Annotated in this window: 38 protein-coding genes and 2 tRNA genes; 29 read left to right on the forward strand and 11 right to left on the reverse strand. The window is 69.6% G+C overall.

Annotation, left to right across the window (positions count from 1 at the left end; translation table 11 throughout):
* The first annotated feature begins 307 nt into the window (after window positions 1-307).
* The 9 genes from PSH25_RS08450 (at window position 308) to PSH25_RS08490 (ending at window position 12,730) form a co-directional block, all read left to right on the forward strand.
* Window positions 308-916 (forward strand): EboA domain-containing protein, encoded by a 609-nt coding sequence (locus PSH25_RS08450; RefSeq protein WP_238658463.1) that lies wholly within the window; start codon window positions 308-310, stop codon window positions 914-916.
* A complete protein-coding gene (locus PSH25_RS08455) occupies window positions 917-1,774 on the forward strand; it encodes a TatD family hydrolase (protein WP_238658464.1) in 858 nt (285 codons plus the stop codon).
* A complete protein-coding gene (gene eboE / locus PSH25_RS08460; RefSeq protein WP_238658465.1) occupies window positions 1,774-2,973 on the forward strand; it encodes a metabolite traffic protein EboE in 1,200 nt (399 codons plus the stop codon). The genes PSH25_RS08455 and eboE overlap by 1 nt, the downstream gene beginning before the upstream one ends.
* Complete coding sequence (locus PSH25_RS08465; protein WP_238658466.1) at window positions 2,970-4,385, forward strand: alkaline phosphatase family protein; 1,416 nt, start codon at window positions 2,970-2,972, stop codon at window positions 4,383-4,385. The genes eboE and PSH25_RS08465 overlap by 4 nt, the downstream gene beginning before the upstream one ends.
* Window positions 4,382-5,449, forward strand: a complete 1,068-nt coding sequence (locus PSH25_RS08470; RefSeq protein WP_238658467.1) for a polyprenyl synthetase family protein — start codon at window positions 4,382-4,384, stop codon at window positions 5,447-5,449. The genes PSH25_RS08465 and PSH25_RS08470 overlap by 4 nt, the downstream gene beginning before the upstream one ends.
* 218 nt (window positions 5,450-5,667) lie before the next feature.
* A complete protein-coding gene (locus PSH25_RS08475) occupies window positions 5,668-8,523 on the forward strand; it encodes a PQQ-dependent sugar dehydrogenase (RefSeq protein WP_238658468.1) in 2,856 nt (951 codons plus the stop codon).
* 75 nt (window positions 8,524-8,598) lie between these two features.
* The gene (locus tag PSH25_RS08480) at window positions 8,599-10,707 is read left to right on the forward strand and encodes a ThuA domain-containing protein (RefSeq protein WP_238658469.1); all 2,109 of its coding nucleotides are present in this window, start codon (window positions 8,599-8,601) and stop codon (window positions 10,705-10,707) included.
* A gap of 300 nt (window positions 10,708-11,007) precedes the next feature.
* Window positions 11,008-11,511: a sensor histidine kinase gene (locus PSH25_RS08485; RefSeq protein WP_238658470.1), complete on the forward strand. Its 504-nt coding sequence runs from the start codon at window positions 11,008-11,010 to the stop codon at window positions 11,509-11,511.
* A gap of 211 nt (window positions 11,512-11,722) precedes the next feature.
* Entirely contained in the window at window positions 11,723-12,730 is a 1,008-nt protein-coding gene (locus PSH25_RS08490) for a sugar phosphate isomerase/epimerase family protein (protein WP_030488695.1), read from the forward strand.
* Window positions 12,731-12,794: 64 nt separating this feature from the next.
* Here PSH25_RS08490 and PSH25_RS08495 read toward each other — a convergent pair whose 3' ends face one another.
* Window positions 12,795-13,199 carry a hypothetical protein gene (locus tag PSH25_RS08495; RefSeq protein WP_030330394.1) on the reverse strand — a complete coding sequence of 135 codons (405 nt, stop codon included), beginning with the start codon at window positions 13,197-13,199 and terminating at the stop codon, window positions 12,795-12,797.
* A 261-nt stretch (window positions 13,200-13,460) separates the two neighbouring features.
* On the opposite strand from PSH25_RS08495, the gene PSH25_RS08500 reads away from it, so the two are divergent.
* From PSH25_RS08500 to PSH25_RS08515, 4 genes are all read left to right on the forward strand, one after another.
* Window positions 13,461-13,533: transfer RNA gene (locus PSH25_RS08500), tRNA-Asn, on the forward strand.
* 156 nt (window positions 13,534-13,689) lie between these two features.
* The gene (locus tag PSH25_RS08505) at window positions 13,690-15,807 is read left to right on the forward strand and encodes an MMPL family transporter (protein WP_238658471.1); all 2,118 of its coding nucleotides are present in this window, start codon (window positions 13,690-13,692) and stop codon (window positions 15,805-15,807) included.
* Complete coding sequence (locus PSH25_RS08510; protein ID WP_238658472.1) at window positions 15,797-17,035, forward strand: NAD(P)/FAD-dependent oxidoreductase; 1,239 nt, start codon at window positions 15,797-15,799, stop codon at window positions 17,033-17,035. Before PSH25_RS08505 ends, PSH25_RS08510 begins: the two co-directional genes overlap by 11 nt.
* A gap of 121 nt (window positions 17,036-17,156) precedes the next feature.
* Window positions 17,157-17,233 (forward strand) — tRNA-Ile (locus tag PSH25_RS08515).
* Between the two features lie 71 nt (window positions 17,234-17,304).
* On the opposite strand, the gene PSH25_RS08520 is transcribed toward PSH25_RS08515, so the two are convergent.
* Window positions 17,305-17,661 (reverse strand): hypothetical protein, encoded by a 357-nt coding sequence (locus PSH25_RS08520; protein WP_372492744.1) that lies wholly within the window; start codon window positions 17,659-17,661, stop codon window positions 17,305-17,307.
* Window positions 17,662-17,862: 201 nt separating this feature from the next.
* On the opposite strand from PSH25_RS08520, the gene PSH25_RS08525 reads away from it, so the two are divergent.
* Window positions 17,863-18,411 carry a hypothetical protein gene (locus PSH25_RS08525; RefSeq protein WP_238658473.1) on the forward strand — a complete coding sequence of 183 codons (549 nt, stop codon included), beginning with the start codon at window positions 17,863-17,865 and terminating at the stop codon, window positions 18,409-18,411.
* Window positions 18,412-18,849: 438 nt separating this feature from the next.
* On the opposite strand, the gene PSH25_RS08530 is transcribed toward PSH25_RS08525, so the two are convergent.
* From PSH25_RS08530 to PSH25_RS08540, 3 genes are all read right to left on the reverse strand, one after another.
* Window positions 18,850-20,394, reverse strand: coding sequence for an ATP-dependent nuclease (locus PSH25_RS08530; RefSeq protein ID WP_238658474.1), 1,545 nt, complete (start codon window positions 20,392-20,394; stop codon window positions 18,850-18,852).
* A gap of 574 nt (window positions 20,395-20,968) precedes the next feature.
* Complete coding sequence (locus PSH25_RS08535) at window positions 20,969-22,156, reverse strand: helix-turn-helix domain-containing protein (protein WP_274527180.1); 1,188 nt, start codon at window positions 22,154-22,156, stop codon at window positions 20,969-20,971.
* A complete protein-coding gene (locus PSH25_RS08540) occupies window positions 22,156-22,302 on the reverse strand; it encodes a hypothetical protein (protein WP_238658476.1) in 147 nt (48 codons plus the stop codon). Before PSH25_RS08540 ends, PSH25_RS08535 begins: the two co-directional genes overlap by 1 nt.
* 198 nt (window positions 22,303-22,500) lie before the next feature.
* Between PSH25_RS08540 and PSH25_RS08545 the strand changes: the two genes are divergently transcribed.
* The 4 genes from PSH25_RS08545 (at window position 22,501) to PSH25_RS08560 (ending at window position 25,102) form a co-directional block, all read left to right on the forward strand.
* Entirely contained in the window at window positions 22,501-23,349 is an 849-nt protein-coding gene (locus PSH25_RS08545; RefSeq protein WP_238658477.1) for a helix-turn-helix domain-containing protein, read from the forward strand.
* Window positions 23,339-23,527: a DUF397 domain-containing protein gene (locus PSH25_RS08550; RefSeq protein WP_238658478.1), complete on the forward strand. Its 189-nt coding sequence runs from the start codon at window positions 23,339-23,341 to the stop codon at window positions 23,525-23,527. The genes PSH25_RS08545 and PSH25_RS08550 overlap by 11 nt, the downstream gene beginning before the upstream one ends.
* Window positions 23,528-23,544: 17 nt before the next feature.
* Entirely contained in the window at window positions 23,545-24,231 is a 687-nt protein-coding gene (locus PSH25_RS08555) for a cytidylate kinase family protein (RefSeq protein WP_238658479.1), read from the forward strand.
* A 514-nt stretch (window positions 24,232-24,745) separates the two neighbouring features.
* Complete coding sequence (locus PSH25_RS08560) at window positions 24,746-25,102, forward strand: hypothetical protein (RefSeq protein ID WP_238658480.1); 357 nt, start codon at window positions 24,746-24,748, stop codon at window positions 25,100-25,102.
* Window positions 25,103-25,280: 178 nt separating this feature from the next.
* On the opposite strand, the gene PSH25_RS08565 is transcribed toward PSH25_RS08560, so the two are convergent.
* The 4 genes from PSH25_RS08565 to PSH25_RS08580 all read right to left on the reverse strand — a co-directional run bounded on the left by PSH25_RS08565 (window position 25,281) and on the right by PSH25_RS08580 (window position 28,104).
* On the reverse strand, window positions 25,281-25,733 hold the full coding sequence (locus PSH25_RS08565) for a hypothetical protein (protein WP_238658481.1): 453 nt from the start codon (window positions 25,731-25,733) through the stop codon (window positions 25,281-25,283).
* Window positions 25,734-25,790: 57 nt separating this feature from the next.
* Window positions 25,791-26,423, reverse strand: a complete 633-nt coding sequence (locus PSH25_RS08570) for a dihydrofolate reductase family protein (RefSeq protein WP_238658482.1) — start codon at window positions 26,421-26,423, stop codon at window positions 25,791-25,793.
* A 34-nt stretch (window positions 26,424-26,457) separates the two neighbouring features.
* Entirely contained in the window at window positions 26,458-27,042 is a 585-nt protein-coding gene (locus tag PSH25_RS08575; protein ID WP_238658483.1) for a hypothetical protein, read from the reverse strand.
* A gap of 90 nt (window positions 27,043-27,132) precedes the next feature.
* Window positions 27,133-28,104: a GlxA family transcriptional regulator gene (locus PSH25_RS08580; RefSeq protein ID WP_238658484.1), complete on the reverse strand. Its 972-nt coding sequence runs from the start codon at window positions 28,102-28,104 to the stop codon at window positions 27,133-27,135.
* 125 nt (window positions 28,105-28,229) lie between these two features.
* On the opposite strand from PSH25_RS08580, the gene PSH25_RS08585 reads away from it, so the two are divergent.
* The 9 genes from PSH25_RS08585 (at window position 28,230) to PSH25_RS08625 (ending at window position 37,774) form a co-directional block, all read left to right on the forward strand.
* The gene (locus PSH25_RS08585) at window positions 28,230-31,001 is read left to right on the forward strand and encodes an AfsR/SARP family transcriptional regulator (RefSeq protein WP_238658495.1); all 2,772 of its coding nucleotides are present in this window, start codon (window positions 28,230-28,232) and stop codon (window positions 30,999-31,001) included.
* Between the two features lie 94 nt (window positions 31,002-31,095).
* Window positions 31,096-31,815 (forward strand): hypothetical protein, encoded by a 720-nt coding sequence (locus PSH25_RS08590; RefSeq protein WP_238658485.1) that lies wholly within the window; start codon window positions 31,096-31,098, stop codon window positions 31,813-31,815.
* 43 nt (window positions 31,816-31,858) lie between these two features.
* Window positions 31,859-32,743, forward strand: coding sequence for a hypothetical protein (locus tag PSH25_RS08595; RefSeq protein ID WP_238658486.1), 885 nt, complete (start codon window positions 31,859-31,861; stop codon window positions 32,741-32,743).
* Between the two features lie 93 nt (window positions 32,744-32,836).
* Complete coding sequence (locus tag PSH25_RS08600; RefSeq protein WP_238658487.1) at window positions 32,837-33,145, forward strand: hypothetical protein; 309 nt, start codon at window positions 32,837-32,839, stop codon at window positions 33,143-33,145.
* A gap of 358 nt (window positions 33,146-33,503) precedes the next feature.
* Window positions 33,504-34,037, forward strand: a complete 534-nt coding sequence (locus tag PSH25_RS08605) for a SigE family RNA polymerase sigma factor (RefSeq protein ID WP_238658488.1) — start codon at window positions 33,504-33,506, stop codon at window positions 34,035-34,037.
* Entirely contained in the window at window positions 34,034-35,464 is a 1,431-nt protein-coding gene (locus PSH25_RS08610; protein ID WP_238658489.1) for an SRPBCC family protein, read from the forward strand. Before PSH25_RS08605 ends, PSH25_RS08610 begins: the two co-directional genes overlap by 4 nt.
* 103 nt (window positions 35,465-35,567) lie before the next feature.
* Window positions 35,568-36,779, forward strand: coding sequence for an Imm21 family immunity protein (locus PSH25_RS08615; RefSeq protein ID WP_238658496.1), 1,212 nt, complete (start codon window positions 35,568-35,570; stop codon window positions 36,777-36,779).
* A gap of 465 nt (window positions 36,780-37,244) precedes the next feature.
* Complete coding sequence (locus tag PSH25_RS08620) at window positions 37,245-37,520, forward strand: type II toxin-antitoxin system Phd/YefM family antitoxin (protein WP_238658497.1); 276 nt, start codon at window positions 37,245-37,247, stop codon at window positions 37,518-37,520.
* Window positions 37,517-37,774 (forward strand): Txe/YoeB family addiction module toxin, encoded by a 258-nt coding sequence (locus tag PSH25_RS08625; RefSeq protein ID WP_238658490.1) that lies wholly within the window; start codon window positions 37,517-37,519, stop codon window positions 37,772-37,774. The genes PSH25_RS08620 and PSH25_RS08625 overlap by 4 nt, the downstream gene beginning before the upstream one ends.
* 40 nt (window positions 37,775-37,814) lie before the next feature.
* Here the strand turns inward: PSH25_RS08625 and PSH25_RS08630 are convergent, their stop codons facing one another.
* Window positions 37,815-38,399 (reverse strand): hypothetical protein, encoded by a 585-nt coding sequence (locus PSH25_RS08630; RefSeq protein WP_238658491.1) that lies wholly within the window; start codon window positions 38,397-38,399, stop codon window positions 37,815-37,817.
* A gap of 30 nt (window positions 38,400-38,429) precedes the next feature.
* Complete coding sequence (locus tag PSH25_RS08635; RefSeq protein ID WP_238658492.1) at window positions 38,430-39,617, reverse strand: NAD(P)/FAD-dependent oxidoreductase; 1,188 nt, start codon at window positions 39,615-39,617, stop codon at window positions 38,430-38,432.
* 252 nt (window positions 39,618-39,869) lie between these two features.
* Here PSH25_RS08635 and PSH25_RS08640 point away from each other — a divergent pair, with 252 nt between their 5' ends.
* Both PSH25_RS08640 and PSH25_RS08645 read left to right on the forward strand, forming a co-directional pair.
* Window positions 39,870-40,457 (forward strand): hypothetical protein, encoded by a 588-nt coding sequence (locus PSH25_RS08640; RefSeq protein ID WP_238658493.1) that lies wholly within the window; start codon window positions 39,870-39,872, stop codon window positions 40,455-40,457.
* A gap of 86 nt (window positions 40,458-40,543) precedes the next feature.
* Window positions 40,544-41,109: DUF7134 domain-containing protein (locus PSH25_RS08645; RefSeq protein ID WP_441005347.1), on the forward strand; the 566-nt coding region annotated here is incomplete at its 3' end.

Genomic DNA, 41,109 nt, shown 5'->3' on the forward strand with positions numbered 1-41,109 from the left:
GTACCCGTGCCTGTAGTTCATACGTGTACACTTCCACCCTACTGGCGCCCCGGTCGATCGAGTTCCTGCGCGCCGCCGCGGCCACCGATCACCACCCTGACCGCACCCTTTGCTCTGCACCCGCCGAGGCGACACCCGCCGAGGCGACACCCGCCGAGGCGACACCCGCCGAGGCGACACCCGCCAGGGCGACACCCGCCAGGGCGACACCCGCCAGGGCGACACCCGCCGAAGAGGCCCCGGTGCATATGTAGGTGCAGAGCAAAGGGTGGTGGGGTGCCTGGAGCAGCAAGAGGGAGGAGACGGCATGACACCGGATTCACTACGGGCCGCGCTGGGAGGCGTACCCGATCCCGATTGGCTGGACACGGCGCTGCGCCGCGTCACCAGCGAGCCCACCGCGATCACCCGGCTCTTCCCCGCCGTCGGCCGACGCTGCGGTCGGGCCGCGCTGCCCGACGCCCCCGGCTGGACCGCCGACGACGCGGCCCGGGTGCTGCTGCTCACCAGCCTGCCCGGTGATCACGCGGCGTACGCCGAGCGCCTCTACCAGCACGGTGACGCGGCCGAACGACGAGCCGTGCTGCGCGCCCTGCCGCTGCTGCCGATCGGCGCCGACGCGGTGGCGTTGCTGCACGACGCGATCCGGACCAACGACACCCGGCTGGTCGCCGCCGCGCTCGGCCCGTACGCCCGGCACCTCGACCCGGCCGCCTGGCGGCAGGCGGTGCTCAAGTGCGTGTTCAGCGGCGTCCCCCTGGCCGCCGTGGCCGACCTGGACACCCGGGCGGACGGCGAGCTGGCCGAGATGCTGGCCGCGCTGGCCGCCGAACGGCACGCCGCCGGCCGGGAGCTGCCCGCCGACGCCACCGACCTGCTCGACCGGCTCACCGCCGCACTGCCCCGGGAGGCGTGAATGCGCATCTTCGACCCCCACATCCACATGACCTCACGCACCACCGACGACTACGAACGGATGGCCGCCGCCGGCGTACGCGCGGTGGTGGAGCCGGCGTTCTGGCTGGGTCAGCCGCGCACCAGCGCCGCCTCGTTCACCGACTACTTCGACTCGTTGATCGGCTGGGAGCCGTTTCGGGCCGGGCAGTTCGGGGTGCGCCACTTCGCCACCATCGCGCTGAACCCCAAGGAGGCCAACGACCCGCGCTGCCGCCCGGTCCTCGACCTGCTGCCCCGCTACCTGGACAAGGACGCGGTGGTGGCGGTGGGCGAGATCGGGTACGACTCTATGACGCCCGAGGAGGACGAGGCGTTCGCGGCGCAGCTCGCCCTCGCGGTGGCGTACGACCTGCCGGCGCTGGTGCACACCCCGCACCGGGACAAGGCACGCGGCTGCGAACGGACCCTCGCCGTGGTCGCCGAGTCCGGCATCGACGCGGGTCGGGTGGTGGTCGACCACCTCAACGAGGTGACCGTCAAGCTGGTCCGCGACAGCGGCTGCTGGCTGGGTTTCTCCATCTACCCGGACACCAAGATGACGCCGCAGCGGATGGTCGAGCTGCTGCGCGAGTACGGCACGGAACGGATGCTTGTCAACTCGGCAGCCGACTGGGGGCGCTCCGACCCGTTGCTGACCCGGGCCACCGGTGAGGCGATGCTGTCGGCCGGCTTCAGCGACGACGACGTCGACACGGTGCTGTGGCGAAACCCGGTGGAGTTCTACGGGCAGTCGGGGCGGCTCGACCTCAGCGACCTGGACGTCGCCGCCGCCGTCGACCCGCAGACCGGCAACTCGATCCTGCGCGGCGGCAGCTGATGCGGCTGCGACATGCCGGCGGCGAGACCGTCCACCTGGGCTACTGCACCAACGTGCACCCCGCCGAGGACCTCGCCGGCATCCTCGGTCAACTGGACACCTACGCGGTGCCGGTCCGCGAGGCGCTCGGCAGCGACCTGCTCGGGCTCGGCCTGTGGCTGGCCGCCCCGGTCGCCGCCGAGCTGGCCGCCAACCCGACGCTACGCCGCCGGTTGCGCACCGAACTCGACGCGCGCGGGTTGGAGGTGGTCACCCTCAACGGCTTCCCGTACGCGGCCTTCCAGGCGCCGGTGGTCAAGCAGGACGTGTACCACCCGGACTGGACCACCGAGCAGCGCCTGACGTACACCCTGAACCTGGCCCGGGTGCTCGCCGACCTGCTGCCCGACGACGCCGCCCGGGGCTCGATCTCCACCCTGCCGCTGGCCTGGCGTCAACCGTGGGACACCGACCGGGCCGACGCGGCCCGACGCCGGCTGGACCAGCTCGCCGCCGGCCTGGCCACCGTGCAGCGGGACACCGGCCGCGAGGTGCGCATCGCCTTCGAGCCGGAGCCCGGCTGTGTGGTGGAGAGCACCGGTCAGGCGGCCACATTGCTGTCCGGGATGGACACCGAACGGCTGGGTGTCTGCCTCGACCTGGCCCACCTGGCCTGCGCCTGGGAGGAGCCGGCCGAGGCACTGCACCGACTGCGCACGGCCGGACTGCCGGTGGTGAAGGTGCAGGTCTCGGCCGCCGTCGAGGCCGCCGACCCGGAGGGCGGGGCCGAGGCGTTGCGCCGCTGGGTGGAACCACGCTTCCTGCACCAGACCCGGGGCGCCGGTTGCGCCGGCCTGGCCGACCCGGCCGACCCGGCGTACGCGGCCGACGACCTGGACGAGGCGCTGGACCGGGCGCTGCCCGGCCCGTGGCGGGTGCACTACCACGTGCCGCTGCACGCCCCACCCGAGGAACCGCTCGGCTCGACCCTGCCGGTGCTGCGCGCGGCCCTGAGAGCGCTCTTCGACGGCTCGACCGCCGGCTGTGACCACCTCGACGTCGAGACGTACACCTGGGGGGTGCTGCCGGCCGCACGACGGCCCGGCACCGACGCGGAGCTGGCCGCCGGCATCGCCGCTGAGCTGGCCTTCGCCCGGGACGAACTGGTCGGCCTCGGGCTGACCGCAGAGCGAACCGTGAGCATGGGGGTGACGCGATGAGCCGGCGACTGGTGGTCCTCGACGTGGTGGGGTTGACGCCCCGACTACTGGCGCACATGCCTCGACTGCGGGGGGTCGCCGACGGCGGCTTCCGGGCCGAACTGGGCACCGTGCTGCCCGCCGTGACCTGCTCGGTGCAGTCCACCTTCCTCACCGGCGAGCCGCCCAGCGGGCACGGGATCGTCGGCAACGGGTGGTATTTCCGCGAGTTGGGCGAGGTGCTGCTGTGGCGGCAGCACAACGCGCTGGTCGGCGGGGACAAGCTCTGGCAGGCCGCCCGTCGGGCCGAGCCCGGCTACACCGTGGCCAACGTCTGCTGGTGGTACGCCATGGGCGCGGACGTCAACTGGACGGTGACGCCCCGCCCGGTCTACTACGCCGACGGGCGCAAGGAGCCGGACTGCTACACCGACCCACCGGAGCTGCACGACGCGCTCACCGGGCGGCTGGGCACGTTCCCGCTCTTCACCTACTGGGGGCCGACGGCCGGGCTGCCGTCGTCGCGGTGGATCTGCCAGGCCGCCGAGCAGATCCTCGCCGACGTGTCACCCGATCTGACCCTGGTCTACGTCCCGCACCTGGACTACGACCTGCAACGCTTCGGTCCCTCGTCGGCGCAGGCCGCCGCGGCGGCAGCCGAGCTGGACGCGGTGCTCGGCCCGCTCCTGGACGCCGCCCGGGCGCGGGACGCCACAGTGGTGGTGCTGTCCGAGTACGGCATCACCGACGTGTCCCGGCCGGTGGACGTCAACCGGTTGCTGCGCGCCGAGGGGCTGTTGCACGTGCACACCCAGGCGGGCATGGAGTACCTCGACCCGTGGACGTCGAAGGCGTTCGCGGTCGCCGACCACCAGATCGCGCACGTCTACGTCAAGGATCCGGCCGACGTGGCGGCGGTGGCGAAGCTCTGCGCCGGCCTGCCCGGGGTGGCCGAGGTGCTCGACGCCGAGGGCAAGGCCGCGCACGGGCTGGACCATCCGCGCGCCGGTGAGCTGGTGCTGGTGGCCGAGCCGGACGCCTGGTTCACCTACTACTACTGGCTGGACGACGCCAACGCGCCGGACTTCGCCCGGCTCGTGGAGATTCACCGCAAGCCCGGTTACGACCCGGCGGAGCTGTTCTTCGACCCGGCCAACCCCGGTGCCGCGAAGGCCCGCGCCGGGGTGGCCCTGGCCCGCAAGAAGCTCGGCATGCGCTACCTGATGAGCGCTGTCGGCCTGGACGCCGGCGCGCGGGCGGTGCGGGGCTCGCACGGGCGGCTGCCGGACGACCCGGCGGACGGCCCGGTGCTGCTCTGCTCCGATCCGAGCGCGGCCCGGGACAAGATCGCGGCGACCGAGGTCAAGGCACTGCTGCTGGAGCTGGCCGGGCTGAGCCCCGGCGGTGCGGGCGGCTCGGGGGAGGGGGCATGACGGTCACCGTCGCGCCCACCGACGCCAGCGAGCTGCGGGCGCGCTTCGACGCGGAGCTGGCCGGGTTTCTCAGCCGGCAGGGCCCGGACTGGCCGGACGGAGCGCCGCGAGGCGTGTTCACCGCGCTGCAACGGTTCGTGCTGGCCGGTGGCAAGCGGTTGCGACCGCTCTTCTGCTACTGGGGCTGGCGCGGCGCGGGGGCGGCCGACGGCACCCCGATCGTGGTGGCCGCGGCGGCCCTGGAGCTGTTCCACGCGTTCGCACTGATCCACGACGACATCCTGGACGGCAGCGACCGCCGCCGGGGTGAGCCGTCGGTGCACCGGCTCTTCGCCGACCTGCACGCCCGCTCGTCGTGGCGTGGTGACCCCGAGGCGTACGGCCGCAACACCGCGCTGCTCTGCGGGGACCTCTGCGCGGCCTGGTCGGATCAGATGTTCCACGAGTGCGGGCTGAGCACCGAGCAGGTGCACCGGGGGTACGGCGTGTTCGCGCTGATGCGTACCGAGGTGATCGCGGGCGAGTACCTGGACCTGGTGTCGGGCGTGGGTGACGGCTCGGTGGCCAGCGCGCTCACCGTGATCCGGATGAAGGCTGCCCGCTACACGGTCACCCGGCCGTTGCAGATCGGCGCGGCCCTGGCCGGCGCGGGGCCGGAGCTGATCGCCGCGCTGGGCGAGTTCGGTGACCCGCTGGGTGACGCGTTCCAGCTCCGCGACGACGTCCTGGGCGTGTTCGGTGACCCGGCGGTCACCGGGAAGTCGGTCCTGGACGATCTGCGTGAGGGCAAGCCCACGGTGATGATGGCGCTGGCCCGCAGCGCCGCGGACCGGCCGCAGACCATCCGGCTGCGGGAGCTGTTCGGCAACCCGGCGTTGGACGCCGAGGGCGCGGCGGAGCTCCGCGACATCATCGAGGCGACCGGTGCGCGGGAGCGGATCGAGCAGATGATCCGGGTCCGCACCGAGGCCGCGCTCTCCGCCCTGCAGAGCGCCATGGTGGCCGACGAGGCCCGCGTGGCCCTCGTTGCGCTGGCCGGCCAGGCGATCGACCGACGCGCCTGACCGGCGACTTTCGATCAAATCGACAAAAGTTGATGCTGAACCGCCGGAAGGTATGGACACATCGACACGTGCGACTTAGTGTCGTGACCAACACGACAATGTTTCGTCGAGGTGAACCGGCGGCGCGGTAACCCATCGACCCCCCACCACCGCTACGGCATCCGGCGCGACGGCGCGCGCCCGGCCTGGCAGTCACTCGTCAGGAAGGGACAGCACAGATGTCCATGAAGGACGCTCCCAGACAACGGTCCCGACGATGGTTCTCCGCCGGATCAGCGCTGCTGCTGGCGGTCGCCGCCGGCACTGTCACATTCGCCGCCGGGTCCGCCCCCGCCCAGGCGCACACCATCGTCGCCAGCGACTTCCAGCAGGTCGAGCTGGCCCGCGGTGTGACCGACATGGGTGAGCCGATGTCGTTGGCGGTGCTGCCGGACCGCTCGGTCCTGCACACCGCCCGCAACGGCACCCTGCGCCGCACCGACGCCAACGGCACCACCTCCGTGGTCGGCACCCTGTCGGTCTACACGCACGACGAGGAGGGGTTGCAGGGCGTCGGGGTCGACCCGGGCTTCGCCAGCAACCGTTACATCTACCTCTACTACGCCCCGCCGCTCTCCACCCCCGGCGGTGACGCGCCGGCCACCGGCACCGACTTCTCGGCCTGGAACGGGGTCAACCGGCTCTCCCGGTTCACCCTCAACTCGGACTACACGCTCAACCAGTCCAGCAAGGTCGACGTGCTCGACGTCCCGGCCAACCGGGGTCTGTGCTGCCACGTCGGTGGGGACATCGACTTCGACGCCGCCGGCAACCTCTACCTCTCCACCGGCGACGACACCAACCCGTTCGAGTCGTCCGGCTACTCGCCACTGGACGAGCGGACCAACCGCAACCCCGCGTACGACGCGCAGCGCAGCGCCGGCAACACCAACGACCTGCGCGGCAAGATCCTGCGGATCAAGGTGAACGCCAACGGCACGTACTCCATCCCGTCGGGCAACCTGTTCGCCCCCGGCACGGCCAGGACCCGGCCGGAGATCTACGCGATGGGGTTCCGCAACCCGTTCCGGATCAGCGTGGACAAGGCCACCGGTGTGGTCTACGTCGGTGACTACGGGCCGGACGCCGGCTCCACCAGCTCCACCCGCGGGCCGTCCGGCCAGGTGGAGTTCAACCGCGTCGCCGCCCCGGGCAACTACGGCTGGCCGTACTGCACCGGCACCAACACCACCACCGAGACGTACAACGAGTTCGACTTCGGGACCAATGCCAGCGGCGCCAAGTACAACTGCACCGGCGGGCCGACCAACAACTCGTTCCGCAACACCGGCCTGACCACCCTGCCGCCGGCCCAGCCGGCCTGGATCCGGTACGCCGGCGACGCCGGCACCCCGGCCGAGTTCGGCGGTGGCTCCGAGTCGCCGATGGGTGGCCCGGTCTACCGGTACAACGCCTCGTCGACCTCCACCACCAAGTTCCCGCAGTCGTTCGACGGGCAGTTCTTCGCCACCGAGTTCGGCCGGGGCTGGATCAAGCCGATCCACGTCAACGCCGACGGCTCCCGGGGCACCATCGACACCTTCCCCTGGGTCGGCAAGCAGGTGATGGACTCGGCGTTCGGCCCGGACGGGGCGTACTACGTGCTCGACTACGGCACCGGTTACTTCAACGGTGACGCCAACTCGGCGCTCTACCGCTTCGACTACGTCGGCGGCGGCAACCGGGCGCCCACCGCGAAGGCCAGCGCCAACCGCACCTCTGGCGCTGCCCCGCTCGCGGTGACCTTCTCCTCGGCCGGCTCGTCCGACCCCGAGGGCGGCGCGTTGACCTACTCGTGGGCGTTCGGCGACGGGACCACCTCGACCGCTGCCAACCCGACGAAGACCTACAGCACCAACGGCACCTACACCGCCACGCTGACGGTGCGGGACCCGCAGGGCGCCACCGGCAGCAGCAGCGTGCAGATCAGCGTCGGCAACACCGCGCCCACGGTCACGATCAACAACCCGGGCAACGGTCAGCTGTTCAGCTTCGGGGACACGGTGCCCTACAGCATCACGGTGACCGACCCGGAGGACGGCGCCATCGACTGCACGAAGGTCAAGATGACCTACGTGCTCGGGCACGACCAGCACGGGCACCAGATCACCTCGAAGACCGGTTGCTCTGGCTCGATCACCATCCCGGTCGACGGTGAGCACGACGACGCGGCGAACATCTTCGCGATCTTCGACGCCGAGTACACCGACGCCGGTGGGCTGACCACGCACACCCAGCACACGCTGCCGCCGCGGCACCGCCAGGCCGAGTTCTTCAGCACCTCGTCCGGGGTCAACGTGTTCAGCAAGACCCCGGCCGAGGGTGGCAAGACCGTCGGTGACATCAACAACGGCGACTGGATCGCGTTCCAGCCGTACCGGCTGGGCAACGTGACCTCGTTCAACGCCCGGGTCTCCTCGGCCGGTGCCGGTGGCACCCTCCAGGTCCGGGCCGGCTCGGCCACCGGCACGGTGCTCGGCTCGGCCACGGTCCCGGTGACCGGCGGCTGGGAAACCTTCACCACGGTCACCGGGACGATCACCAGCCCGCCGACCGGCACCACCACGCTCTACCTGACCTTCGCCGGGTCGGGCACCGGGGCGCTCTACGACCTGGACGCCTTCACCTTCGTCACCGGGACGCCCCCGGCGGGTGGGGCCGGGCCGATCAAGGGCCTCGGTGGCAAGTGCCTGGACGTGCGCAACGCCGCCACGGCCGACGGCACGCAGATCCAGATCTACACCTGCAACGGCAGTGCCGCGCAGACCTGGGCGGTCACCCCCAACTCCACCATCAAGTCGTTGGGCAAGTGCCTGGACGTGTCGGGTGGTGCCACCGCCGACGGCACCAAGATCCAACTCTGGACCTGCAACGGGACCGCCGCCCAGAACTGGGCCGCCCAGGCCGACGGCACGCTCCGCAACACGGCCTCGGGCAAGTGCCTCGATGTCTCTGGCAACAGCTCCGCTGACAGCACGGTGGTCCACCTCTGGACCTGCACCGCCGCCGCCAACCAAAAGTGGATCCTGCCCTGAGCTGGCGGGAGGGGCCCTTCGACAACGCCTAGTGTGGTGCGAGGGGCCCCTCCTAACCGCAATTAGGAGAGCGATATGCGCAGACGCCTGCGACCCGTCCTCGGTGCGGCCATGGCCGCACTCGCCGTCATCGCCTGTACCACCCCGGCCACCCCGGCCAGCGCCGCCGACGCCCCGTACGACGTGCTGGTCTTCTCCAAGACCGCCGGTTTCCGGCACGACGCGATCCCGGTCGGCATCCAGACCATCCGCGACCTGGGCGCGGCGAACAACTTCACTGTCACCGCGACCGAGGACGCCGCCGCGTTCACCACGAGCAACCTCAACCAGTACGAGGCGGTCGTCTTCCTCAACACCACCGGCGACGTGCTCAACGCCACCCAGCAGACCGCCTTCGAGTCGTACATCGGCTCGGGCCGCGGGTACGTGGGTGTGCACGCCGCCGCCGACACCGAGTACGACTGGCCGTTCTACGGCAACCTCGTGGGGGCGTGGTTCGCCTCGCACCCCGCGATCCAGCAGGCCAACATGAAGGTGGAGGACCGGGGTCACGCGGCGACCGCGCACCTGCCGCAGACCTGGACCCGCACCGACGAGTGGTACAACTACCGCACCAACGCCCGGTCGAGCGCCCACGTGCTGGCCACCCTGGACGAGTCGTCGTACTCCGGCGGCGGCATGGGCGCCGACCACCCGCTGAGCTGGTGCAAGAGCTACAGCGGTGGGCGGTCCTTCTACACCGGCGCGGGGCACACCCAGGCGTCGTACGCGGAGTCCGGGTTCCGGAACCACCTGCTCGGCGGCATCCGGTACGCCTCCGGTCGGAGCAAGGCCGACTGCCGGCCCGAGACCGGCTACACCCCGCTGTTCAACGGCTCGACGGCCGGTTGGTCACAGGCCGGCCCGGGCAGCTTCACCAACTCCGACGCCACCCTGACCTCGGTCGGCGGCATGGGGCTGTACTGGTACAACGCCAAGCAGTTCACCAACTACTCGTTGAAGCTGGACTGGAAGCTGGCCGGTGACGACAACTCCGGCATCTTCATCGGGTTCCCGCCGTCGAGTGACCCGTGGTCGGCGGTGGACAACGGTTACGAGATCCAGATCGACGCCACCGACGCGACCGACCGCACCACCGGCGCGGTCTATACCTTCAAGTCCGCCGACATCGCGGCCCGTGACGCGGCCCTGAACGCGGCGGGGGAGTGGAACACGTACGAACTGCTGGTCGAGGGCGAGCGGCTGCAGATCTTCCTCAACGGGGTGAAGATCAACGACTTCACCAACACCAACCCGGTCCGCTCGCTGGCCGGCCACATCGGCATCCAGAACCACGGCACCGGTGACGACGCCTCCTTCCGCAACATCCGGATCAAGGAGCTGGGCACCACGCCGCCGCCCACTGGCACGATCCAGGCCGAGGCGTTCAGCTCGGCCAACGGGGTCTCCGCGTTCACCAAGGCGGGCGCCAACGGTGGGCAGACCATCGGCTACATCGACCCGGGCGACTGGGCCGCGTACAACGGGGTCAACCTGACCGGGGTCACCTCGTTCACGGCCCGGGTCGTCTCCGGCGGCGCGGGTGGCAACATCCAGGTGCGCACCGGCTCGGCCACCGGCCCGGTGCTCGGCACGGTCGCCGTGCCGAACACCGGCAGTTGGACGACCTTCGCCAACGTCTCCACGGCGCTGTCCAACGTCCCGTCCAGCACCCAGAACCTGTACCTCACCTTCACCGGTACCGGCACGGGGCTCTTCGATTTGGACGACTTCACCCTGGTCAAGGGCACTGGGGGCGGCACCGGGGTCGGCCCGATCAAGGGTCTCGCCGGCAAGTGCCTGGACGTGCGCAACGGCGCCACCGCCGACGGCACCCAGATCCAGATCTACACCTGCAACAGCAGCACGGCGCAGACCTGGACCGTGACGCCGAACTCGACGATCAAGGCGCTCGGCAAGTGCCTGGACGTCTCCGGCAGTGGCACCGCCGACGGCACCAAGATCCAGCTCTGGACCTGCAACGGCAGCGGCGCGCAGAACTGGGCGGCCCAGTCCGACGGCACCCTGCGCAACCCGTCGTCGGGCAAGTGCCTGGACGTCTCCGGCAACAACTCCGCCGACAGCACCATCGTGCACCTCTGGACCTGCCTCAACGCGGCCAACCAGAAGTGGACCCTGCCCTGACCAACTGACCCGGAGGGCCCGCGACGCACGTCGTCGGCCCCTCCGGCCCAGCCGGCCTGACCGCCGACGTGCCCGGCCGACGTGCCCGGTCGACGTCCCCCGCCGACCGGTCGCATCGTCAAAGCGCGACGAGCGGTGTCTCCAACGAGCGTGATGCCTCTGAGTCATTGTGATGACTCAGAGGCATCACGCTCGCACCGCTTCGTCCGCCGGGTCGCCATCCCGACGGGCACCGCATGCGGGGTTGTCGGCGTGGACGCCGCCGACCGGCTCACAGCGGGCTGCCGTACCTTGACCTGCATGGGGTTGTTCGCGCAGTGGCGTGGGACGGTGCTGGCGCGAGGCCATCAGCTGCTCGGTGCGCTGGGCCGGGCCGACGAGCCCGACGACCCGTCCGAGCCGGCGCCCAGCCTCAACCGTCTCGGCGCGTTGGTGGAGGGCTTCACCACCGGTCAACCGGTGCGGTGGTCCATGGCCGGGCAACCCCGGCCGCTGCCCGGCCCGGTCGACGTGGTGGCGTACCGGATCATCGAGGAAGCGCTCACCAACGCCTGCCGACACGCGCCGGGCGCCCCGGTCGGGGTCCGCCTGCGCTACGACGCCGCGGGCATCACCATCGAGGTCCGCGACGAGGGCGCCGGTCCCGCTCCGTCCGGCGGCGGCACCCCGGCGGCCGGTCGGGGTCTGCTCGGGGTACGCAGGCGCGCCGAGCGGCTCGGCGGCACGTTCTCGGCCGGCCCGCGCGCCGGTGGCGGCTTCACCGTACGGGCTGTCCTGCCCGCACCCGAGGAAATGATCGGATGATCGGCCGAGCGCAGGGCTTCCCCGATGGGGTAGTGCGGAAATAGGGTGGGGGCGGCTACCGTGCTGGTGGCCGGTGACCCGGTGGGAGGCGCAACCCGCCGGGCTCAGGTGTGTTCCGCACCCACCGGTGACCGCCCGCGTGCCGCGTACGTCCGGTCACCCTCGCCCCGGTCCGCACATGGAATCCCCATCACAACAGGGGAGAAGGACAATGGCGCGACCCATCACGCTCTTCACCGGCCAGTGGGCCGACCTTCCATTCGAAGAGGTCTGCCGGCTCGCCTCCGAGTGGGGCTACGACGGTCTGGAGATCGCCTGCTGGGGCGACCACTTCGAGGTCGACAAGGCGCTCGCCGACGACTCGTACGTCGAGCGCAAGCGGGAGACCCTCGCGAAGCACAACCTTGAGGTTTTCACGATCTCCAACCACCTCGTTGGTCAGGCGGTCTGCGACCACCCGATCGACGAGCGGCACCAGGACATCCTGCCCGGCCGCATCTGGGGCGACGGGGAGCCCGAGGGGGTTCGTCAGCGGGCCGCCGAGGAGATCAAGGACACCGCGCGGGCGGCGGCGAAGCTCGGGGTGAAGACGGTCGTCGGCTTCACCGGTTCGTCGATCTGGCACACCCTCGCGATGTTCCCGCCGGTGCCGCCGTCGATGATCGAGCGCGGCTACCAGGACTTCGCCGACCGGTGGAACCCCATCCTCGACGTGTTCGACGAGGTGGGGGTGCGGTTCGCGCACGAGGTGCACCCGAGCGAGATCGCGTACGACTACTGGACGACGAAGCGGACGCTGGAGGCGATCGGCAACCGGCCCGCGTTCGGGCTGAACTGGGACCCGTCGCACTTCGTCTGGCAGGAGCTGGACCCGGTGAACTTCATCTTCGACTTCGCCGACCGCATCTACCACGTGGACTGCAAGGACGCGAAGGTGCGTACCGGGGACGGCCGGCGTGGCCGGCTCGCCTCGCACCTGCCCTGGGCCGACCTGCGGCGCGGGTGGGACTTCGTCTCCACCGGCCACGGCGACGTGCCCTGGGAGGACTGCTTCCGCGCGTTGAACGCGATCGGCTACACCGGCCCGATCTCGGTCGAGTGGGAAGACGCCGGCATGGACCGGCTGGTCGGCGCCCCGGAGGCGTTGCAGTTCGTTCGCCGGCTCGCCTTCGACGCACCGAGCGCCGCCTTCGACGCGGCGTTCAGCAGCAAGGACTGACCGCACTCCGGACAGACCACGGGCCGGTCGCCCTGCGGCGACCGGCCCGTCGACGTGCGATGGGTCAGAGCGTGCTGGCGTTCGTGCCCGAGCCGGACGGCTTGGTGCGGGGGTTCGTGGACGACGGCGACCCGGAGGTCGTGCCGACCGTGCTGGTGCCCGCCTTGGCGCCCACGGTGGCGGGCGTGCCGGCGAACGCGTCGTCGGCGGCGGTCAGCTCCTGCTTGCCGGTGCTGCCGTTACCGGTGCCCAGCTTCTCGGCCAGTTTGGTCTGGCCGAGCTTGTCCTTGCCCTCGCTGTAGAGCTTGTTGGCCTGGGCCTGCGCGACCCCGGCCGCCTCCTGGACGGTCGGGTGGTCGAGCACCTTGCGGCCCCGGACCACGAGCTCTTCGTACTTTTCCCGGCCGGCACGGGCGCCCAGGACGAATCCCGCAGCCAGCCCGCCAAGAAACATGATCTTTCCGCGCATGGCGGCTCCTTCCGTACCTGACGCGCCGTCGCCCCGGCGAGTTGCCCCGTCGGAAGGCGACCTGTTCGCGCCTGCGTCCTCTGTCCGCAGCTAACTACCCATCCTGCTCCCCGCTCAAGCATGCTTGTGCCGGGATGGCGATTTACCCCTATTGTCAATGCGACGGCAGGGAGGGAACCCACTGGACCACCACCCGGGGAAGTCCTGTACTCTTGTCCCGTCGCACGGCGTCGGGGAGATCCGAAGTCGCGCGGAGCACGATCCCCTGTAGCTCAATTGGCAGAGCAGCCGGCTGTTAACCGGCAGGTTATTGGTTCGAGTCCAATCGGGGGAGCTTTTCCCACGTACGCCCGTCAGCCACCAGCCGACGGGCGTTTTCGTGTGTGTGACCTGGTTTCACCCACCTGCGACCTGCTTGCCCGGCAGGATGGTCGATGTCGACTGAGGCTCCCGCTGCGTCGATTGATGCGTCGATCCTTGGGGTGAGTGCATGTTCGGACGAGGCGGCAAGGCCACGCTGATCGCGGTGGCGGTCGTGCTGGCCTGGCTGGTGATCGGCGGTGTGGCCGGCCCGTACGCGGGGCGCCTCAGCGAGGTCGCCACCAACGACAACGCCGCCTTCCTGCCCACCGACGCCGAGGCGACCCGCGCCCAGGGCCTCGCCGGCGAGTTCGTCGACCGGCAGACCATCCCCGCGCTTGTCGTCTACGAGCGGCCCGCCGGGATCACCGACGCGGACCGGCAGCGGGTGAGCGCCGACGCCGCCCGGTTCGCCCAGATCCCCGGCGTGGTCACCCCACTGCCCCCACCCATACCGAGCGACGACGGCCAGGCCCTCCAGGTCGTCGTACCGGTGGACGACGCCGACGGCGAGGAGATCGGCGCGGTCGTCGAGCACCTGCGCGACATCACCGGCGGTGACCGGGACGGCCTCACCGTGGACGTCTCCGGCCCGGCCGGCCTGCTCGCCGACCTGATCGAGGTCTTCTCCGCCATCGACGGACCACTGCTGCTGGTCACCCTGGTCGTGGTGCTGGTCATCCTGCTGGTCGTCTACCGCAGCCCGGTCCTCTGGATCTTCCCGCTGCTCGCCGCCGGGATGTCGTACGCCCTCGCCTCGGTCTTCGTCTACCTGCTCGCCGACGCCGACGTGGTCAAGCTCAACGGGCAGGCCCAGGGCATCCTCACCGTGCTGGTCTTCGGCGCCGGCACCGACTACGCGCTGCTGCTGATCGCCCGCTACCGGGAGGAGTTGCACCGGCACGACCGCCCCCGGGACGCCATGAAGACCGCCTGGAAGGGCGCCGCGCCGGCCATCATCGCGTCCGGCGGCACCGTCATCGTCAGCCTGCTCTGCCTGCTGCTGTCCAGCCTCAACTCCAACCGGGCGCTCGGCCCGGTCGCCGCCATCGGCATCGCCGCCACCCTGCTGGTGATGCTCACCTTCCTACCCGCGCTGCTGGTGCTCGGCGGGCGGTGGGCGTTCTGGCCCCGACGGCCCCGAGCCGACCAGGCCGACCCGCGAGCCGAACACGGCATCTGGAGCCGCGTCGCCGGCTTCGTGGCCCGGCACGCCCGCCCGATCTGGCTGAGCACCGCCGTCGTGCTGGCCCTGCTGACGCTCGGCCTCACCCAGCTCGGCGCCACCACCCTGGGCCAGTCCGACCTGTTCACCCAACGCACCGACTCGGTCGACGGCCAGGAGGTGATCTCCCGGCACTACCCGGCCGGCACCGGCAGCCCGGCCACCATCTTCACCACCGAGCAGACCGCCCGGCAGGTCGCCCAGGTGGCGAAGGACGTGCCCGGCGTCGCCGACGTCCGCCCCCTCACTGCCGGCCCGCAGACCGGCCCACCCGATCCGAGTGCCGCCCCGAAGGTCGTCGACGGGCGGGTGCAGCTGGACGCGACCCTGACCGATCCACCCGACAGTGACGGCGCCGAGCGGACCATCCGCGAGCTGCGGGTGGCCGTCCACCAGGTGCCCGGCGCGGACGCGGTGGTCGGCGGCTTCACCGCGATCAACGTGGACACCTCGGACGCCGCGAAGCGCGACCAGAACGTCATCATCCCGGTGGTGCTGGTGGTCATCGCGGTCATCCTGGCCCTGCTGCTGCGTGCGCTGCTCGCCCCGCTGCTGCTGATCGCCACCGTGCTGCTCAGCTTCGCGGCGACCCTCGGCCTCTGCGCGCTGCTGTTCCGGCACGTCTTCGACTTTCCCGGCGTGGACTCGTCGTTCCCGCTGTTCGCGTTCGTCTTCCTGGTCGCGCTCGGCATCGACTACAACATCTTCCTGATGAGCCGCGTCCGCGAGGAGTCGGTCAAGCGCGGCACCCGCGCCGGGGTGCTCTCCGGCCTCGCCGTCACCGGCGGGGTGATCACCTCCGCCGGCATCGTGCTCGCCGCGACCTTCTCCGCCCTCGCCGTCCTGCCACTTGTGGTGCTCGTCGAGTTGGGTACGGCGGTCGCGATCGGGGTACTGATCGACACCATCATCGTCCGGTCGCTGCTGGTGCCCGCACTCGCGTACGACATCGGGCCGAAAATCTGGTGGCCGGGCCGGTTGTCCCGGGCGAACGGTGAGCGGGAGGCGCGCGGTGCTGGCTGAAACCGATGTGGTCATCGTCGGCGGCGGCCTGGCCGGCCTCGCCGCCGCCCGCCGGCTGCACCGCGCCGGCGTGCCCTGGCGGCTGGTGGAGGCCGAGGGTCGGCTCGGCGGCCGGGTCGCCACCGACGTGGTCGACGGTCACCTCGTCGACCGGGGCTTCCAGGTGCTCAACACCGCCTACCCCCGGCTCGGCACGCTGCTCGACACCGACCAGCTCAACCTCGGCTACTTCACCTCAGGTGTACTGGTCCGCAAGGGCGACAACCTGCTGCGGCTGGTCAACCCGCTGCGCGAGCCGACCGGCGGGCCCGGCACCGCGCTCGCCGGGGTCGGCTCCCTGCTCGACCGGCTGCGCTTCGCCGCGCTCGCCACCGGCTGCGCCACCCTGCCCGCGTCCCGGCTGCTCGCCGCCCCGGAGACCAGCACCGAGACGGCGCTGCGCCGCGCCGGCCTCTCCGACGCCATCATCGAGGAGCTGCTGCGACCGTTCCTGTCAGGCGTGCTCATCGAACGGGAACTCTCCACCTCCAGTCACGTGCTGGCGATGGTGCTGCGCTCCTTCGCCCGCGGCCGGATCGGCCTGCCCGACGAAGGCATGGCCGCGCTGCCCCGGGCCATCGCCGCACCGCTGTCCGCCGACCTGCTGGACCTGGACACCCCGGTCGCGGAGGTCACCCCGGGCCGGGTCCGCACCCAGGCCGGTGACATCCGCTGCCGGGCCGTCGTGGTCGCCGTCGACCCACCCGCCGCGTCCGCGCTGCTGCCGGCCCTGTCGACGGTACGCATGCACAGCTACACCACCTACTACCACAGCGCTCCCGAGCCGCCGCTCACCGAGCCGATCCTGCTCGTCGACGGCGACCGACGCGAACTCGTCGCCAACACGGTGGTGCTCAGCAACGCCGCCCCGACGTACGCGCCCACCGGACGGCACCTGATCGCCACCTCGGTGGTCGGCCCGACGGCCCCACCCGAGCCGACCATCCGGGCCGAGCTGACCCGGCTGTACGGCCGCTCCACGGCCGACTGGGCCCACCTCACCACCGTGGCCGTCCCCGAGGCGCTACCCGCCGCACCACCGCCGCAGGGGCGGCTGCGCAAGCCGGTGGCGCTGGGGGAGGGCCTGTTCGTGGCCGGTGACCACCGGGACAGCCCATCGATCCAGGGTGCCCTCACCAGCGGCTGGCGGGCTGCCGGCGCCGTGCTCGACGAGCTGCGCGCCGGCTGACAGGCGTACCCGAGCACGCTGTTATATTCCTGTTGCCCATCGTGCTGGTGCAGGCGTGGGCGCCGGCCGGCTCGGTGCTGGCTGCTGATCGCCGAGCGGGATAAGATCCGGCGCGGTGTTCGGGGCGGTAGCTCAGCCGGTTAGAGCAGTCGACTCATAATCGATCGGTCACGGGTTCGAGTCCCGTCCGCCCCACCAACCGTTTACAGGAGAAACAGCCCTCCGCGCCTTCGCAGAGATGATCTCTGTACAACCTGGGTACAACCGCGTCACCTGTGCTCAGACGTGCGTCGACCTGGTTCCGCGCGACGCTGCGGGCTGGCTGGCACCCTGCCGAGACGGCGATCTTGGCTTACGTGCGGGATGGCGGCCGACCGCGTCGGCTTGCTGCGGGGCGCAGCGGTGGGCGGAGGGCGCAACCCAGCCATCATGACGAAGATCGACCGTCGGGCCACTGCGTCACCCTGGCCGTCTAGCTCGTAGCCGTCGAGCCACACCCACCCGTCGTAGGTGATCCAGTCGAGCTGGCGGATGACTCGGAATCTGATTGGACGGCTGAACTGCACGCTGGCCGCACGCCCCACGATCAGCAGATCCCGGCCTTCACGGCTTGGGGCCAGAAACATTCCCGTGTCCATGTTCCACACGTCGGCGGCCATCCGGCCACCGACGGAACTAGACGACACGAACGTGCCCTCGGCCTTGGCGCCCTGGCCCTGGCCCGCTCCACGGTGTGTGGGTCGGCGGCAGACGGGATGGCAGCAAAGGATGGTTGGGTTCGGCGAGCTTCATTGCGGCCCACGGTGGTGGAGACTCGTCATGATGGGATGGTGACGAAAGCTGATCAGCTTCTACTTGCGGCTCTTGTCGCTGCGCTCACGTCCGCCGTGGTCACGCTTGCGGTGGAATGGTTGGCCAAGCCCACCTTGGAGGCGCGTAAGGAGCGGATCCTCGCCAAGCACCGGGCGAGAGCGAACGTCAAGCGTTGTCTGGGCAGGACAAGAGAGATGGTCTATATCCTGCTCGGACCGTGGCCGCACACGAAGGCGATGCAGGCTACGCCCCTCCACGTGAGGACGTTGTATCGCAAGCGAATCGCCGCCACGTTGGGCGAGATCAGCGTCTGTGCAGACGATCTGCTGGCGGCAGTAGTTGATGCCTTGCCGCACCTCAGTCTCAGGGAAAGAGAAATCCTTCTTCCCTTCGCGGGATATCTTCGTGCAGTTGCGGACACGGCAGAACCGGATGAGAATTTCTCGCTGCTGGCAGAGAAGATCGATTTGCTGACACAGTGGTATGAACGCCCTCGCTGGCAGCGCCGGAAATCCCTGACGATCAACCCACACCCAGCGTCTCGTACCCGTCCGGCTGACTAGCTCACGCCGTCGGCGAGTGAACCTGCCGGTACAGCCACACTTAGGCAAGGGTCGACGCCTGCCGCGAGCAGTCCGCATCTGGTCCGCAGGAGGCCGATTGGTGGTGGGGGAGTGGTGAGAGATGTCGAGAGGCGTTTCCGCTGTTAGCTGGCCACTCGGGCAGGTCGCCGGGTCGCCAATCTTGATCTCATAATCCCTCGGTCGCGGGTTCGAGTCCTGCCCGCCCCAGCAACCAAAGCTCCTGATCAGCTAGTCAGATCGGTCACGATGTCGACGGAGCGGGTATCAGCATCCGGGCCGCCCGCAAGCCCGGCCTCGGACCCTCCATCAGGGCGAGGCCGGGCAGCTCGGATGAGAGTATCGGCTGACCCGGTCGACGGCGCGAGTTTGCAGGCGTGGGACTGGGCGGGCTTGGTGGTGGTGAAAGACTTACGAGCCCTAGTCCTCCGTGCGGTCCACGACCTCCGAGCCTGGCAAGTCACCGGTCAATCCTTGAGCTGATCTGAGAATATCTGCTATGTGAGCTTGAGCGAGCGGTTGCCTGTGGATTCCTGCCTTTAAAGCGGCGGGCAGCCATTCCTTGCCCTTGGCGACGTCAAAGTCGTTACCTGCGAATCTTTCCAGTTCTCCGACGCTGACCGGCACTACGCCAACAGCCGACAATGCGGTTAGGAGACGTTGTGAGGCGGGGCCTGATTGCCCCTTATTGAAAGCTTGAACTCCGTACTCCTTCAGTTCGCTCCAGCGGCTCTCGCGGGCGCGGATTATTAGCGAAAGCTCCTTCTTGATATCTGAGTCGTGGAGTAGGTTCGGATCCTCCTCCAGCTTTTTATTGATGAGAAGCAGCAGCCCCTCCCGTATGTGCACCAGCGGAACACTCTCTGACGGCTGCCGGAAGGGTTGAGTCGCGATCCCGTAATCCTTGTCGAGCGGAGACCAATCTGCGCCAAGGCTGCTCAAGAGTCTCTGGATCTTACCTCTGTCGTTTAAAATATCGAGATCAGGCGTGGCAACTACCGGCACAGCTGCAGCTCTTAAGACCTCTGCCAGCCTAGGCATGCCGTCCTTGCCGTAAGAGGGAACGAATAGTACATCGCTGGGAGGTGGGATCGGGTAATCATTACTTCCAGCGCTTAACTCTGCGTGAGTGTCTAGGGCGGCCTGATAGAACCGGCAATCACGTTCCCCTTCGGCGAGGACGACGAGGCGATGGAATAGCCCATCCAGAACGTTGCTGTAATGTAGGACGGGATCAGACCACAATTCCCGTAGCTGCTCATGGGATAATTGCGAAGCACTTCCCGTATCATCTACACGATTCAACCGTATGACCGCTAGCGGTGCATCCGAGGCGACCAGCCCTCCGAGAAGGTTGCGATCATGGGTGGACAGGATGATCTGGGTCTTTGAATCTCTGGCGATCTCGCCAAGTGCCATTCCCAACGCAAAAGCCTGTGGAGGGTGAAGAAACGCCTCAGGTTCGTCAACTATTACGGTTGGATGGGAGGCGGCAATAATGGGAATTATCAGGCCTAAGAGGCTCTTCATTCCGTCGCCCTGCGCCTCAAGAAGGGGGAGCTTCGCCAGCGCTTCCCGATAAGATCGTTGACTCTGGTCTCGCGCAGGAGCAGGGATGCCAACCTTGCCGACCCTCAACTTTATTGTGGAGCTGAATTCGTCCAGAGTTAGAGTCTTTTGGAAGATTCGTTCGCATAGTCTGTTGAGCTTGCGGAGAAGTTCTACGTCGTCTTGGAAGCGATGATAGGGATGCGTTGGCGTGTCAGCTGGTTGGTCACGATGGCTGACCCCGCCTACGGCACCTAATCTGTTCTGCGCGTCCGCATAGAACACCATTGATTGTGCAACTGGGCCGAGGTTCGACGACAACGTAGCACCGGACTCCCAGGCTCGTGCGAGATTCCGAGTACTTGCTTGCCAACTGCCACCGGATACTCGGAAATAGGATTCCGATGTGCCGGTCATGGAGGGGGTGTAGGTAGCGTGCTGCATGAACCACGACAAGAAGTCATCCGCAGTGCCCTTCTGGACCGGTGTAACCCCCGAGACAACCTGAACCGGATCATGCACATTGGGACCCAAGCCCATGAGCTGATGTTGTAATTGTCGAAGGAGAGTTGATTTCCCGCTGTTGTTTCCACCGACGATGGCGGTAACCCCCGGCGTCGGGAGGTCGTATGAGAACCTCTCGTACAGCTCTACGGAGCGAACCCATACCTTTACGTTGCTTGCATTTCCCGACCCTAGCCAAGGGGGGGTGGCCGATGATTCACTGATCTGCACAACAAGCAACCTACCGTGGCGGCGAGAGGTTGTCATGCCTAGGGGGCGCCCTGCAACTGCGACAACATCGCGCATAACTGCGGAATTGTCTCTGGCAATCAAGATCGTCGGTCGCTGGCCGTTCCGGGCGCTCCGAGCGGTCGGCCGTCGCGACCGTGTACGGACCTGATCTTGGCGATCCAGGCCGGCCTTGCGCTTTGATAAGAACCAGCAATGGTCCGTCAACCACGGCGTGGATTATCGGCCTGAACAGCAGCTAGCGCCGAGTCAATCCGACGGTGGCGGCCAGGCGGGACACGTCGGCCGCACCGGGTCCGGCGCGGAACACAGCGGTCAGCGCTGCCCGGGCCATGGGGCGTATTCGTGTCTCCCAGGTGGCGATCCGGTCGGCGGCGACCAGTGCCCGGCCCGCGGCGCGCACGTCGCCGAGGTCCAGATAGGCATGAGTGATGTCGATCAGGTGGGCGGCCCGGTGTTCGGCGGGGAGCAGGTGCCAGGCGTTCCCGCTGGTGACACGTCGGTGGATGGTCACGGCCACCTGGGGGTCACCAGACCACATCGCGATCAGCACGCGGACCAACTCGACCGGTGTGGGACCGAACCCGATGCCGTCGCAGTCGTGCTGACGCTGGCCGTCGGCGAGGCGAGCCGCGCGCTCGGTGAGTTCGCCTGCCGCGCTGGCGTCGCCGCCGGCGGCGGCACCGAGCGCCGCTTCGATCAACAGGGTCCCCGTAACGCCCAACCGCCGGACCTGGGGCGGTGCCAGGTCCAGTTGGTGTACCGCGTTGACGGCGGCGGTCATCGCCAACCGGCCTCGCCCCAGGGCTCGCAGCGCCTGCGCGAGAGGGATCGCCGCAAGGCCGGCACGCCAGGGGTCACCGGAGGCGGCGGTCATGGCCCGGTCGGCGGCCAGCCAGGCGAGATTCGCCTCGCCGAGCTTGACCAGGACCTGGGCGGCGAGCCGGTACACCCGTACCAGCAAATCCGCGGTGTCTCCCGGCTGCTTGCGGCTATCGCAGAGCAGGTCGGGCAGTAGTCGCAGCACCTGGGGGTGATGACCGTTGCGGTACGCGGTCCACGCGTACCCCGCTTGGGCATCGAGCTGGGCCAACGACGGCGCTGGCTTGCCGCTGGCGGGTAGGTCGTAGCGGGCCAGCGCCGCGCGGAGCCGTTCCACGTCGCCGCCGGTGTCGGGGAGTTGCTGGCGCGGGGCCTTGCCCGCGAGCAGGACATCCGGGGCGACGCCGAGGGCTGCGGCGACCGTTTCGATCACCGAGAGCCGGTCGAGGGTACGCACCCCTCGCTCGACCTTGTCCACCCAGCTCTTCGACTTGCGGATCCGGTCGGCGAAGACTTGCTGGCTCATGCCCCGACGTGCGCGCAGCTCTGCCATCCGCCGCCCGATTGGCGGCTCGCTGCCGTTGCGACGGCCGGGCTCGGTCATCACTCCCGCTCCGGCGACGGTTGGATGGCATCGGTGGCCTCGCCGCAGCGCGGGCACCATCGCGACTTGACCCGGAAGGCGAGGAGTCCGAACAGGAACCCGGGCACCAGGCCGCCGAACACGATCGACACGACTTCGGAAACCATGCGCACGCTCGCTCTCTGACGACGCCGGGGGGTTGGGGAGGGTGCCACGCCTGTGACTCACGCTGCGGCAATCCTTCGTTGCCGACGGTCACCAGCGTTGCGCATCATGTGATGCAAGGCAAGAAGATGGCCATGATCGACACGCCGGGCACGTGAGCCAGGGCATGTAGGAATGCGAGCAGGGCGCAGAATCACGACATGCCTCGATTTACGCCCGCGACACCGCGCTCTCGGCGACTGGGCCGGGAGCTGCGCAAACTCCGCGAAGCCAAAGGTCTGACCGGCGAGGGAGTGGCGGAGAACCTCGCCTGCTCACCGTCTCGGATCAGTCGAATCGAGTCGGGCGAGATCAGACCTCGCGTCGGTGACGTCATGGAGTTGCTGGTCGCGTACGGCGTCAAGATTGACGAGGAGCCGGGAACGTCGCTGCTCGATCAGGCGCGCGGTCTGCGGGAGGACGGCTGGTGGCAGCGCCTCGGTGGCAAGTACGCCACGTACATCGCCTACGAGATCGAAGCCGTGGAACTGAAGAACTTCGAGCCGATGCTCGTGCCCGGTCTGCTCCAGACCGAGAGCTATGCCCGTGAGGTCAACGTCATCGGCCGGGAAACCGACCAGGAGACCATCGACCAGCGGGTCTCCGCCCGGATGACCCGGCAGGAGGTGCTGCGCCGGAAACCGACTCCGCTGCGGATGCACGCCATCCTCTCCGAGGCGTCCCTGCGCACCGAGGTGGGCGGCCCGGACGTGCTGCGTGAGCAACTAGATCACCTGGTCACCTTGAGTCGGCTGCCGAACGTGACGATCCAGGTGCTGCGCTTCGAGGCCGGCGCTCACCTGGCGATCAGTAGCGGATTCGCCCTGCTCAGCTTCGAGCGCGACGAGCCGCCACTGGGCTACATCGAGACCCTGGCCGGCGAGCTGTTCCTTGAGTCGAGCGGCGACCTGGCGCGGCTGTCGGCGGCGTACGACAATCTGAAGACGCTGGCGCGGTCACCTGCCGAGTCGATCACGTTCATCAAGGAGCTGAGCAAGCATGGATCGTAACGCCTGGCGCAAGTCGAGCCGTTCCGGCAACAACGGCCAGTGCGTGGAGGTGCGCGACCGGTACGTCCAGGTCGACGTCCGCGACTCCAAGGCGCCCGATGCCGGGATGTTGAGCTTCGCGCCCGCCGCCTGGGACGCGTTCGTCGACACGATCAAGACGAACACCTGCCGCCCCTGACCCGGCAGGACGGTGGCATGGTTCACGGCACGCGCGACGAGCTGATAAGGCGTTTGGCTGAGGCAGTCGAGGCCATCGCAGTCGCCCACCCGACGCGGGTTGCCGTCGACGGACCGCCCGCCGCCGGCAAGACCACTCTCGCCGACGAGTTGGCCGTCGTCCTGCGCGAGCAGGGCCGTGACGTCATCCGCGCCACGATCGACGATTTCCTCTTCCCCCGGGCCCAGCGCTATCCGCGCGGCGAGTACTCAGCCGAAGGCTGCTACCACGACGCCCACGACAACGACGCGCTGAAACGGGTCCTGCTCGATCCGCTCGGGCCGGTCGGGGATCGACGCTTCCAACCTGCCGTCTACGACCGCTACGCGGATGCTGTGGCGTCCCCGCCGGTCACGACTGCCCCGGCCGACGCCGTGCTCGTCTTCGACGGCGTCTTCCTCCTGCGCCCGGAACTGGTTGACCAATGGGAGATGAGCATCTTTGTGTCGACGGCACTGGAGAAGACAGTGGATCGTGCCCTGATCCGAGAGCGCCGGGCGTCAACTCGGGCCGACATCGAACGACGCTGGCGCGAGCGTTACATCCCCTCGCAGCAGTTCTACTTCGCTACGGCCCGCCCCACTCAGCACGCCGACATCGTCGTGCACAACGACGAGCCGCAGCGGCCGGTCTGGGAAACCCCACACCCCGACCGCAGCCGCTGAGGAGCCGCACCTATGGGTGGTCCAGGGGCGGGGCGTCCACATACTCGCCAAACGGCTCGACGGACCCATCCCAACCGTGGAGGTGCAGACGGTTTGAGGGCATCACCGTGTATCCCACGGCGCGCACCCTACAACGGTCGATGCCATCTATGGGCCCCCAGGGCTCTGCTCGCGGGTGCGCTGAATGCTGGCGACCTCGCCCTTGATTGGCAGCCAGGAGAAGGGGATGAACGCGGTGACCACGACGAGGCCCACGACCGGATGAACGGCGCCCAGCGCACGGTGGTCATCCCAGAGCCTTCCGGTGCCGCGGGTTCCCGCCGTCGCATGAGCCAAACCGGCTGGGGAGCCTGGCTGCGACGAGCAGGTGGCGGGGCTGGTGGCAGCCGCCTCGCGGACTGCGTGCTCGAATGGGTGCCACTGAGGCACGAATGGGCCGAAGTCCGCGTACACGTCCAGCGTCATGGCGGTTAGCGCCCTAGTGGACCGGGTGAACGACGCCTACCATGAGCCGATGATCGAGCAGAGTCAGCGACGCGTCCCTGTGCCGGTCGTCGCCGCCGTGATTTTGCTTCTGGGGGCCGCACTCCCGGCGTCGATGATGTTTGCGAGTGGTCCGTCTATGGCCCTCGGCTTGATAGGGGTACTTCTTCTCCTGGCGTTGGCCTACGGCCTGTGGCGCGGTAGCGGGCGGGCCCGGTTTTGGACGACCGTTTTCTCGACTGTCAGCGTGGGGTACGGCGTCGTCACGATCACCAAGGCTGGTGCGTTAGGGCTGCTGCAGATCGTTGGTGCGGCAGTCATCGTCGGCCTGTTGCTGGTACCCGCATCGTCCCGCCGGTGGTTTCACGACTTGCCGGCGGAGGGGTAGCGCCGGCCGGCCGTGCGGTCCGTGAAGCCATCGGTGCAGCCAAGCCAGCAGACCGAGCCGCGCACCGTACTTCTCCTTGAATTCACCGCCCACCAGGCCACACACTCGGCCTGAGCGTTCCGATTCGGAACGGCGGCTGCCATTCACGCGGTGGTGACGCCGCCCGGATGAGTCGGCCTCAGCCGATGTTGAGCAGCAACACCTGGTCGTCGCGAAGGTCGGAGATGCTGTCGCGCAACAGCCTCAGCGTGTCCAGACCGGCCGTGCCGCTCTCCTCGAAGTCCATCCCCATCTCCTCGAAGTGGGCGACCAACTCCTCCTCGCGGTGCTCGGCGGGGTCGAGCTGATCCAGTAACCCTGGGGCTGGAGTGATGAGCGTGGTCAGGCCGTACGCGCTGGTGATGGCCTCCGACTCGGCATTGAACTCCGACGGCTCCAGGTCGATGCCGCGCTCCTCCAGATAGGTCAGGACGTACAGCATGCAGTAGCCGGACCAGTCGTACTCCTGTCGCGTCGTGCTTCCGTGTTCCGCCAGGTACGCGCGGAACGACGACGGCGATGTGCGGGCCAGGCGGGCCAGCTCGCTGATGCTGTCCCTGGGGACCAGGGTCAAAGACGCGATCGCGGACACCACACTCTCCCTCGTTGAACTCTGCCGCTACGGCCTTCCGCCGGCTCGTCGGGCAGGCTACTGAGAGGGACTGACGAGCACTCGGTAGGTCACGTGCACGACCGTGCTTGCCGCACGCGCCGTCAGCTGTTCGAGGTTCAGCGGCGGGACACCCTCGAACAGCCGCACGCCGGCGCCGAGGGTGGCCGGGACGATGTGCAGCCGCAGCTCGTCGACCAGACCGGCGGCGAGATACTGGTTGATGGTGGTGGCACCGCCGTGGATCGAGACGTCGCCGTCACCGGCCGCCGCACGGGCCTGTGCGAGCGCCGACTCGATCCCGTCGGTGACGAAGTGGAAGGTGGTGCCGCCCTTCATCGGCTGCGGCTCGCGCGCGTGGTTGGTGAGCACGAAGACCGGGGTGTGGAACGGCGGGTCCTCGCCCCACCAGCCGTTCCACTCCCGATCCCACTCGCCACGGATCGGGCCGAACATGTTGCGCCCCATGATGACCGCGCCGACGGCGCCGATCTGGTCGACCTCGGCCCGGTTCTCCTCGCCGAAGTCGAACATCCAGGAATGCAGCCGGCCGCCCCAGCCGTCACCGCCGTCGTCACCGAACGGGCGGTCCTCGGTCTGGTTGAGCCCGGCCGAGTATCCGTCGGCCGAGATGGTCTGGTCGACGATCACCTTGCCGTTACGTGTGGTCATTGCGGACTCTCCATTGACGTGGGTGTGCCGGGTATCAGCCTATGGCCGCGATGATCAGTGCGATGCCCACGCCGACGTCGACGACCGCGCAGAACTGCGCCCACGAGCGAGTCACCACCATCCTGGCCCGGTAGTGGTAGGCGTCCCAGATGCCGTGTGCCAGGAAGCCGACACCCGCCACGGCGGTGCCCACCTGCGGTTGCGTCGCCGCGGTCAGCAGAGTGATCGCGCCGAAGAGCATCATGCCGGCGGTCTGCACCGAGAACGTCCGGGTCGGGCTGAACCGACGTCGAGTTGCCGCCCAGACCCACAACGGCACCAGTAGCAGCGTCATCCCGACCGCCGGGTCGACCGGCAACGCGAGCAGCCGTGCCAGCAGGTGCAGGCCGGTCACCACGGCGCTCAGGATGACGAATGCCAGCCACGCGGTCCACGGCCGGCCGAGGGCGTACGCCATGAGGTAGATGCCCGCCATGGTGGCCACCGCCGGCCCGAACAGCTCCGCCTGCTCGTTCACCAGAGCGATCACTGTGACCGCGCCCGCGACGACGACGAGTGCGACCGCGATCGGCCACCGGTCGGCCAGTCCCGGCCTGCGTACTGACGACTGCTCAGTCATGGCCACGATCCTGCCGGCGTCGCCGCGGTCGGCACCGCTTCGGGATCGATCGTGTCCGAATCGCTGGGGCGCTGGGCCGAAGCCCTGGCATCAACTCGTGGGAGCCGCCGCCCGCGCCGTTCGGTAGCGGGAGGGCGGCATGGCGTACCGGTCGACGAACGCCTGCCGCAGTGACTCCGGCGAGCCGAATCCGCACCGTCGCGCCACCGCCACCAGTGGCAGACCGGTCGAGGCCAGCAGTTGCGCGGCGGCCTCGGTCCGCACCCGGCGCACGTAGCGCCCCGGCGTCTGCCCGAGGTGGTCGACGAACAGTCGGGACAGGTGACGCTCGCTGACGCCGGTGAGCCGGGCCAGCGCCGCGGTGCTCAGGTCGTCGGCGAGGTGGCTCACGATGTGGTCGCTGATGTCGCGGACCATGACGTCGTCGGTGGTCCGCCGGGCCAGGAACATGCTCATCTGGGCCTGCCCGCCCGGTCGTTGCAGGTACGCCACAGTGCCCATCGCCACGCCCCGGGCCAGCGCCGCCCCGTGATCCTCCTCGATGAACGCGAGGGTCAGGTCCAGCGCGCTCGTCATGCCACCGGACGTCGCGACGGTGCCGTCCCGGACGTAGATCGGTTCGGCGTCGACCCGTACGTCGGGAAACCGCTCCGCCAGCCGGTGGGCGTACATCCAGTGCGTGGTGGCCCGCCGGCCGTTGAGCAGACCGGCCTCGGCCAGCACCGTCGACCCGGTGCAGACCGACGCGACCCGCTCCGCCAGACCGGCCAGCCGCCGGACGTGGCCGACGAGGTGCCTGCTCGCCGCCGCCCGCTCATGCCCACGGCCGCCGGTCACCAGCAGCGTGTGCACCGGCCCGGTGAACCGTTCCAGACTCGCCTCGCCCGCCAGTCGCAACCCGGAGTCGCAGGTGATGTCCCGCTGACCGGGGGTGGCCAGGACGATCCGGTACGGCGGCGCGGCGCCGATCCGGTTGGCGATGTCGAGACTGGACGTGACGCAGGCGATGTCGAGCAGCTCGGCCCCGTCGTACCCGACGACGAGGATCACCCGTTCGCGCATTCCCACAGCTTAACTACCCCCAGGGGGTATTGATAGGGCCGAACGCCCGGGGGGCCGCCGCATCGTGTCCAGATCGCGACGAACAGATCGAGCTTGCCGGACTGGAGATTTAGCCTGATTCGGTGATGTCAATGGCTGGCACGGGCGTACGCGTCAGGCTGCTCGGGCCGGTGGAGGTGGTCGTCGCCGGCAGAACACAGGCGGTGAACGGCCTGCGCCGCAAGGCGGTACTGGCGACGTTGGCGCTGAACGTGGGCCGGGTGGTCAGCGTCGACCGGCTCATCGACGTGGTCTGGGGCGACCAGCTACCGGCCACCGCGGCGAACACGTTGCAGCGCCACGTCTCCTACCTGCGTGGGGTGCTCGGCGAGCCCGGATCGATCGTGGCGCGCCAGCCCGGTTATCTGCTCGACACCGGGCCGGACTCCACCGATGTCCAGGCCGCCGAGCGTCTCATCGAGCTGGCCCGGCGCTCGACGGACCGGAACGAGCAGGTGAAGCACCTGACGGCCGCGATGGCACTGTGGCGGGGTCCACCGCTGGCCGACGTGGCCGGGTCTGCCTGGCTTGAGGAACAGGCGGAACACCTGGCACGGCTGCGGTTGGAGGCCGAACGGTCGCTCGCCGAGGCCCGGTTGTCCGTCGGGGAGCACGCCGGGCTGATCCCTGGGTTGGAACGGCTCGTCCGACAGCACCCCCTCGACGAGCACCTGCACGCGCAGCTGATGCTCGCCCTGTACCGCGACGGCCGACAGGGCGAGGCGGTCGCCACGTACCGGCGGCTGCGCGACAGCCTGCGGGAGAACCTCGGCATCGACCCGGGTCCGCGGCTACGGGACCTGGAGTGCGCCATCCTCCGCCAGGACACCGCGCTCGCCGCACCTGCCCCGGCTGCGGCGGCACCGGTGGCGGCGCAACTGCCTCCTCCCGTACCCACGTTCACCGGACGCGACGCGCAGCTCGCCGCCCTCGACGCGCTCGTCGACCGGGGCGGCGCCGTCGTGGTGTCCGGGACCGCGGGCGTCGGCAAGACCGCGCTCGCCGTGCACTGGGCGCACCGCGCGGCCGCGCGCTTCCCCGACGGGCAGCTCTACGTCAACCTGCGCGGCTTCGACCCGGCGGCCACACCGACCGAACCGGCGCGGGCGCTGCGCGGATTCCTGGAGGCGCTCGGCGTTCCGGTGGCACGGATGCCCAGCGACCCGGACACGATGGTGAGCCTGTACCGCACGACGGTGGCGGGCAAGCGTCTGCTGGTGCTGCTGGACAACGCGCGCGACGCGGAACAGGTCCGGCCGCTGCTGCCCGGCTCACCGGACTGCCTCGTGATCGTCACCAGCCGCGACCAGCTCATCCCGCTGGTCGTCACCGAGAGCGCCCAACCGGTGCCCCTCGACCTGCTGAGCCCCGGCGAGGCCCGCGACATGCTGGTCCGCCGGCTCGGGGAGCGTCAGGTCGCCGCCGAACCCGCGGCGGCCGACACCATCGCCGACCGCTGCGCGCGGCTGCCCATCGCCCTGGCCATCGTGGCCGCCAGAGCCGCCACCAACCGGCACTTCTCGTTGGCCGCCGTCGCCGGCGAACTGGGTGACCTGGACGCCTTCCACGCCGGCGACGAGGCCACCGACGTACGCGCGGTCTTCTCCTGGTCGTGCCGGACGCTCAGCCCACCCGCGGCCCGGCTGTTCCGGCTGCTGAGCCTGCACCCCGGCCCGGACGTCTCCGCCCCGGCCGTGGCCAGCCTGGCCGGCGTCGACGGGCAGGCGATCGGCCAACTGCTCACCGAGCTGACCCGGGCGAACCTCTTCACCGAGCACACGTATGGGCGCTACGCGTTCCACGACCTGCTGCGCGCGTACGCCGCCAGTCTCTCCGACGAGACCGAGCCGCCGGCCGAGCGTCGCGACGCCGTGCACCGGCTGCTCGACCACTGCCTGCACACCGCCCACGCCGCCGACCTCGCACTGCACCCGCACTTCAGCGCGATCAGCCTCCCGCCAGCCCCGGCGGGCGTGACACCGGAACCCCCCAGGAGCCGGTCGGCCGCCGCAGCCTGGTTCAGCACCGAGATACCCGTCCTGCTGGCCGCGGTACCGCTTGCGGCGCGGTCCGGGTTCGAGGGGCACGCCTGGCGGCTCGCCTGGACCATGGCCGGCTTCCTGCACCGGCAGGGGCACTGGCAGGACTGGCTCGGCACGCAGCGGATCGCCCTGGCCGCCGCCTCCCGCATCGGGGATCAGGCAGGGCAGGGCCATGCGCACCGCAGCCTCGGCCTCGCCTGCTCCCGCCTCCGACGGTACGACGAGGCCGACGACCACCTGCGGCGCGCGCTCGACCTGTTCACCGACGTCGGCGACGACGCCGGCCGGGCACACACCTGCCTGAACCTCGGCCAACTGGCCGAGCGGCAGGGGCAGCACCAGCAGGCACTGCGCCATTCCCGGCAGGCGCTGGCCCTGTTCCGGGGGACCGGGAACCGGGCCGGGCAGGGGTACACCCTCAACGCGGTCGGTTGGCAGGAAGCGCTGCTCGGCAACTACCACGGTGCCCTCGAGTCGTGCGGCGAGGCGCTGCGGATGTTGCAGGAGGTGGACGACGTTCAGGGGCAGGCCGACACCTGGGACAGCCTCGGCCACGCCCATCACCAACTCGGCGACGACCGGCGGGCGATTGCCTGCTACGAGCACGCCCTCGAACTCTTCACGCAGGTCAACGACCGGTACGCCGAAGCGAGCACGTACGTCAATCTCGGCGGTAGCCACCGGGCGCTCGGCGACCTCGGCGCCACCCGTGCCGCGTGGCGGCGAGCCCTGACCATCCTCGACGAGCTCGGCGATGCCGACGCCGACTCGGTCCGCGCCGACCTCGAACAGCTCGACGCCACGCGGCTGCGCTGACGTACCCCGCTTTCCGCGCCGTTTCCGGGCCGCTTCAGCGCGGCCCGGCACTCTTCGGACACCAGTTTCTTTCGTACCAGGAATGGAGCGTTCGATGAGTCGTTTGGCACACCGCTTCGCGGTGATCGGGGTGGTCAGCGGGACGGTGCTGGCCATGTCCTCCTCCGCCGTGGCCCAGACCGACAAGCCGCCGCAGAAGGGCGCCGACTGCGTGGTCCAGCACGTCGACGAGCGCGGCGAGATCGTCCGAACCGAGACTGCCCCCGAAGGTCGGGAGTACGGCCAGTTCCGCTGCGTTGCCGGGCAGTGGACGTTCGCCTGGGCGCCGTTCGAGGCGGACGACATGATCACGGCTGACGAGATCCAGATCGACCCGGCGGGCGCGGTCTCGGTCCGGCGGTTCACCGGCCCCGCGCTCGGCAACGACCTCACGGTGGGCGAGATGACCGGCATCGCCCAGGCCGTCAGCGGCAGCCGAGAGGTGCTGATCGACCGCGCGATCGTGGCGGTCGACGACGGCAAGGAGCGGACCCCGGAGCAGGTCGAGGCGCTGCTGGCCGGCAAGGACACCACCGGGGTACGGGTGCTGGACATCATCGAGAAACCCAATGCCGCCATGTCGGCGAAGGACGTCATCGACGAGGCCGGCGGCACACCCGAGTCGACGGTCGTCTACTTCAGCCTCTGGGGCGCGATCAAGTCGGTGTTCGCCTGGATCGTGGACACGATCGGCGAGATCGGTGAGTGGATCGACGACCACTGCGACCTGGGATCCCCCAACGACTTCGGCGACATCGTCACGTGTCGCTGGTAGCCCGTCCCACCCCGCCGACACCGATCACCGAGATGAGGACAGGATGACAACTCTGCGGGCCATCACCAGGCGCGCCACCATCGTCACGACCGCCCTGATCGTCGGGCTGACCGCTTCGTACGCCCCGTCACACGCCGCCGAGGGTGAGGCCCGGACGACGATCACCGACCACCCCGGTGCCCCGGGGACGATGCTTCGACAGTTCGAGGACCTCACCGGCCGGCCCGTCGGCGACCTGGACACGGTGCTGGCCGTCGACACCGGCGGCCGGAACCTCACCAGCGAGGAACTCGAAGCGCTCGCCGCCGGCAAGGAGGTCGACGGGGTCAAGGTCGTCGGCACGATCCCGGGCAGCCGGGACGTCCTCAGCACCACCATGGCCGACCTCGCCGACGGGGCGTACGACGGCAGGGGCGACAGCGGGACAGCGACCTCCCTGCTCTTCGCCTCGTCCACCCCCGACGGCCGGGAGTGGTGCCTGACCATGTGTGTCGCCTCGGGCAAGTCCATCTGGGAATGCCTGCTGTCGCGCCGGACGGGCGACGCGATCCTCACCCTCGACCTCGCCGGCGCCACCACGGTGGGTGAGACGAAGGCTGCCTTCGAGAAGGCCAATGGCGTCGCCGTCGACGGCCCGTACACGGTGGAGACGCTGGTCGGCGATCGTGAGCCCTCGGCGGACGAGGTCAAGACGCTCCTCGACGGCAAGGACATCGAGTCGCTGCGCCGGGTGGCGACCGTGGACGGGCCGGACCCCGGGTGGGCGCTGGCCGACATCGCCGAGAAGTCCGGCGTGGTGTACGCGAAGACCAGGGGCCACCTCTTCACCCTCAACCTGCCGATCCTCGGCAAGATCCTCGTGTTCTGCGTCTCGCAGGACGGCGGGAAGACCTGGAAATGCTCGGCCCGCCAGTGGGGCGGGTTCTGACGGGTAGACCGCCGACGGTCCCGCTCCGCATCGACCTCCCCGGTCGACGCAGAGCGGGACTCCGCGCTTGAGTGAGCCGCTGATACTCGCAACATGACCAGCAACGACCCTCGCGTCCCGTGGCCGCCTCGCGCGTCCCACCCGGCAGACAGTTCGGCACTGCCGCTCTACATGGTTTTCTTCTTTCTCCTGGGCCTCGTCAGCTTCGCGATCTATGGACTGAGCGACGGCCAGGGAGCGCTCGTTCTCGCGAGCATCATCTCGGGAGTGTCCTTCGCGTGCTTCCTGATCCTCTTCGCGATCTACTGGATCGGATACCTGCTCAGAGGACACGCCATCTGGTTGGCCGAGCAGCAGGCTGGGTCTGGTGGGCCGTCCGTGGATCAACAGTCAGAGGCTTGAGCACGTTTCGAGTCATGCGTTGTGCTCTGAATCGTGTGACGCTCCTGGCGTGGCGAGGAGGAGCGAACGGACCTGGTTCCGGATGACTCGGAGGCAGCGAGCCATCTTCGTCGTCGGTGCCTGCGTCGCGCTGGTAGGGCTGGTGGTGGCGCTGACGGTGCACACCGCGGTCGGGTCAATCATCATGGGGGTCGCAACGTTCACCATGATCGGTGCCCAGATATTCGCTCCGCCCGGATAGCCACTCGCGACCCGGATCTGTCCGGCGCGCGATCCTGCACTCAACCCCGGAGGCCGCCGGTGGCGTCTCACTCTGCGTCCGCACTCAGACGCGAGGTGGACGCGACCTGGAGGTGGCGTGAGTCGGCACGAGGACGACGAAGAGTTTCGGCTGTTCGTCCAACGACAGTGGAGATCGCTGCTCCGAACGGCCTACCTGCTGACCGGTGACCGGGGGACAGCCGAGGACCTGACGCAGTCGGCGTTGGAGAAGACCCATCGGCGCTGGGGTCGGGTGCTGCGCAGGGACGCGCCCGAGGTCTACGTACGCCGGGCGATGGTGAACACGGCGATCTCCTGGCGGCGTCGACGGCGGCCGTTGGAGGTGCCGCTGCTGACCGCCGACAGCCAGCCGACGCATGACGCGTACGTGCAGGTGGAGCAGCGGCAACTACTCCTCGCCGCGTTGCGGCGATTACCGCCCAGGACGCAGGCGGTGCTGGTGCTGCGCTACTTCGAGGATCTCAGCGAGGCGGACACCGCCAAGGTTCTCGGCTGCTCCGTCGGCGCGGTGAAGAGCCAGGCGTCGCGCGGGTTGGCCCGGCTGCGGAGCGACTTCGCCGCCCCACCCGCCGCTCAGTCCCCGGTACGGCTCGAGGAGGAACTGGCATGACCGGAAGCTTCGCCAATTCGACGCTCAGTCCCGCGCTGCGGCAGGCCGCGCACGGCGTTGACGTACCCGAGGACCCCTGGCCCGGGTTCGCCCGCCGTGAGCGACGGCACCAGCGGACGCGGCTGGTCCGCACGGCGTTGGCCGCCGCGGTCGGGGTCGCGCTCGTCGGGGTCCAGACCAACGTGGTTCCGCTGCCCGGATGGGCACCGGGCATCGCGGTCGCCGCCACTCCGACGGCGCTGCTCGACGCGCCACCGCGGGGCACGCTGGCCGAGGATCGGGCCTGGCTGGACGCGCTCCGGACGCGGATCAGCGCCGATCCGCCGGTGAGAATCGACGCCCCGGTGGGTGCCTGGAAGGTCGGCGACCGTGACCGGATCCGGCTGATCTACGGCAGTGACCAGCCGGGCCACCGGGTCGCGCTGGTCGCGGTGCCGCTGCGGTTCGGCCTGCTGACCAGGGAGGCACTGGTCTGGTACGTGGGTCCGGCCGGAGCCGGTGCCCAGCAGATGCGGTACGGCGGCCACAGCGAGGGTGACGACGACCCGGTGATGACGCTGATGCAGGCCTACCCCGACCGGGCCGGGTTCGCGGTCGCCGTCGGTCCTCCCGATTCCACGGTGACGATCAGTGGCGCCCCCCGATACACGTCAAGGGGGACGGTGGAGTACCAGGACATCGCCAGGGCGGACGGCGGCGGGGTCGGCTTCGCCGTGCTGCCTCCCGAACCCCTGCCGCACGAACCCGTCGTCCGGGTCAGCCGCGGCGACCGGGTGTACTTCCAGGGCGGTCTGGGCGGTGGCCCGTACGCCGGGCTCGACCCGACCGGGCCAGAGATGGACGCCCTGCTTACCGGCGCTCGCCGACCCGCCCGAGGTACGCCGATCGACGACGCCAACCTCCGCAACGTCGTCCATACGGCACTCCAGGACAGCCACCTCCCGGCCGCCGGCACGACCGTACGGGTGCGGTGGTCGGGTAGCGGGAACGGCCAGGCCGCCGCGCTGCTCACCGTGCAGCCGGCCGGCGGTGGAGTGATCGCGTACGCCATGCACGGCGACGATCGGACCGGCTGGTGGATCGACCTGCGGCTGCTGTTGCCGGCCGAGGGCGCCGACCAGCGACCGATCGGCTGGCGGGTCCGGACCGAGGACGGCGCCCGGCCCCCCACGGGCGAGGTGCGGGTGATCGCCCCGCCGGACGCGACCCGCGTCACGGTGACGGTCGGAGGCGCACCCCCGGCCACGGTCGCCCTCGACGCGTCGAACGCCGGCACCACCCGGGTACCGCCGGACCAGCCGGCCACTCTCACCGCGTACTCCAGAACCGGCGGTGTCCTCGGGACCACCCCGTTGCCGCCGGTGGAAACGGACCGCGACGCGGGAGGTCTGCCGGGCGACAGCCCGGCCACCCGGGTGACACCCTGACGCAGCGACGAGCGGGCCGAGCCGTCCGAGGACGGCTCGGCCCGCGGTCTCTAGGATCGACAGCCTTGGCGGCGAAGACGGTCTGCGGGAGCGCGTGGTGACAATGGAGGCAGAACCGCCAGCCGACCGGCTCGCCGACATCGTCGAGCGGGCCGAAGCCGTACTCGTCGACTTCGACGGTCCGATCTGCCGCCTGTTCGGCAGCAGGGCCGCGCCGCGCATCGCCGCCGACCTGCGTCAGCTGATCCTCAGCCGGGGCGTCGTCCTGCCCGATGAGCTGCGCGACGGAAACGACCCGCTGGAGCTGTTCCGCGCGACCGCTGTTTTCGCGCCCGAACTGGTCGGTGTCGTCGGTGCGGCCCTGGCGGCGGCGGAGGTCGAGGCGGCGGCGTTCGCGGAGACCACGATCGGAGCCTTCGACCTGGTCGCCGCGTGCCTGGCGACCGGGCGCCCCCTCGCCATCGTCAGCAACAACTCCGCCGCAGCCATCGGCGCCTATCTCGACCGCCGCGACCGGGCCCGCTACTTCGCCGCCGTCATCGGCCGAGGCGAGCATCCCGACCTGCTGAAACCCAACCCGGTGCCGGTTGCGCAGGCCCTGCAGGCGCTGAGGGTCGCACCCGATGCCGCCGTCCTGGTCGGTGACTCGATCACCGACATCGCCGCCGCCCGAGCAGCCGGTGTCGCCTGCGTCGGGTACGCCAACAAACCCGGCAAGGCCGAACGCCTCGCCGCCGCCGGTGCCGACGCGATCGTCACCGACATGACCGACCTGGCCGGCGTCCTCGCTCGTACGCGCAGGCCGGTCAGCCAACTGCCGTGGGTCGATTCGGGCGGCGGGCCGCTCATCGTCGTGCCGACGACGGCGCTCGCCGAGTGGAAGGGCGCGTCGGACGACGACGATGACTCCTGGGGTGACTACGACCGGGCCTGCGACGTCGACGGTTACGTGGGGGTGCTTGATGTCGGTGCCGACCAGGCGCTCGTCCTGGCCGACGAACCGGCCTCCACCACGTACCTCCCGGACCGGCGGATCTTCGTGCGGTGGCTCTACGCCGTCTCCGAGGCAGAGGTCGTCCGCCTCGTTCCCCGGGCGGTCGAGATCGCCGACTGGGAAGACGCGGGCACGTGGACGACCAGCGGGCCAGCCGAGCTGTTCGACTCCGGCTACACCGGCGACGGGCTGGAGCACACCACCCACCTCACGGTCGACGTGGCTGCTGGCACGTACCTGATCCGAACTGCCTCTGTGCAGCCCGCCGAGAGGACGGCGCTGATGCTGGTCCACCTGGTCGAGCAGGCGCCGCCGGTCTGAGTGGCCCGAACAACTCCGGACAGCCCTGTGAGCAGCCCGGACAGGGCGCGTCTGTTCGGAACAGGCATCGACCGTAGTGGACGCTGAGTTGGCGCCAATACGCTGATGTCCGGTCACCCAGGACGCTGGCCAGCAGGAATGGGTGACGACAGTGGGGGCCTCCAACGATCCGTCAGCGCTGCCGCCTGTTCAGACGGCAGCACACACCCTTGAGAGGGAGACTTCATGCGAATCCGTCGTGTCATCTACGCAACGGCCCTCGGGGCCATCCTGGCGATCACCTGGATGGCCGCGCCAGCTCAAGCCGGTTGGGGCCACGGCGGGTAATCGGCTCCGGGCGAGTGCGGGCGGGCGGGAAGCTCCCAGCGGGACTCCGGCCCGCCCGACAACGCCACGCGGCCGGACTTCTGTCGCGTCGTACCGTCGGGTTGAGGTACAGTTTTCTGTACCCACCCGGAGGTGATCATGCGAACGGTGAATTTCACCCAGCTTCGGCAAAACCTGGCGGCCGAACTCGACAGCGTCATCAACGACGCGGAGGAGGTGGTGGTGACCCGGTCAGGCCACGAGCCGGTGGTGATCGTGCCGCTCGCCGAGTACGAGTCGATGAAGGAAACCGAATACCTCCTGCGGAGCCCGAGCAACGCCGCGGCCCTGCGTCGATCGATCGCAGAACTGGAGGGCGATGATGCGGCCGAGCGTGACCTGATCGACCCGGCAACTGTGCGAGACGTCGCATGAGGTTGGTCTTCACCGTGACTGCGTGGAGCCAGTACCTCAGTCACACGGACCGTAAGTTGGTCAAACGCATCAACGACCTCATCGCGGACGTAATGCGCAACGGGTACGAGGGCATCGGAAAACCCGAGCCCCTTCGGGGAGAGCTGTCCGGGTTCTGGTCCCGCCGGATCGATCGTGAACACCGGCTGGTGTATCGGGTCACCAAGGACGACGTCGAGATCATCGCTTGCCGGTATCACTACGGGGACAGCTAGCAGTGCTCCGGGCTCGCAGGCAAGCCGCTCAACCGTCCGGCTACGAGTCGAGCCGGGGCTCACACATGCCCAAGGCGTCCTCCTGCCAGGCGCTTCCGACGAGAGCGACCGGGTAGCGCGCCTCTCTGAGCCGCTTGTCCTCGGTCTCGACGGAGAGCCGCACCGACAGCGGCTCCGGCTGGAACGCGGTCGAGCACTCCAGTTGCAGATCGACGAGGATCTGGCCGGTGCCACCCGGGCGTACCAGCCGGGCCAGACCCGTACCGTGTACCTGGACGCCCGGCCCTTCTGCCTGAACCGCGCGGATCGTGATCGGCGCGGGGCCGGCGTTGATCAGTGTCAGCTGCCCGTTCAGTCGGACGGTTCCCCTGGAGTTCGAGCCTCCCGAATAGCCCGACTCGGGTAGGGCCACGAGAGCGACCATGGTGGACCGTTCGCGCTGGGCGCGAGAGTCTCGCAGTTCGCCGACACCGATGCCGCCGAGCACCACACCGATCACGAAGGCGGCGACGAGTTGAAGGAGCACCGTCCGTTTGTTCGCGACGTTCCCCTGGGTGATGCCGCTCCGGTCAGCCGGCTCATCACCGTGTTGGTCGAGGTCGATCACCACATGCTCCGCCGCCATTGCGACAGCCTAGGGCTGGCGCAGCTCCGGTCAGGACGCGGCCGTGCGGATCTCCGTTCGGGTCGGGACGACGCGGTGGCGGCGGACCGGGTACAGGACCGGGTGCGCGATGCTCCAGGCGGCGCCCGTGCAGACGAACTCCTTGTACCGGGCCGCCAGCTTTCCGGTGAGGAGCGCCGGCCTGGCCCGGTCGTCGGCGGTCACGTACTGGATGATGCCGTCGCGGCGGCCGAGGCTGATGCACTGGTTGAAGTAGCGCAGCGGGGCCTTCGGGAACTTCGCCCGGCCGGTCAGGCGTGCGGCGATGGCGTCGGCGGCCTGCCAGGCCATCGGGATGCCCGAGGCGCAGGACATCCGCAGTGGTTTGCCGCCCGGCCCTTCGGCGATCGCGGCGTCGCCCACCGCGTACACCTCGGGGTGTGAGACCGACCGCATCGAGGCGTCGACGATGATCTGCCCGGTCTCCGCGACCGCCAGGGTCGTGGCGGCGGCGATGGGGTGCACGGCGAAGCCGGTCGTCCATACGGTCACCTCAGCGGGGATCTGCCGGCCGTCGTGGGTGACCGCACCGGCCGCCTCGACCCGCGCGATGTCGGTGTGCTCGTGGACGGTGATGCCGAGCCGGTCGCAGACGCCGCGCAGGTGCTGCTGCGCCTTACCGTTGAGCCAGTCGCCGAGACCGCCGCGGGCGGCGAGCGCGACGTCGAGGTCCGGCCGGGCCTCCGCGATCTCGGTGACCGCTTCGAGGCCGGTGAGGCCCCCGCCGACGACGAGCACGGTCCCGCCGGCCGCGAGGTGGGCGAGGCGGTCGCGCAACCGCAGCGCCGAGGGCCGGCCGGCGATGTCGTACGCGTGCTCGGCGACCCCGGGGACGCCATGGTCCGCGGCGGCGCTGCCGAGGGCGTAGACGAGCGTGTCGTACGCGATCTCGTCGGTGCCGTGGTCGTCGGTGAGCGCGACGGTCCGGCGGTCGGCGTCGACGGCGGTGACCCGCGCCAGTCGAGGCTTGACGCCGGTGCCGGCGTAGACCTCGCTCAGCGGGCGGCGTTTGAGGTCCTGTCCGGTGGCGAGTTGGTGCATGCGGACCCGCTCGACGAAGTCCGCGTCGGCGTTGACGAGGGTGATCTCGGTGTCGTCGGTGTGCAGCCGCTTGGCGAGGCGCCCGGCGGCCATGGCTCCGGCGTACCCCGCTCCGAGGACGACGATGCGGTGCTTCATGGTGGCACTCCTGTCTCGGTGGTGGTCGCTTCCTGAACCGGACAGCGACGCGATTCCTGACAGGGCCGGGCTATGACCTGGGTCACCAGGCGTTGATCTCCACTCGCCCGTGCGAGGGAGAGGCTCATGCGTGCGGGGGAGGTGCCGGGCGGCGGCAAGATCGCCGGGCGGAGCGATGTCCGAACGACGGCGAAACGGCAGGCTCAATCACGTCGAACAACCGACGTGAACGCCTCCCAAGGAGTCACCACGATGCAGTTTCGCCCCGCATTCATCGCCGCCCCCGTCCTGGTCATGGGCTACGGCATCGTCCGTCTGATCGACGGCCTGGACGGTGTTCGCGGCCCCGGCCCGGCCTGGACCATCGGCCACCTCGCGTTCCTCGGCGCGCTCGTCGCGTTCATCTCGGTGTTCTGGCAGATGCGCGGGATGGCTGGCGGCCGGACCCTCGCGACGGTGAGCGCCACGGCCGGCACCGTCGGGGCGCTGGCGCTGATCACCCAGTTCTCGATCGACCTCGTCGCCGGCTTTCTGGCCACCGACAACTACGGCATGAGCATGATCATTCACGACGTGCGCACCCTGCCCGGCATCTCGCAGCTGGCCTACGACTTCGGGCCCTACGCCTTCTATCTCGGCCAGCTCGTGCTGGTCGTCCTGCTCGCCGTGCAGCGCCGGGTCAAGCTGTGGACGCCGGTCCTGGTGCTGGCCGACCTCGCCACGCCGTTCATCGACAAGGACCTGATCCCGCTGGGCTCGGCCCTGCTGCTGGTCTCCTTCCTCCCGCTGGCCCGGGGCGCGGTCGCCGCCCCGACGCAGCCGGCGCCCGCTCTCGCCTGAGTGACGAGTCCCGAACCGGTCCCCCCACCACCGGGGGGATCGGGTGCCCATGGGGAAGGAGGTCAGGGGCTGTGAATACTGTCGCGATGTCGCTCGCCCGCCTCGTGCGTACCACCAACCCGTACGTGGTGGACGCGGCGATCACCGTGTTCGTCCTGATCGCGGTGTCACTGCCGTTCGTGCTTCCCCGACCGGGTGGCGAGCCGGGGCCGCTGGCCTACCTGCTGACCGCCGGTACCGCGATCCCGTTGATCTGGCGCAGGCGGGTGCCGCTCACCGTCCTGCTGGTGGTGGCACTGGCCACGATCGCCGGCAAGGCCGCGGACGCGCCGGGGCAGCCGCTGGCGTACGGCGGGCTGGTCGCCCTCTACACGGTCGCCGCACTCGGTGGTCGTCGGCAGCGCTGGGCGGCACTCGCCGCGACCTTCCCGGGGGTGGCCGCGGGGGTGGCGTTCAACACCAACCGCGTCAGCGAGTACTCCTACACCTTCCTGGTCTTCTTCACCGCGTACGTGCTGGGTCGGCTCAGCGCCGCCCGGCAGGAGCGCGCGACCGCCCTGGAGGACCGGGCGCTGCGAGCCGAACGTGAGCGCGAGTTCGAGGCCGACCGGGCCGCCGTCCGCGAGCGGGCCCGGATCGCCCGGGAGATGCA

The sequence above is a fragment of the Micromonospora foliorum genome, from assembly GCF_022229015.1.
Classification (GTDB): Bacteria; Actinomycetota; Actinomycetes; order Mycobacteriales; family Micromonosporaceae; genus Micromonospora; species Micromonospora foliorum.

What these genes read in the sequence shown, in the direction of transcription:
- PSH25_RS08590 (WP_238658485.1), top strand. Translation starts at nt 31,096, where the DNA reads ATGAGTCGTTTGGCACACCGCTTCGCGGTGATCGGGGTGGTCAGCGGG.
- PSH25_RS08550 (WP_238658478.1), top strand. Translation starts at nt 23,339, where the DNA reads ATGGATCGTAACGCCTGGCGCAAGTCGAGCCGTTCCGGCAACAACGGC.
- PSH25_RS08630 (WP_238658491.1), bottom strand. Translation starts at nt 38,399, where the DNA reads ATGGCGGCGGAGCATGTGGTGATCGACCTCGACCAACACGGTGATGAG.
- PSH25_RS08625 (WP_238658490.1), top strand. Translation starts at nt 37,517, where the DNA reads ATGAGGTTGGTCTTCACCGTGACTGCGTGGAGCCAGTACCTCAGTCAC.
- eboE (WP_238658465.1), top strand. Translation starts at nt 1,774, where the DNA reads ATGCGGCTGCGACATGCCGGCGGCGAGACCGTCCACCTGGGCTACTGC.
- PSH25_RS08475 (WP_238658468.1), top strand. Translation starts at nt 5,668, where the DNA reads ATGTCCATGAAGGACGCTCCCAGACAACGGTCCCGACGATGGTTCTCC.
- PSH25_RS08535 (WP_274527180.1), bottom strand. Translation starts at nt 22,156, where the DNA reads ATGACCGAGCCCGGCCGTCGCAACGGCAGCGAGCCGCCAATCGGGCGG.
- PSH25_RS08640 (WP_238658493.1), top strand. Translation starts at nt 39,870, where the DNA reads ATGCAGTTTCGCCCCGCATTCATCGCCGCCCCCGTCCTGGTCATGGGC.
- PSH25_RS08545 (WP_238658477.1), top strand. Translation starts at nt 22,501, where the DNA reads ATGCCTCGATTTACGCCCGCGACACCGCGCTCTCGGCGACTGGGCCGG.
- PSH25_RS08600 (WP_238658487.1), top strand. Translation starts at nt 32,837, where the DNA reads ATGACCAGCAACGACCCTCGCGTCCCGTGGCCGCCTCGCGCGTCCCAC.
- PSH25_RS08615 (WP_238658496.1), top strand. Translation starts at nt 35,568, where the DNA reads ATGGAGGCAGAACCGCCAGCCGACCGGCTCGCCGACATCGTCGAGCGG.
- PSH25_RS08455 (WP_238658464.1), top strand. Translation starts at nt 917, where the DNA reads ATGCGCATCTTCGACCCCCACATCCACATGACCTCACGCACCACCGAC.
- PSH25_RS08560 (WP_238658480.1), top strand. Translation starts at nt 24,746, where the DNA reads ATGATCGAGCAGAGTCAGCGACGCGTCCCTGTGCCGGTCGTCGCCGCC.
- PSH25_RS08525 (WP_238658473.1), top strand. Translation starts at nt 17,863, where the DNA reads ATGGTGACGAAAGCTGATCAGCTTCTACTTGCGGCTCTTGTCGCTGCG.
- PSH25_RS08610 (WP_238658489.1), top strand. Translation starts at nt 34,034, where the DNA reads ATGACCGGAAGCTTCGCCAATTCGACGCTCAGTCCCGCGCTGCGGCAG.
- PSH25_RS08530 (WP_238658474.1), bottom strand. Translation starts at nt 20,394, where the DNA reads ATGACCGGCACATCGGAATCCTATTTCCGAGTATCCGGTGGCAGTTGG.
- PSH25_RS08465 (WP_238658466.1), top strand. Translation starts at nt 2,970, where the DNA reads ATGAGCCGGCGACTGGTGGTCCTCGACGTGGTGGGGTTGACGCCCCGA.
- PSH25_RS08505 (WP_238658471.1), top strand. Translation starts at nt 13,690, where the DNA reads ATGTTCGGACGAGGCGGCAAGGCCACGCTGATCGCGGTGGCGGTCGTG.
- PSH25_RS08480 (WP_238658469.1), top strand. Translation starts at nt 8,599, where the DNA reads ATGCGCAGACGCCTGCGACCCGTCCTCGGTGCGGCCATGGCCGCACTC.
- PSH25_RS08490 (WP_030488695.1), top strand. Translation starts at nt 11,723, where the DNA reads ATGGCGCGACCCATCACGCTCTTCACCGGCCAGTGGGCCGACCTTCCA.
- PSH25_RS08585 (WP_238658495.1), top strand. Translation starts at nt 28,230, where the DNA reads ATGTCAATGGCTGGCACGGGCGTACGCGTCAGGCTGCTCGGGCCGGTG.
- PSH25_RS08520 (WP_372492744.1), bottom strand. Translation starts at nt 17,661, where the DNA reads ATGTTTCTGGCCCCAAGCCGTGAAGGCCGGGATCTGCTGATCGTGGGG.
- PSH25_RS08595 (WP_238658486.1), top strand. Translation starts at nt 31,859, where the DNA reads ATGACAACTCTGCGGGCCATCACCAGGCGCGCCACCATCGTCACGACC.
- PSH25_RS08575 (WP_238658483.1), bottom strand. Translation starts at nt 27,042, where the DNA reads ATGACTGAGCAGTCGTCAGTACGCAGGCCGGGACTGGCCGACCGGTGG.
- PSH25_RS08580 (WP_238658484.1), bottom strand. Translation starts at nt 28,104, where the DNA reads ATGCGCGAACGGGTGATCCTCGTCGTCGGGTACGACGGGGCCGAGCTG.
- PSH25_RS08570 (WP_238658482.1), bottom strand. Translation starts at nt 26,423, where the DNA reads ATGACCACACGTAACGGCAAGGTGATCGTCGACCAGACCATCTCGGCC.
- PSH25_RS08635 (WP_238658492.1), bottom strand. Translation starts at nt 39,617, where the DNA reads ATGAAGCACCGCATCGTCGTCCTCGGAGCGGGGTACGCCGGAGCCATG.
- PSH25_RS08540 (WP_238658476.1), bottom strand. Translation starts at nt 22,302, where the DNA reads ATGGTTTCCGAAGTCGTGTCGATCGTGTTCGGCGGCCTGGTGCCCGGG.
- PSH25_RS08555 (WP_238658479.1), top strand. Translation starts at nt 23,545, where the DNA reads ATGGTTCACGGCACGCGCGACGAGCTGATAAGGCGTTTGGCTGAGGCA.
- PSH25_RS08450 (WP_238658463.1), top strand. Translation starts at nt 308, where the DNA reads ATGACACCGGATTCACTACGGGCCGCGCTGGGAGGCGTACCCGATCCC.
- PSH25_RS08495 (WP_030330394.1), bottom strand. Translation starts at nt 13,199, where the DNA reads ATGCGCGGAAAGATCATGTTTCTTGGCGGGCTGGCTGCGGGATTCGTC.
- PSH25_RS08485 (WP_238658470.1), top strand. Translation starts at nt 11,008, where the DNA reads ATGGGGTTGTTCGCGCAGTGGCGTGGGACGGTGCTGGCGCGAGGCCAT.
- PSH25_RS08620 (WP_238658497.1), top strand. Translation starts at nt 37,245, where the DNA reads ATGCGAACGGTGAATTTCACCCAGCTTCGGCAAAACCTGGCGGCCGAA.
- PSH25_RS08470 (WP_238658467.1), top strand. Translation starts at nt 4,382, where the DNA reads ATGACGGTCACCGTCGCGCCCACCGACGCCAGCGAGCTGCGGGCGCGC.